Below are 56,546 nucleotides of genomic sequence, written 5' to 3'. Positions count from 1 at the left end.
CTCCTCGACGCCCTGCTCGAGCCGACGATCGACGCGCTCGCCGAGGTCATCGACCGGGCCGACTCGATCCGCGGCGACGCCGACGCCCGACGCCAGTTCGTCGAGCGCTTCATCGACTTCCTCCTGCTGCACCGGCACGAGGTGGCGCTCTTCATCACGCAGGGCCGCTCGCTCGGGCACCTCGCCGTGATCGAGCGCGCCAACGACCTCGTGCGCGCGCTCGGCGAGACCGCCGGCGCGCTCGACAGCACGCTCGACCAGCTGCGCTTCGGCGTGGCGCTCGGCGGCGCAGCGTACATCCTCGCCGCGAGCGACGACTGGTCCACCAACGAACCGCTGCCCGACGACGAGATCAGGGCCGCTCTCGTCGTGGTCGTGGGGGAGCTCCTCGCCCCCCTCGGCACCCGCTCCGCCTGATCCCCGCTCCGCCCCCGCACGTCCCCACGCAAGGAGAGCCACCCGCCCATGGCCACGCTTCTGTACCGGCTCGGCCGGATCTCGTTCCTCCACCCGTGGCGCGTCGTCGCCGCGTGGATCCTCGTCCTCGGCATCCTGCTGGGCGGCGGCCTCGCGCTCGGCGGGAAGACCCAGGAGTCGTTCTCCATCCCGGGCACCGAGTCGCAGGAGGCCATCGACCGGCTCGCCGCCGTGTTCCCGCAGGCCGCGGGCGCGAGCGCGCAGATCGTGACCGAGGCGCCCGCGGGCGCGAAGGTCACGGACGACGCGGAGAAGGCGGCCATCGAGGCGACCGCGACGGCCGCGGGCGAGGTGCAGGGCGTCACGACGGCGCTGTCCCCGTTCTCCGAGTACGCGACCGACGCGGTCTCCGACGACGGCACCGTGGCGATCACGACCGTGCAGTTCGCCGGGCAGAGCGACCAGGTGACGACCGCCACGCTCGACGCCCTCAGGGAGTCCGCGCAGGCGGCGGAGGACGCGGGGCTGACGGTGTCGTTCGGCGGCCAGGTCTTCCAGGACATCCACTACGGCGTCACCGTGACCGAGGCGTTCGGCGTGCTGTTCGCGGGCCTCGTGCTCGTGCTCACCTTCGGGTCGATGCTCGCGGCGGGCCTGCCGCTCATCGGCGCGCTGGTCGGCGTCGCGGCGTCCGCGGGCGCGCTGCTGGCCGCCTCCGAGTTCGTCACGGTCTCGAGCGCGTCACCGCTGCTCGCGGTGATGATCGGCCTCGCGGTCGGCATCGACTACGCCCTCTTCATCCTCATGCGGCACCGCACGCAGCTCGCCAACGGCATGCCCGTCGAGCGCTCGGCGGCGACCGCCGTGGCGACGGCCGGCAGCGCCGTGATCTTCGCGGGCGTGACCGTGATCATCGCGCTGCTCGGGCTGCTCGTGGTCCAGATCCCGTTCCTCACCGTGATGGGCCTCGGCGCGGCGTTCGCGGTGCTGCTCGCGATGGGCGTCGCGACCACGCTGCTGCCGGCCATGCTCGGCTTCGCGGGGGAGCGCCTGCGGCCGAAGGAGGGCTCGCGGGCCGCGCGCCGTGCGACGGCCCAGGCAGCGGGGACCCAGCGCACGCTCGGCGCGCGCTGGGTGAAGATCGTCACCAAGGTGCCGATCATCCCCGTCGTGATCGTCGTCGGCATCGCCGGGCTGCTCGCCGTGCCCGCGTCGCAGCTCCAGCTCGGGCTGCCGAGCGGGGCGACCGACCCCGCCGGATCCACCAGCCGCGTCGCGTACGACACCGTCTCCGACGCCTTCGGACCCGGACACAACGGGCCGCTCGTCGTGCTCGTCGACATCACGCAGACCACCGACCCGATCGGGGTGCTCGGGGACATCGGCGACGAGATCCGCGGGCTCGACGACGTCGCCTTCGTCGGTGCGGGCACGCCGAACCCGTCGGTCGACACCGCGATCATCCAGGTCGTGCCGGACAGCCCGCCCGAGTCGGCGGAGACCACGGCGCTCATGCAGTCGATCCGCGACCTCGCGCCCGGCCTGCAGGACCGCTACGACACGCGCGTCTCCGTCACGGGCACGACCGCCGTGCAGAACGACATCTCGCAGCGGCTCGACCAGGCGCTCGTGCCGTTCGGCATCGTCGTGGTGGGGCTCTCGATCGTGCTGCTGATGATCGTGTTCCGGTCGATCTTCGTGCCGATCAAGGCCGCCGTCGGCTTCCTGCTGAGCGTCGTCGTCTCCTTCGGCACCGTCGTGCTGATCTTCCAGGACGGCCTCTTCGCGGACGCGCTCGGCGTGACGCCCGGCCCCATCCTCAGCTTCATGCCGATCCTGCTCATGGCGATCCTGTTCGGCCTCGCCATGGACTACGAGGTGTTCCTCGTCTCCGGCATGCGCGAGGACTTCGTGCACCACGGCGACGCGAGGCGCGCCATCGTCACGGGGTTCTCGGGCGCCGCCCGGGTGGTCACGGCCGCCGCGCTCATCATGTTCTTCGTCTTCGCGGCCTTCGTGCCCGAGGGCGCCGGCGTGATCAAGACCATCGCGCTCGGCCTCGCGGTCGGCATCTTCTTCGACGCCTTCCTCGTGCGCATGACCCTGGTGCCCGCCGCCATGGCGCTGCTCGGGAAGCGCGCGTGGTGGATCCCGCGCTGGCTCGACCGGATCCTGCCGGACGTCGACATCGAGGGCGAGGGCCTCCGCGAGCACCAGGACGACGTGGACTGGGCGCACGCGTCCGGCGCCGCGGTCGCGGCCGAGCGCCTCGTCGTGGGCGTGCCGGGTCGCCGGCTCGCGCCCGTCGACCTGAGCGCCCCGGCCGGATCCCTCGTGCTCGTCGAGGGCGAGGTCGCCGACCGGCGCCTCCTCGGCGCGACGCTCGGGGCCCGGCTCGCGCCGCTGTCCGGCCGCGCGCACGTCGTCGGCCACCCGCTCGCGTCGGAGGCGGGCCGCGTGCTCACGAGCGTCGCGATGGCCGACCTCGGCCGCGTCGACCGGGTCGACTCCGGCGTGACGGTGGGGGACCTCCTCGCCGAGCGCATCGAGCTGTCCGAGCCGATGGGCCGCCGCCGCGGGGCCCGAGCCCGGCAGGAGGAGTGGCTCGCCCGCATCGACCAGGCCGCCGACGCGGCGGGGGCGCGGCGCATCGGCGCCGACGACCCCGTCGGATCGCTCCTGCCGCTCGAGCGCGCCATCGCCCTCACCGCCGTCGCCGCCGCGGGCCGCGCGCCCGTGCTCGTGCTCGACGTGGTGGATCCGTTCCCGGACGCCGCGGCCGAGCGCGCGTTCCTCGCCGCCCTGCCCGCCCTCGTGCACGCGAGCACGACCGTCCTCCTGGGCGCGCCGTGGTTCCCGGACGAGCACGGGATCCCGGGCCGCCCCACCGTGCGCCTCCGCCTCGCCGCTGGCGACGCGCCGGCGGACGACGCCCCGGCCCCCGGCGGCGCCACCGACGCCGACATCGACCAGCCCGTCACGACCGGCAAGGAGACCCGCCGATGACCACCCGCTCCGTACGCCGACGGCTCGCCGTCGCCCTCGTCGCGATCGTGCCCCTCGCGGTCGCCGGCCTCTTCATCGGCTCGCTGTCGGACGTCGCGACGGGCGTCGAGCGCGTGCCCGCCGCCATCGTCAACCAGGACGAGATCGTGCAGCAGAAGGCCCAGGACGGCACCGAGTCGCCCGTGCTCGCGGGCCGCCTGCTCGTCACGCAGCTGACCAGCGACGACAACCAGGCATTCGACTGGACCATCACGAACGCCGACGAGGCGCAGCGGATGCTCGACGACGGCGAGGTCTACGCCGTGCTCACGGTGCCGAAGGACTTCTCCGCGTCGATCGTGTCGCTGTCGACGGACGCCCCGAAGCGCGCCGAGATCAGCGTCACGACCGACGACGCGCACGGCTACCTGACGGGCGCGGCCACCCAGGCCGTGGGCGTCGGCATGACGAGCGTGTTCGGCAACGCGATCACCTCGCAGTTCGTCTCCGGCATCTACACGACCTTCGGCGGCCTCAAGGGCTCGCTCACGGACGCGGGTGCAGGGGCCGACGAGCTGGCCGACGGAGCCACGCAGCTCTCCTCGGGCGCGACGACGCTCGGCGACGGGATCACGCAGCTCGGCGACGGCGTCGGGCGCTCGCAGCAGGGCGCGTCGCAGCTCGCGGACGGGCTCGGCACCTACGCGGCCGGCGTCTCCCGGCTCTCCTCGGGGCTCGACCAGCTGCAGACGGGCGCCGCCGGGCTGTCGCAGGTCTCCGACGGCGTCGGGCAGTACGCGGGTGGCGCCGGGCAGATCGCGGCGCAGGTGCAGGGGCTCCGGCAGCAGCTCGCCGCCGACCCGCAGACCGCGCCGCTCGCCGCGCAGCTCCAGCCGCTCGAGCAGGGGCTCGACCAGTACGCCGCGCAGGGGCAGGCCCTCGCGTCGCAGGCGGCCGCCGGGATCCAGGGCGTGCAGCAGGGCATCGGGCAGAGCGCGTCCGGCGCCGCGCAGCTCGCGGCCAACGGCGGCGCGCTCGTCTCGGGCGCCCGCCAGCTGAGCGACGGCCTCGGCCAGCTGCGCGCCGGCACCACCTCGGCGGCGACGGGCGCGGGCGACCTCGCCACCGGCGCGGACGCGCTGTCGTCCGGCGCGACCGAGCTCGGCACCGGGCTCACAAAGGGCGCGGAGCAGATCCCGTCGCTCGACGCCGACCAGGCGTCGCAGGCGTCGGGCGTCGTCGCGGACCCGGTCGGCCTCACGGTCGAGCGCGAGAACGAGATCGGCAGCCCGGGCGACGCCATCGCCGCGATCTTCGTGCCCATCGGCCTCTGGCTCGGCGCGTTCGCGACCTTCCTCGTGCTGCGTCCGGCCGCCCGCCGGCTGCTCGCCTCCTCGGCCGCGACCGGCCGCGTGATGGGGCGCGTGCTCGCGCGCGCCGCCCTCATCGCGCTCGCCCAGGTCGTGCTGCTCGTCGCGCTCGTGCACGCCGCGCTCGGCCTGTCCCTCGCGCTGCTGCCCGCCACCCTCGGGTTCGCCGCCGTGACCGCGGCGGCCTTCACGGCGATCCACTACCTGCTCCGGCAGGCGTTCGGCCGCGCGGGACTCGTGGTGTCGCTGATCCTCCTGGCCATCCAGGCCGCGGCGATGGGCGGCGTCATCCCGCTCCAGCTCGTGGCGGCGCCGTTCCAGGCGATCAGCCCGTTCCTGCCCCTGACCTACGCGGCGTCGGGCATGCAGGCGATCATCGCGGGCGGCGCCCCGGGCGTGGCCTGGGGCTCGGCGGGCGTGCTCGCGGTGGCCCTGCTGCTGAGCCTCGCGGTGTCGTACCTCGTGACGCGGCGGTCCCGCCGGGCGCGCAGCCTCGGGCTGGTGCCGGGCGCGGCGCCGTCCTCGGTGGCCGTCGCCGTGTGACGTCCGCGGCGACCGGCCGTCGTCGGCCGGTCGCCGCGGCGCGGTCCGTGCACACTCGGGCGCACGCCCGCCCGCGCGCCCGTATCTTGATGAGAACCATTCTCAGAAAGCGGGCACCATGCGCATCCCCTCCCTCCTCGCCGTCGGCCTCGCCGCGGCCGGCCTCCTCGCGGGCTCCCTCGCGGCACCCGTCCCCGCCGCCGACGCGGCGCCGCGAGCGCGCTGGCTGCTCGTGGCCGACCCGTCTGCGCACGCCGTCTCCGTCGCGGACGCGTCGACCGGGCGCATCACGGGCACGCTGCCGGGCGCGGTGCTCGGGACGCACGCCGGCGTGATCCAGATGGGGCACGGCCGCGTCGCCTTCGTCGACGAGTCCGGACCGCGGCTCGACGTGGTCGACATCACCTCGGCCGGCGCCCCGCGCGTCGCGTCCGCCACGCCGATCCCCGCGGTCGCCGGCGCGTGGACGCGGGCCGGCTGGATCGCGGACGACCCCGGGCACCGCTTCGTCGCGGTCGGCTCGGACATCGACGGATCCACCGCGCAGCAGGTCACGGTGCTCGACACCCGCAGGGGCCTGGCCCGCACCGCCGCCATCCGCACGAGCGAGGTGACCCTGGCCACGACGGGGCAGCGCGGCACCGAGGAGATGGAGACCTTCCTCGTCGGCTCGCCGCTGCGGCTCGTCGTGACCGCGGGCGGCCGTCTCGACTCCTACGACGTCGCCTCGATCCTCGGCGGCGACACCGCCCCGACGCCCGTCGCGACGACGCCCCTCGGCGCGTACCCGCACGGGCCGGTCGCGGACGCGCGCGGCACCGTGATCGGCTCGACGCTGCACGACGGCGTCGAGACCGTCCCGCTCGCGCGCGGCGGCTTCGGCGCGTCCGTCTCGCGCGCCTACCCCGAGCCCGCCGTGCAGAGCTACCGGCCGCGCATGGCCCCTGACGGCGCGACCGCCGTCGGCACGCAGACCGGCACCGGCCCGGGGGCGCCCACGCTGCTGACGTCGTCGTCGATGCGCGGCGCGGGCATCGCGAGCGTGGCGCTCGGCGCGGGCACGTCGACGCGGGCGGTCGTCACGCCCGCGTACGCGGCCGCCGTCGTGACCGCCGGCGGCGTGGACACGCTGTCCCTCGTCGCCCGCGGCCGCGCGGGCCTGTACGACGGCGACGTCACGACCGTGCGGCTGCCGGCCCTCGGGCAGGCGCCGGTCGCCGGATCCGCCGCGCGCTTCCTCGCCGCCTCCGACGACGGCTCGGAGCTGTTCCTGTCGAGGGCGGGCACCGGATCCGTCCTCGAGATCGACGTCGCGGGCACCACGGCGACGGTCCGCGGCACGATAGCCGTCCCGTCCGCCCTCCCGGACGGCGGGTACCTCGCCACGGTGGATCCGCACCAGCGCCCCTACGACCTCAGCGGGCGCTGACCGCGGGACCCGTCCCGCGCGCACGACGAGGGCCGCCCGGCGATCCGGGCGGCCCTCGTCGTGCGTCGTGCGCGCGCCGCTACAGCGCGAGCGCGATGCGCCCGCTGAACACGCGGGTCACGGGCGGCGCGGCCAGGACCTCGCCGAGGCGCGCGGCGCCCTCCGGCGTGGCGCGCCAGGCGACGTACGCGTCGTGGTCGGCGGTCGACGCCCACTGCTCCACGACGATCATGCGGGCGGGGTCGGCGTCGTCGACGAGGACCTCCAGGCCCTCGTTGCCCGTGAAGGCGCGCGTGGCCTGCAGGGTCTCGGCGAGGACGTCGGCGACGTCGGCCAGGCGGCTCTCGTCGACCTGGATCTCGAGGTGCACGGTGGTGCTCATGGTGTCTCCGGTCCCGACGGCGGGCGGGCGGAGCCGCGCGCGACGTCGATCATGTGCGGGGACGTCCCCCTGCCCCATCCAACCGCGTGCGGCCGGGCGGCACTCCCGACGGGGACGCGCGGGCGTGTCGGGAGTCAGCGGCGGGCGCCCGATCGGGACGCCCGGCGGATCACCGGTCGCGGCGGAGCGCGGTGCGGAGCCGCTGGTACCCGGACACCACAGGCGGCGCGACGGGCGTCTTCTCGGGCGCCGTGTCGAGCCGGAGCTGCCGCTGCGCGAACTCGCGCGTCTCGATCAGCATGGCGAGCCGCTGCTCCTCGGTCTTGGCCTTCCGGGTGTTGACCTCGGCGACCACGCCGCCCTGCCAGCCCTGCTCGGCGAGCCAGCGGAGCGTCTCGGCGACGGGCTGCGTGCCGCGGCCGGGGAGGAGGTGCTCGTCGAAGATGCGGCCGTCGTCCTGCGATCCGGATCCGTCGCACAGGTGCACGTGGCGCAGGCGCGGGCCGAGGGCCTTGGCCATCTCGAGCGCGTCCTGGCCGGAGAGCGAGGCGTGCGAGAAGTCGAGCGTGGTGGCGTCGCAGTCCATCACGGTCGGATCCCAGCCGGGCGCGTACGCCTTCATGCTGCGACCGGCGACCTGCCACGGGAACATGTTCTCGACCGCGATCTCGACGCCGGTCCCCGTCTGGATCGACCGCACGATCTCGAGGAACGACTCGGCGTAGCCGGCCTGCCAGCGGAACGGCGGGTGCACCACCACGGCGGGCGCGCCGACCGCGCGGGCGAGCTCGGCGGACCGCTCCAGCTTCACCTTCGGGTCACGGCCCCACACGAAGTGCGTGAGCAGCAGCACGGGCGCGTGGATGGAGAGGATCGGCAGGCCGTGCTTCTCCGACATGGCGCGCAGGGCGGCCGCGTCCTGGGTGACCTCGTCGTTCGTCACCATGATCTCGACGCCGTCGAAGCCCGCGCGCTTCGCCATGGCGAAGGCGTTCTCGACGGGCTGGGGGTACACGCAGGTGGTGCTCATGCCTACTCGGATCACGACGGCGACCCTACCCGCCGCCCCTGTGCCCCCGGGATACGCGGGCGGTCCGGCGCGTGTCGGGTGCGCGACGCGGACAGGCCGGGTGGCCATGCTGGACGGGACGGGAGGGCGGCCGACGCGCCGCCCGCGAGACGAGGGAGCGGGCATGGCGGCTGCGGTATCGGGCACGAGCGGGAGCGCGCAGGCGTTCCGGAAGGAGCGGCCGGACGCGCCGCGCGGCTTCTTCGAGGCCGAGGCGGCCGGGCTCGCGTGGCTCGCGGAGGCGGAGCCCGCCGGGGGAGCGCGCGTGGTCCGCGTGATCGACGTGGCGCCCGGCCGCATCGACCTCGAGTGCCTCGCGCCCGCCCGTCCCACGCGGGAGGCCGCCCGCGCGCTCGGCACGGCGCTCGCCGTCACGCACGACGCCGGCGCGCCCGCGTTCGGGTCCCCGCCCCGGGGTCTCGACGGCCCGGCGTTCATCGGCCGGCAGCCGCTCTCGGTGCTCGCCGGGGACGGCGCGGGGGAGGGCTGGGGTGCCTGGTACGCCCGCGAGCGCGTGCTGCCGTACCTCCGCCGCGCGGTCGACGCGGGCAACGCCGCCTCCGCGCAGGCGTCCGACGTGGAGCGCGCGTGCGCCCTCGCCGCGGACGGCCGGTTCGACGACCAGGCGCCGCCCGCCCGGATCCACGGCGACCTCTGGTCCGGCAACGTGCAGTGGACGGCCGCGGGCGCCGTCCTCATCGACCCGGCCGCGCACGGCGGACACCGCGAGACCGACCTCGCGATGCTCGCGCTCTTCGGCTGCCCGGGCCTCGACGAGATCGTCGGCGCCTACGCCGACACCGGATCCCTCGCCGCGGGCTGGCGCGCCCGTGTGCCGCTGCACCAGCTGCATCCGCTCGCGGTGCACGCCGCGTCGCACGGTCCGTCCTACGGCGAAGCGCTGCACGACGCGGCCCGCGCGGTGCTCCGGATGTGACGCCGGCCGACGCGCGGCCCCCGGTCGCGCCGCGACCGGACTGGTAGCCTCGACCCACCGAGCAGGTACCACAGAGCTCTGCGCAACCGAGACGGGAACCGTGACTCCGCCACCCTCATCCACGCCCTCCGCGACCGAGCCGACGACAGGTCCGACGGACGCCGACGCGCGCGACGGCGCCGTCGAGCCCGGCGCCTACGACCTCGTCGTCGTGTCGAACCGCCTCCCCGTCGACCGCGTCGTCGCCGCCGACGGCACCACCTCCTGGCGGCACTCGCCGGGCGGCCTGGTCACCGCCCTCGAGCCCGTGATGCGCGCCAACGAGGGCGCCTGGGTGGGCTGGCCGGGCATCGCCGACCACGACGTGGAGCCGTTCGTCGACGCGGGGATCTCGATCATCCCCGTCACCCTCACCGAGCAGGACCTCGCCGAGTACTACGAGGGCTTCTCCAACGACACCCTGTGGCCGCTGTACCACGACGTCATCGCGCAGCCGAGCTACCACCGCGAGTGGTGGGACACCTACGTCACCGTCAACCAGCGCTTCGCCGACGCCGCCGCGAAGGCCGCCGCGCCCGGCGCCACCGTGTGGGTGCAGGACTACCAGCTGCAGCTCGTCCCGAAGATGCTGCGCGAGCAGCGCCCGGACCTCACCATCGGCTTCTTCAACCACATCCCGTTCCCGCCCTACGGCATCTACTCGCAGCTGCCGTGGCGCACGCAGATCATCGAGGGGCTGCTGGGCGCCGACGTGATCGGCTTCCAGCGCGTCGCGGACGCCGGGAACTTCACGCGCGCGGTGCGGCGGCTCTTCGGGTACACGACCCGCGGATCCACCGTCGACGTGCCCGTACGCGGCGGCATCCCGCTCACCGTCCCCGGCACCAAGCCGTCGAAGCCCGTCCGCGAGCTCCGCACCCGCCAGGTCGTCGCCAAGCACTATCCGATCTCGATCGACGCGCGCAGCTACGAGGAGATGGCCAAGGACCCGGCCATCCAGGAGCGCGCCCGCCAGATCCGCGCCGACCTCGGCGACCCGAAGACGATCCTGCTCGGCGTCGACCGGCTCGACTACACGAAGGGCATCGGCCACCGCCTCAAGGCCTTCGGCGAGCTGCTCGCCGAGGGTCGCGTCACGGTGGAGGACGCGACGCTCGTCCAGGTCGCGAGCCCGAGCCGCGAGCGCGTGGAGACGTACAAGCAGCTGCGCGACGAGATCGAGCTCACGGTCGGCCGCATCAACGGCGACTACGGCTCCATCAGCCACACCGCCATCAGCTACCTGCACCACGGCTACCCGCGCGAGGAGATGGTGGCGCTGTGCCTCGCCGCCGACGTCATGCTCGTGACGGCGCTGCGCGACGGCATGAACCTCGTCGCCAAGGAGTACGTGGCCACCAAGCACTCGAACGAGGGCGTGCTGGTCCTCAGCGAGTTCGCGGGCGCCGCGGACGAGCTGAAGGCCGCGCTCCTCGTGAACCCGCACGACATCGAGGGCCTCAAGGAGGCGATCCTCCGCGCCATCGACATGCCGAAGGCCGAGCAGCGCAAGCGCATGCGGTCGCTCCGCAAGCGCGTGTTCGAGAACGACGTGGCGGCCTGGTCGAGCTCCTTCCTCGCCGACCTCGGGCGCACGCACGCGGCCTCGATCCACGAGGGCCCCGACGAAGAGGTCGTCGAGCCCCTCATGGACGAGGGCTGGTAGCGCGCGTGGCCGAGCTGACCACCGACATCCAGGCCAAGGGCGGCCGCGGGTTCCCGGGCCGCCTGTTCGAGGCGCTCACCGAGCTCGCGCGCACGCCGCGCCTGCTGGTCGCGCTCGACTTCGACGGCACGCTCGCCCCCGAGGTCGACGACCCCGAGAAGGCGCGCGCGGTCCCCGAGGCCCGCGCCGCGGTGCTCGCGCTGCTCGCCCTCCCGGAGACGCGCGTCGCGCTCGTGTCCGGCCGCGCCCTGCGGAGCCTCGAGGCCGTGGCCGACCTGCCGGACGACGTGCTGCTCGTCGGGTCGCACGGGGTGGAGATCCGCCTCGACACCGACGACATCGAGCTCACGCTGGACGAGGGCGAGCTGGTCCAGCGCGGCGTGCTGTCCGACGTGCTCGGCCAGGTCGCCGACTCGCTCGACGAGGTCTGGATCGAGGAGAAGCCTGCGGGCTTCGCCCTGCACACGCGCCTCGCCACCGAGAGGCACAGTCGCATCGCGCACCTCGTCGCCACGCAGGAGGCGCAGGCCGAGGTCGAGGGCCTCAAGGTGCGCTCGGGCAAGGACGTGCTGGAGTTCAGCGTCCGGCACGCCACCAAGGGCGAGGCGGTCGAGCACCTGCGCCGGTACGCCGAGGCGACGGCCGTCTTCTACGCGGGCGACGACGTCACCGACGAGGACGCGTTCGCCGCGCTCCAGGCCGGCGACCTCGGGCTCAAGAGCGGCACGGGCGCCACGGCGGCGGACTTCCGCGTCGACGGCCCGCACGACGTCGCGCGGGTGCTGCAGGTCCTCGCCGACCTCCGCGCCGAGCCCGCCGTCCGACCGGACTGAGACGCCCGCCCCGGTCTCTCAGGTAGGGCTCAGGTAGACTGGGGAAATAGCCGACTCGTGAGAGGAGACCGCACGTGATCGTCCTCCTCGCGGTGTTCCTCCTCGCCTCCGTCGGCATCCCGCTGCTCGCCCGGGTCATGGGCGTACGGGCCTTCGTCGTGGCCGCCCTCGTGCCGGCCGCCGCGTTCGCCTACACGGTCGCGCAGGCCCCTGCCGTGCTGCCCGACGGCGAGGTCGTCGAGCGCGTCGAGTGGATCCCGTCGCTCGGCATCACGCTCGACATGCGGATGGACGCGCTGTCGTGGCTCCTGTCCCTCGTGGTCACGGGCGTCGGCGCCCTCGTGCTCCTCTACTGCGCGCGCTACTTCCGCTCCAGCGAGGAGGGGCTCGGCCGGTTCGCGGGGCTGCTCGTGGCGTTCGCGGGCGTCATGTTCGGCCTCGTCCTCGCCGACGACGTCTTCGTGCTCTTCACGTTCTGGGAGGCGACGAGCGTCCTCTCGTACCTCCTCATCGGGCACTACACGGGCAAGAAGGCGAGCCGCGGCGCCGCGCTGCAGGCGCTCCTCGTCACCACGGCGGGCGGGCTCGCGATGCTCGTCGGCCTCGTGATCCTGTCGGTCGCGGGCGGCACCACGAGCCTCGCCGCCCTCGTCCAGGATCCGCCCGGCGGTCCGCTCATCCCCGTCGCGATCGTGCTGATCCTCCTCGGCGCGCTCTCGAAGTCCGCCCTCGTGCCCTTCCACTTCTGGCTGCCCGCCGCCATGGCCGCGCCGACGCCGGTGAGCGCGTACCTGCACGCCGCCGCGATGGTGAAGGCGGGCATCTACCTCATCGCCCGCCTGGCGCCCGGCTACGCGGACGTGCCCGGCTGGCGCGCGCTGCTCGTGTCGCTAGGTGTCGCGACGATGCTCGTCGGGGGCTGGCGCGCCCTCAAGCAGATGGACCTCAAGCTCGTCCTCGCCTACGGCACGGTGAGCCAGCTCGGCTTCCTCACCGTGGTCGTCGGCTACGGCACCCGGGACGCGGCGCTCGCGGGCGTCGCCCTGCTCCTCGCGCATGCGCTGTTCAAGGCGACCCTGTTCCTCGTCGTGGGCGTCGTCGACCACCGCGCCGGGACGCGCGACCTCCGCAAGATCAGCGGGCTCGGCCGGAAGGCCCCCGTGCTCGCGGTCGTCGCCGCGCTCGCGCTCGCCTCCATGGCGGGGCTCCCGCCGTTCCTCGGCTTCGTCGCGAAGGAGGCCGTGCTCACGGCGCTCCTCACGGACGCGGAGCTCGGCGGCGGTCCCGGCTGGGTCGCGCTCGTCGGCGTCTCCGTCGGCTCCTGCCTCACGGTCGCGTACAGCGCGCGCTTCATGTGGGGCGCGTTCGCCCGCAAGCGGGGCGTGGACGAGGTCCAGCCCGTGCACGAGCACCTCGACTTCCTGGTGCCTCCGGCCGTCCTGGCGGTCACCGGCCTCGTGCTCGGCTTCCTCGCCTCGTCCGTCGACGGCTGGATCGCGGGCTACGCCGACACGCTGCCGGCCGTGAGCGCGGGCGCCGCGGGCGAGCCGGACCACACGTACCACCTGGCGCTCTGGCACGGGATCGAGCCCGCGCTCCTCATCTCCGCGGGCACGCTCGTCGTGGGCCTCACGATGTTCCGCCTGCGCGACGGGGTCTTCGCGCTGCAGTCGCGCGTGCCGTCCTGGATCGACGCGGCCCGCATCTACTGGGCCTCGATGCGCCTCATCGACCGGGTCGCCGCGCGCACGACGGCGACCACGCAGCGCGGATCCCTGCCCTTCTACCTCGGCGTGATCCTCCTCGTGCTCATCGGCTCGGTCGGATCCGCCCTCGCGCTCAACCGCTCCTGGCCGACCACCGCCGTGCCGTTCGACCACCCGGCGCAGCCCGTGATCGGCATCGTGATGATCGTCGCCGCCATCGCCGCCGCCCGCGCCGGCAAGCGCTTCCAGGCCGTCGTGCTCGTCGGCGTCACGGGCTACGGCATGGCCGCGCTCTTCGCCCTGCACGGCGCGCCCGACCTCGCGCTCACGCAGGTGCTCATCGAGACGATCACGCTGGTCGCCTTCGTCCTCGTCCTCCGCCGCCTGCCCGTGCGGCTGGGGGAGCGGAACCGCTCGGTGCACCCGATCTGGCGCGCGTCGATCGGCATCGCGGTCGCGGTGCTCATGTCCACGGTCGCCGTCGTCGCGCTCGGCGCCCGGGTCGCGTCGCCCATCTCGCTGGAGTTCCCCCGCCTCGCCTACGAGCAGGGCCACGGGAGCAACGTCGTCAACGTCACGCTGGTCGACCTGCGCGGCTGGGACACGATGGGCGAGATCTCGGTGCTGATCGTCGCGGCCACGGGCGTCGCGAGCCTCATCTTCCTCAACCGCCGCACCGACTCGCTGCCGCGCCTGACCGCGCCGTCGCGCCGCAGCCTCCTCGCGCGGCTCACGGGACGCCACGACCCGCAGGATCCCCAGGCGCCGCTCGAGGTCGAGGCCGGCGTCGACGGCCCCCGCATGGACGCGCGCGAGGCGATCAAGGACTCGCGACGCGACCAGCGCAGCCCCTGGCTCCTCGCGGGCCGTACGCTCGCGCCGCAGAACCGGTCGATCCTCCTCGAGGTCGTCGTCCGCCTCCTCTTCCACAGCCTCATCGTCGTGTCCGTGTACCTCCTCTTCTCCGGCCACAACCTGCCGGGCGGCGGCTTCGCGGGTGGGCTCCTCGCGGGCATGGCGCTCGTCGCGCGCTACCTCGCGGGCGGCCGGTACGAGCTCGGCGCCGCCGCGCCGGTCGACGCCGGACGCGTCCTCGGCACGGGCCTCGTCTTCGCGGTCGGCACGGCCATCGTCCCGCTCGTCTTCGGCGCCGACGCGCTCACCTCCACGTGGATCGACACCGAGGTGCCGTTCGTCGGCCACGTCGAGTTCGTCACGAGCACCTTCTTCGACGTCGGCGTCTACCTCGTCGTCGTCGGCCTCACGCTCGACGTGCTCCGCAGCCTCGGCGCGGAGGTCGACCGCCAGGAGGAGAGCGACCGGACGGTCGAGCAGGGAGCGGACGGCATGGAGACCGAGCAGGGGGTGAGCGTGTGAGCGTCTCCGTCACCCTCATCGTGATCATGGCCGCGCTGTACGCGACGGGCATCTACCTCATGCTCGAGCGCAGCATGACGCGCGTGCTCCTGGGCTTCCTGCTGGTGGGCAACGCGACCAACATCCTCATCCTCATCATGTCCGGCCGCGTGGGCCTCGCGCCCATCTACGACCCCGACGTGGATCCGGCCGACTACGCCGACCCGCTGCCGCAGGCGCTCATCCTCACGGCCATCGTGATCACCTTCGGCGTCTCGGCCTTCCTCATGGCGCTCATCTACCGCTCCTGGCGGCTGGCCAACGCCGACGTGGTGACGGACGACGAGGACGACCTCGCGATGCGCGGCCCCCGCACGGGCCTCGGCGAGGAGCCCACCGTCCCCGACGACGACGACACCGAGTTCGGCACCAACGCCGAGGCCGCGATCGCCTCCGCCCGGAAGCTCCGCGACAACCGATCCGACCTGGAAGAAGCCATCGACGACTCCGCCGACGACGACGACGACCGCGACTTCCGCACGAGGCGCGCCGAGAGGCGAGAGGGGGACGACCGATGACGATCTTCCCGACCCTCATCCCGCTCGTCGTCCTCGTGCCCCTGCTGGGCGCGGCGGCGGCCCTCGTCGCCGCGCGCCAGCGCCGCCTGCAGGTCGCCGTGTCGGTGCTCGCGCTCCTGGTCGTGGTGGTGATCAGCGGCGTGCTCCTCGTGCTGGTGGACCAGCAGGGCGGCCAGTCCGTCGAGGTCGGCGGCTGGGCGGCGCCGTTCGGCATCGTGCTCGTGGTCGACCGGCTCTCGGCGCTCATGCTGCTGATCTCGTCGATCGTGCTGCTCGCGGTCCTCATGTTCTCGATCGGGCAGGGCCTCGAGGACGGCGACGGCGAGACGCCGGTGTCCATCTACAACCCGACCTACCTGATCCTCGCGGCGGGCGTCTTCAACGCCTTCGTCGCGGGCGACCTCTTCAACCTCTACGTCGGCTTCGAGATCCTGCTCGTGGCGAGCTACGTGCTGCTCACGCTCGGCGGCACGGAGGCGCGCATCCGCGCGGGCGTCACCTACATCGTGGTGAGCCTCGTCTCGTCGATGCTCTTCCTCGCGTCCATCGCCATGATCTACGGCGCCCTCGGCACGGTGAACATCGCGCAGATCTCGGTGCGGCTCGACGAGATCCCGCCGGACGTGCAGCTGATCCTGCACATCATGCTGCTCGTCGCGTTCGGCATCAAGGCGGCCGTCTTCCCGCTGTCGTTCTGGCTGCCGGACTCCTACCCGACGGCGCCCGCGCCCGTCACCGCGGTCTTCGCGGGGCTCCTCACGAAGGTCGGCGTCTACGCGATCCTCCGCACCGAGACGGTCATGTTCCCGACCGACCAGCTGTCCACGGCGCTCATGGTGGTCGCGGCGCTGACGATGGTCGTCGGCATCCTCGGCGCCGTGGCGCAGGCCGACATCAAGAGGCTGCTGTCGTTCACGCTCGTGAGCCACATCGGCTACATGATCTTCGGCATCGCGCTCAACACCGTGGCCGGCATGACCGCGACCATCTACTACGTGATCCACCACATCGTCGTGCAGACGACGCTGTTCCTCGCGTCCGGGCTCATCGAGCGCACGGGCGGCAGCACGTCGATCAACAAGCTGGGCGGCCTGCTCAAGGCGGCGCCCGTCATGGCGATCCTGTTCTTCATCCCCGCGCTCAACCTCGGCGGCATCCCGCCGTTCTCGGGCTTCATCGGCAAGGTCGCGCTCTTCGACTCGGGCGCCGAGGTAGGCGGATGGCTCACCTACGCGGTCATCGCGGCGGGCGCGGCCACGAGCCTCCTGACGCTCTACGCCCTCGCCCGCGTCTGGAACATGGCGTTCTGGCGCGGCGCGGAGGAGGTCGAGGACTACGAGTCGCCCCTGCTCGACCAGCTCTCCGAGCGCCCGGGCGGCGAGGCCGTGACGACCGTGCGGAAGACGCCCGTGCTCATGACGGGCGCGACGGCCGGCATGGTCGTCGTGAGCGTCGCGCTCACGGTCTTCGCCGGTCCGGTCTACGCCCTCGCCGAGCGCGCGGGCGAGAGCCTCACGGGTCCCGGATCCGGGAACGGCTCGGGCGAGCTCGGCTACGTCGAGACCGTCTTCCCCGGAGGCGTCCGATGACCCCGCGTCGCGCCCGGGCCCGCGCCGAGCGGCTCTCGCTGCTGGTGCAGCTGCCGCTCCTCGTCTGGCTCGTGATCCTCTGGCTGCTGCTCTGGGGCCACGTCACCGTCATCTCCGTGGTCACCGGCATCGTGCTCGCGCTCCTCGTGACGCGCGTGTTCTACCTGCCGCCCGTGGAGCTGTCCGGCCGCTTCGACATCCGCTGGGCGCTCATCCTGCTCGGTCGCTTCGCGGTCGACCTCGTGCGCGCGTCGTTCCAGGTCGCGGCCATGGCGTTCGACTGGCGCCGCGTGCCGGTCAACTCCGTCATCGCGGTGCACCTGCACACCCGCAGCGACTTCGTCATGACGCTCACGGCCGAGCTCGTGTCGCTCGTGCCGGGATCGATCGTGGTCGAGGCCGACCGGGAGCGCTCGATCCTCTACCTGCACGCGCTCGGCACCTCCACCCCGGAGGACGTGGAGCGCGTCCGGGAGACGACGCTGCAGGTCGAGAGCCGGATCGTCTTCACGCTCGGCACCGCCGACGACGTGTGGCGCGTCAACCGCGAGCGGCGCGACTCCGGCCGCGAGCCGCTGCTGCAGACCCGCCGGCAGCGCGCGCACGAGCTGGTGCGCGACCGCGACCTCGAGGCGGGGCTCATCTCGACCACGGGGGAGGAGCTCGCATGAGCATCGTGATGCAGGTCGGCTGGGTCGTCGTCGGCGCCCTGTTCTTCTCGACCGCCGCCATGGCGCTCGTGCGCATCGTGCGCGGTCCGAGCATCCTCGACCGGATCATCGCGTCCGACGTGCTGCTCACCACGCTCATCTGCGTTCTCGGCGCCGAGATGATCTACAACGGCCACACCCGCACGGTCCCCGTGATGCTCGTGCTCGCCATGACCGCGTTCCTCGCGACGGTCGCCGTCGCCCGCTACGTCTCGAAGCAGGATCCCTCGTGAACGACATCCTCGCGTCCGGCCCGCTGGCCGACGCCCTCGACGTCGTGAGCCTCGTGCTCCTGATCCTGGGCGGCGTGCTCTCCGTCGCGGCGGGCGTCGGCCTCCTCCGCTTCCCGGATCCGCTCGCCCGCATGCACGCGGCCACGAAGCCGCAGATCCTCGGCGTGATCCTGGTGCTCCTCGCGCTCGCCCTGCAGTCGCAGAGCCTCAGCACGGCCGTGATGCTCGTCCCCGTGCTCCTCTTCCAGATGCTCACGGCGCCGATCTCCGCGCACATGGTCGGCCGCGCGGGCTACCGGCTCCGCCACTTCCTGCGCGAGGACCTCCTCGTCGACGAGCTCGAGGAGGCGATCGACCGGGCGCACGACGAGCTGCGCGCCGCCGACGAGGTGGACGCGTCCACGCTCCCCGTGGGATCCGCCGAGAACATCGCCGCCGAGGAGGCCGGCCACGTCGCGGGCGGCGCCGGACCGCGCGACGCGGAGTCGCCCGTGGCCGCGCCGACGCCCGCCGACCCGGGCCACGACGGCGACGCGGGCGCGGGCCGCCTGCCCCCGGGCTTCGGCTGACGACACCCGGGTGCGCCCGCCCCCAGGCGCCGGGACTGCTCCACGGCAGGACATAAACTCATGCCATGCCTGAGATCGACATGAAGCCCCGGAGCCGCGACGTCACCGACGGGATCGAGGCCACCGCAGCACGCGGCATGCTCCGCGCCGTCGGGATGGGCGACGAGGACTGGGTGAAGCCCCAGATCGGCGTCGCGAGCTCCTGGAGCGAGATCACCCCCTGCAACCTCAGCCTCGACCGCCTCGCGCAGGGCGCCAAGGAGGGCGTGCACGCGGGCGGCGGCTACCCGCTCCAGTTCGGCACCATCTCCGTCAGCGACGGCATCTCGATGGGCCACGAGGGCATGCACTTCTCGCTCGTCTCGCGCGAGGTCATCGCCGACAGCGTCGAGACCGTCATGATGGCCGAGCGCCTCGACGGATCCGTGCTCCTCGCCGGCTGCGACAAGTCGCTGCCCGGCATGCTCATGGCCGCGGCCCGCCTCGACCTCTCCTCGGTGTTCCTCTACGCGGGATCCATCGCCCCCGGCTGGGTGAAGCTCTCGGACGGCACCGAGAAGGAGGTCACCATCATCGACGCCTTCGAGGCGGTCGGCGCGTGCAAGGCCGGCACGATGAGCCAGGAGGACCTGACCCGCATCGAGAAGGCCATCTGCCCGGGCGAGGGCGCCTGCGGCGGCATGTACACCGCGAACACCATGGCGAGCGTGGCCGAGGCCCTCGGCATGAGCCTCCCCGGATCCGCCGCCCCGCCGAGCGCCGACCGCCGCCGCGACTACTTCGCGCACCGGTCGGGCGAGGCCGTCGTCAACCTCATCGCGAAGGGCATCACCGCGCGCGACATCATGACGAAGGAGGCGTTCGAGAACGCCATCTCCGTGGTCATGGCGTTCGGCGGGTCCACCAACGCGGTCCTCCACCTCCTCGCCATCGCGCGCGAGGCCGAGGTCGACCTGCAGCTGTCCGACTTCAACCGCATCGCCGACCGCGTGCCGCACCTCGGCGACCTCAAGCCGTTCGGCCGCTTCGTCATGAACGACGTCGACCGCGTCGGCGGCGTCCCCGTCGTCATGAAGGCCCTGCTCGACGCGGGCCTCCTGCACGGCGACGTCATGACCGTCACCGGCCGCACCATGCGCGAGAACCTCGAGTCGATGCACCTCGCGGAGCTCGACGGCACGGTCATCCGGAAGATGGACGACCCGATCCACGCGACCGGCGGCATCAGCGTCCTGCACGGCTCCCTCGCCCCCGAGGGCGCGGTCGTGAAGACGGCCGGCTTCGACCTCGACGTGTTCGAGGGGCCCGCCCGCGTCTTCGAGCGCGAGCGCGCCGCGATGGACGCGCTCACCGAGGGCCGCATCTCGAAGGGCGACGTCATCGTCATCCGCTACGAGGGCCCGAAGGGCGGCCCCGGCATGCGCGAGATGCTCGCCATCACGGGCGCCATCAAGGGCGCTGGCCTCGGCAAGGATGTACTACTCTTGACGGACGGTCGATTCTCAGGCGGCACAACCGGACTGTGCATCGGCCACATGGCTCCCGAAGCGGTGGACGCAGGTCCCGTCGCCTTCGTGCGCGATGGAGACCGGATCCGTGTCGACATCGCCGCTCGCACGCTCGACCTACTGGTCGACGAGGCCGAGCTCGCCGCCCGCCGTGAGGGGTGGGCACCTCTCCCGCCGCGCTACACGCGCGGGGTCCTCGCCAAGTACGCCAAGCTCGTGCACTCGGCCGCCGAGGGCGCGATCACGGGATGACCCCCTCCTCACCTCCAGCACCCTCTCCCAGGAATCGCGCACCCATGCCAGCTCTGCCCACCCCGCCCCCCACGCCGCAGGCGCCGACCGCCCACCAGGGCGACGAGATGCTCACGGGGGCCGAGGCCGTCGTTCGCACCCTCGAGCTCCTCGGGGTCGACGACATCTTCGGCCTCCCCGGCGGTGCCATCCTCCCCACCTACGACCCGCTCATGGACTCGACGAAGCTGCGCCACATCCTCGTCCGCCACGAGCAGGGCGCCGGCCACGCCGCGGAGGGCTACGCGTCCTCGAGCGGACGCACCGGCGTCTGCATCGCGACCTCCGGCCCCGGCGCGACGAACCTCGTCACGGCCATCGCGGACGCGTACATGGACTCGGTGCCGCTCCTCGCGATCACCGGCCAGGTCTTCTCGACGCTGATGGGCACCGACGCCTTCCAGGAGGCCGACATCGTCGGCATCACGATGCCCATCACGAAGCACAGCTTCCTGGTCACGCGGCCCGAGGACATCCCGTCGACCATCGCGTCGGCGTACCACATCGCCTCCACGGGTCGCCCGGGCCCCGTCCTCGTCGACATCACGAAGGACGCGCAGCAGCTCGAGGCGCCGTTCCACTGGCCGCCGAAGATCGACCTGCCCGGCTACCGCCCCGTCGTCAAGGCGCACGGCAAGCAGATCCAGGCCGCCGCGCAGCTGCTCGTCGAGGCGAAGAAGCCGGTGCTCTACGTGGGCGGCGGCGTGATCCGCGCCAAGGCGCACGAGGAGCTCCTCGCGCTGGCCGAGGCGGTCGGCGCCCCCGTCGTCACGACGCTGATGGCGCGCGGCGCGTTCCCCGACTCCCACCCGCAGCAGCTCGGCATGCCCGGGATGCACGGCACGGTGCCCGCGGTGCTCGCGCTGCAGGAGTCCGACCTGCTCGTGTCGCTCGGCGCGCGCTTCGACGACCGGGTCACCGGCAAGGCGTCGCTCTTCGCGCCGAACGCCAAGGTCGTCCACGTCGACGTGGACCCGGCCGAGATCTCCAAGATCCGCATCGCGGACGTCCCGATCGTGGGCGACGCGAAGGACGTCATCGCCGACCTCGTCGTCGCGTTCCGCGAGGCGAAGGCCGCGTCCGAGGTCGAGCAGGACATCGCCGAGTGGTGGACGTACCTCGAGGGCCTCCGCGAGGAGTTCCCGCTCGGCTACACGCCGCCCGAGGACGGCCAGCTCGCGCCGCAGTACGTGATCCAGCGCATCGGCGAGATCACCGGGCCGGAGGGCGTGTTCGCCTCCGGCGTCGGCCAGCACCAGATGTGGGCGGCGCAGTTCATCAAGTACGAGCGCCCCAACTCGTGGCTCAACTCCGGCGGCGCCGGCACCATGGGCTACTCCGTCCCCGCCGCGATGGGCGCCAAGGTCGCCCAGCCGGACCGGCACGTGTGGGCGATCGACGGCGACGGCTGCTTCCAGATGACCAACCAGGAGCTCGCCACCTGCACGATCAACGACATCCCGATCAAGGTCGCGATCATCAACAACTCGTCGCTCGGCATGGTGCGCCAGTGGCAGACCCTCTTCTACGAGGGCCGCTACTCGAACACCGACCTCAACACGGGCGGCGGCACGCGCATGGTGCCCGACTTCGTGAAGATGGCCGACGCGTACGGCGCCCTCGGGATCCGCGTGACGAAGCCCGAGGAGGTCGACGACGCGATCCGCCTGGCGCTCGCCACCAACGACCGCCCCGTCGTCATCGACTTCGTGGTCAGCCGCGACGCGATGGTGTGGCCGATGGTGCCGCAGGGCCTCAGCAACAGCGCCGTGCAGTACGCCCGCGACCACGCGCCCGACTGGGACGACGACCTCGCCGAGACCGGGAGGACCGAGAAGTGAGCCACATCCTGAGCCTTCTGGTGGAGGACAAGCCGGGCCTCCTCACCCGCGTCGCGGGCCTGTTCGCCCGCCGCGGCTTCAACATCGAGTCGCTCGCGGTCGGCGCGAGCGAGATCGAGGGCCTCTCGCGCATCACGGTCGTCGTGGACGTCGAGGCCCTGCCGCTCGAGCAGGTGACGAAGCAGCTCAACAAGCTGATCAACGTCATCAAGATCGTCGAGCTCGATCCCGGCCAGGCCGTCGAGCGCGAGCACCTGCTCGTGAAGGTGCGCGTCGACAACACGACCCGCTCGCAGGTGCTCGAGGCCGTGAACCTGTTCCGCGCCCGCGTGGTCGACGTGGCCACCGACGCGCTGATCATCGAGGTCACGGGCGACTCGGGGAAGGTCCAGGCCCTCCTCCGGGTGCTCGAGCCCTTCGGGATCAAGGAGCTCGCGCAGTCGGGGCTCCTCGCGATGGGGCGCGGATCCAAGTCGATCACCGACCGCGTGTTCCGCACGCCCTAGCGCCGCACGACCCCGCGCCGACCCACCCACCAGATCCGTCCCCGCCGCCGTGCGGGGCTCCCCGCACCGCCCCTCGCACCTCCCGCGGGGACGACAGAACAAGGAGATCCATCACGTGACTGACATCGTCTACGACAAGGACGCCGACCTCTCGCTCATCCAGGGTCGCAAGGTCGCCGTCATCGGCTACGGCTCGCAGGGCCACGCGCACGCGCTGAACCTCCGCGACTCCGGCGTCGAGGTCGTCATCGGCCTCAAGGAGGGCTCGACGAGCCGCGCCAAGGCCGAGGAGCAGGGCTTCACCGTGAAGACGCCGTCCGACGCGTCCGCGTGGGCCGACGTGATCGTCATCCTCGCGCCCGACCAGCACCAGCGCGGCCTCTACGCCGACAGCGTGCGCGACAACCTCACCGAGGGCAAGACGCTCGTCTTCGCGCACGGCTTCAACATCCGCTTCGGCTACATCGAGGCGCCCGAGGGCGTCGACGTCGTCCTCGTCGCCCCGAAGGGCCCGGGCCACACCGTGCGCCGCGAGTTCGAGGCCGGCCGCGGCGTCCCCGTCATCGTGGCCGTCGAGGTCGACGCCTCCGGCAAGGCGTGGGACCTCGCGTGGTCGTACGCCAAGGGCATCGGCGGCCTGCGCGCCGGCGGCATCCGCACCACCTTCACCGAGGAGACCGAGACCGACCTCTTCGGCGAGCAGGCCGTGCTCTGCGGCGGCACGTCGCAGCTGGTCCAGTACGGCTTCGAGACGCTGATCGAGGCGGGCTACCAGCCGCAGATCGCGTACTTCGAGGTGCTGCACGAGCTCAAGCTCATCGTCGACCTCATGTGGGAGGGCGGCATCGCGAAGCAGCGCTGGAGCATCTCCGACACGGCCGAGTACGGCGACTACGTCTCCGGCCCGCGCGTCATCTCGCCGGACGTCAAGGAGAACATGAAGGCCGTCCTCGCGGACATCCAGTCCGGCGCGTTCGCCGACCGCTTCATCAAGGACCAGGACGCCGGCGCGCCCGAGTTCCTCGAGCTGCGCAAGAAGGGCGAGGAGCACCCGATCGAGTCCACGGGCCGCGAGCTGCGCAAGCTCTTCGCGTGGAACAAGGCCGACGACGACTACACGGACGGCTCGGTCGCCCGCTAGCCCTCGCGTCACCCGCACCACCGGACGCCCGGTCGCCTCGCGCGACCGGGCGTCCGCGCGTCGGCGGCAGGGGCCGCGGCGCCCGGGAGCGTGCGGCGGGCGTCCGGATCGGAGCACGTACCATCGTGGGATGCCCCGCACCCCCGACGACGACGCCCTCAGCTGGGCCGGCGAGGAGGCGGATCCCACGCTCGCCCGCTCGCCCGAGCCGCAGCGCGCGGTGCCGCGCCGACGCCCGGACGCCGCCCCCTCGACCGGGACCGGCCGCGCGTCCGCCCTCGGCGCGACCGCCGCCCGCCGGGCCGCCGCGTCCGGATCCGCCGCCGGCTCCGAGACCCCGCGCGACCGCCCCCGGGACGACGACGACAGCGCCGTCCCCGACGCCTCGCCCGAGGTGGTGGGGCTCGCCTTCTTCGGCGCCGTCGCGGTGCTCGAGGCCATCGCCTGGTTCTTCGTCGTGCGCGACAACCCCTCGAGCGCCGGATCCGCGTTCCAGGTCGGCGTCGCGCAGGCGACCGAGGCGCTCACGGTGCTCGCGCCGCCGCTGTGGTTGGCCGCCGTCGTCGCGGCCCTGCGCGGGATGCGCGTCGGCCGCCGCATGCTCGTGCTCGCCGCGGGCGCCGTAGTCCTCTTCCCGTGGCCCTGGCTGGTGACCCGGTGAGCGGCGAGCAGGCGGCAGGCGGCGCGACCCCGACGGCCGCCCCGCGGACGCGCCGGGGCCGGCCGACGCGCGCCGGCTGGGTCGTCGGGATCGTCGGCGCGCTCGCGCACGGGATCCTCGTGTGGCAGGCCGTCGACCAGTACACGGCGTTCCGCGACATCGCGACGGCGTTCGGCGGATCGCTCCGCCCCGGCACCCTCGCGACGCTCGTCGGCGCGATCCTCGTGCCCGTCGTGGCGTTCGCCCTCGCGGCGCTCGCCACGCGCGGCCGGCCCGTCGCCGCGCGCGTCCTCGTCATGCTCGCGGGCCTCGCGGCCGCGAGCGCCCTGACGGTCGGGCTCGCCGCGCTGCTGCCGCTCGTCTAGCGGCGGCGCGCTCAGGCGGCGCGGGGCCGCGTCATCAGCGCGGTGAGCGCTACAGCGGCCAGCCCGCGAACAGCACGAGCGCGATCAGCGCCACCTGCGCCACGAGGCGCGGCACCAGCGGGATCGCGATGCGGCCGAAGCGCTCCGGGTGCCGGGCCGCGTAGGCGTTCGCCGGGAAGACCGCGACCAGGAAGACGGCCAGCGCGATGCCCGCGGCGAGCCGCACCGGCTCGACCAGCAGGCCGATCCCGCCCGCGATCTCGCAGAGCCCCGTGAAGCGCACGAGCGCCAGGGGAGAGGGCACGCCGGGCCGGCGGAAGGACGGCGGGATGATCGCGGCCATGGTCCGCGCCGCCCGTGGCGCGAAGTGGTTCACGCCCATGCCGACGAAGACGAGGGCCAGCAGGATCCGCACGGCGAGCTGGATCGCAGCCCACGTCACATCGCTCATCGGCCCATTCTGGGGCCACTAGCATGTGAGGGTCCCAGCCGCCCCCGCCCGAAGGACCGCCTCTTGACGAAGCCCGTCGTGTTGATCGCCGAAGAACTCTCGCCCGCCACCGTCGACGCCCTGGGGCCCGACTTCGACGTCCGATCCGTCGACGGCACCGACCGCCCGGCCCTGCTCGCGGCCCTCGCGGAGGCGGACGCCGTGCTCGTCCGGTCCGCCACGCGGATCGACGCGGAGGCCATCGCCGCCGCCCCGCGCCTCCAGGTCGTCGCCCGCGCGGGCGTGGGCCTCGACAACGTCGACATCAAGGCCGCGACCACCGCGGGCGTCATGGTCGTGAACGCGCCGACCTCCAACGTCATCTCCGCCGCCGAGCTCGCCATCGGCCACATCCTCTCGCTCGCGCGCTTCATCCCGGACGCGAGCGCCTCGCTCAAGCAGGGCCTCTGGAAGCGCTCCTCGTTCACGGGCGTCGAGCTCTACGAGAAGACCATCGGCATCGTCGGCCTCGGCCGCATCGGCACGCTCGTCGCCCAGCGCCTCGCGGGCTTCGGCGCCACGCTCGTCGCGTACGACCCCTACGTGACGCCGGCCCGCGCGCAGCAGCTCGGCGTGCAGCTCCTCCCGCTCGACGAGCTGATGAAGGCCTCCGACTTCATCACCATCCACATCCCCAAGACGCCCGACACCACGGGCCTCATCTCCACGGAGCAGTTCGCCCTCGCCAAGCCGTCCCTGCGCATCGTCAACGCGAGCCGCGGCGGGATCATCGACGAGGACGCGCTCTACACGGCGCTCAAGTCGAAGCGCATCGCGGGCGCCGGCCTCGACGTGTTCGTCAGCGAGCCGCCCACGGGATCCCCGCTGCTCGAGCTCGACAACATCATCGTCACGCCGCACCTCGGCGCCTCGACCGACGAGGCCCAGGAGAAGGCGGGCGTCTCGGTCGCGAAGAGCGTGCGCCTCGCGCTCGGCGGCGAGCTCGTGCCGGACGCCGTCAACGTCGCGGGCGGCGTCATCGACCCCTACGTGCGCCCCGGCATCCCGCTCATGGAGAAGCTCGGCCAGGTGTTCTCGGGCCTCGCCCACGAGGCGCTCACGAGCATCGACGTGGTCGTCCGCGGCGAGCTCGCCGGCTACGACGTCAGCGTCCTCAAGCTGGCCGCGCTCAAGGGCGTCTTCACGAACGTCGTGAGCGAGAACGTGTCCTACGTCAACGCGCCGCTCCTCGCCGAGCAGCGCGGGCTCGAGGTGCGCCTCATCACTGACGCCGTGTCGGAGGAGTACCGCAACGTGCTCAGCATCCGCGGGGCGCTGTCCGACGGCACGCAGGTGTCGGTCTCGGGCACGCTCACGGGCACCAAGCAGATCGAGAAGCTCGTCGAGATCGACGGCTACGACGTCGAGGTGCCCTTCAGCCGCCACCTCATCGTCATGAAGTACGAGGACCGCCCCGGCATCGTCGCGGTCTACGGCAAGGAGTTCGGCGACGCCGAGGTCAACATCGCCGGCATGCAGATCGCCCGCCAAGAGGCCGGCGGCCGCGCGCTCAGCGTCCTCAGCGTCGACTCGCCCGTGCCGGACGGCGTGCTGGAGAACGTGCGCCAGGCCATCCAGGCCACGTCGCTGCGCGAGATCGACATCGCCGACTGATCCCGGTCGGACGGACCCGCGCGAGGGCGGCTGCTGCGGCGGCCGCCCTCGCGGCGTGTCCGGGGTCGGTGGACCCGATCAGCCGCGGGCCGAGCGGAGCCGCACGAGGTCGTCGACCACGCGGATGAGCTCGTCGAGCGCCTCGTCCGCGGGCGCGGATCCGCCGAGCCACGGCTGCAGCGCGCTGTTGTAGTAGAGCCCGTCGCCGATGAGGAGTACGGCCCGCGCGACGGCCGGGTCGCCCACGGCCTCGAGGATGACGGCGGCCCACTCGTCCTGCAGGTGCGTGAGCGCGTCGCGCGCGCGCGGGTGGTTCCCCTGCGCGAGCCGCGAGGTCGCGACGTAGGCGCGGTCGAAGGGCGTGGCGGTCGAGAGCGATCCGCGGATCCACCGGTCGACGGGCCCGCGCTCGGCCCGCCGGAGCCGCTCGACGTCCTCGCGCGCGAGCGCCGCCATGCGCGCGAGCAGGCCGTCGACGAGCGCCTCCTTGCCGCCGAAGTGGTACAGCAGCCCGCCCTTGGAGACGCCGGCCGCCGCCGCGACCGCCTCGAGGGTCGTGCCGCGCTCGCCCTGCTGCACGAGCAGCTCCTCGAACGCGTCGAGGATGCGTTCGCGCGCGGTGCCACCGGGGGAGGACGCCGGGTCGGGCACGGCGTCGGGCGAGGGGGCGGGGTCGTCGGGGTCAGTGGCGGGCATGGATCCAGCGTAGCGGCGGGTTGCCGACTGTACCGACCGGACGGTACAGTGATCCCGGTCGCTCCCGCGGCCCCGTCCGTGCGCCCTGCGCCACGCCTCCCGACGTCAGGAAGCCCCGTCATGTCCACGCCCCGCACCGCACCCGTCCCCGTGATCGCCGCCGCCACCGGCCGCGCCGGGCGACGCCAGTGGGCCGCGCTCGTGGTGCTGATGCTCCCGGTGCTCCTCGTCTCCATCGACAACACGGTGCTGAGCTTCGCGATGCCGTCCATCGCGCGCGACCTCGAGCCGTCGGGCGCCGCCCAGCTCTGGGTCATCGACGCGTACCCGCTCGTGCTGGCGGGCCTGCTCGTCGCGATGGGCAACATGGGGGACCGCTACGGACGCCGGCGCCTCCTCATGATCGGCGCGGCCGGCTTCGGCGTCGTCTCGGCCCTCGCCGCATTCGCGACCGACGCCTCGCAGCTCATCGCCGCGCGGGCCGCCCTCGGCTTCTTCGGCGCGATGCTCATGCCGTCCACGCTGTCGCTCCTGCGCACGATCTTCACCGACCGGAAGCAGCGCCGCCTCGCCATCGCGATCTGGGCGTCGGGCTTCTCCGGCGGATCCGCCCTCGGCCCGCTCGTGGGCGGCGTGCTGCTCGAGCACTTCTGGTGGGGATCCGTGTTCCTCGTCGCCGTGCCCGTGATGCTGCCGCTGCTGATCCTCACGCCCGTGCTCGTGCCGGAGTCGAAGGACCCGGCGCCCGGCCCGATCGACGGGGTCGCGATCCTGCTGTCGCTCGCGACCGTCGCGCCCATCGTCTACGCCATCAAGACGTTCGCGACCGAGGGCGTGACGCCGCTCGCCATCGCGGCGCCCGTGGTCGGCGTGGTCGCGGGCATCCTCTTCGTGCGCCGCATGGCGCGCGCCAGGAACCCCATGCTCGACGTCGCGCTCTTCCGCGAGCCGGTCTTCACGGGCGCGGTGCTCGTCAACCTGCTGAGCGTCGTCTCGCTCGTCGGCTTCCTCTTCTTCGTCACGCAGCACCTGCAGCTGGTCGCGGGCCTCGACCCGCTCGCGGCCGGGTTCGCGCTGATCCCCGGATCCCTCGTGGTCATCGTCTCGGGGCTGGTGATCGTGCCGATCGTCGCGCGCGCCCGTCCGTCACGCGTCGTCGCGATCGCGCTGGCGCTCTCGGCGGCCGCGTACGTGATCCTCGCGGCGACGGGGAGGGACGCGTCCGTCGGCCTGCTGGTCTTCGCCTTCTGCCTGCTGGGCGCGGGCATCGGCGCCTCGCAGACCATCTCGAACGACCTCATCATCGCGGCCGTCCCGCCGGCGAAGGCGGGCGCCGCGTCCGCGGTCTCCGAGACGGCGTACGAGGTGGGCGCGGTGCTCGGCACCGCCGTGCTCGGCAGCATCCTCACGGCCAGCTACCGCACGGGCCTCACGCTGCCGGCCGGCCTCTCCGAGGGGGACGCGTCCGCGGCCCGGGAGACGCTCGGGGGAGCGGTCTCGGTCGCCGAGCGCGTGCCGGCCGATGTGGGCGCGGCGCTGCTGGAGTCGGCGCACCGCGCGTTCGACGGCGGCGTGGTGACGACGTCGATCATCGGCGCCCTGCTCATGGTCGGCGCGATCGTCATCTCGCTCACGAGCCTGCGCCGCGCGAGCTCGCACGACTGAGCGGGCGCGTCGGCCCGCCCGCGGGATCAGACGACGTTGTCGTCGGAGCGCTCGCTGCGCGTGATGCGCTGGCCGGTCGCGGGGTCGATGCGCGTGCGCGTCTCGCTGACGGCCGTCCGTCGGCGGGCGAGGAGCGCGACGCCGATGATGATCACCAGCGCGCCGCCGCCCATGAGGATGTAGCCGACGAGCTGCAGGTCGACGCCCGGGACGGTGAGGTCGACGGCGAACGCGAGGATCGCGCCGACGATGACGAGGAAGATGCCGAGTCCGATGCTCATGGGTGGTCCTTCGGGTCCTGCCCGTCGGAGGCGCCGGGTCGATCCACCGTAGCGCGCGGGTGCCCGCGGCGGACGGGTAACCTGGCCCGACACCCCACCGAGCCCGGGAGGATCCATGCCCCGCACCATCTCGCTCGCCGTCGTCCCCGGGGACGGCATCGGCCCCGAGGTCGTCCACGAGGCCCTCCGCGTGCTCCGGGAGGCGGTCCCCGACGACGTGTCCCTCGACACCACGCAGTACCCGTTCGGCGCCGGCCACTACCTCGAGACCGGCGAGATCCTCACCGACTCCGACCTCGCGGCCCTCGCGCGGCACGACGCGATCCTGCTCGGCGCGGTCGGCGGCGACCCGCGCGACGCCCGCCTCGCCGGCGGCATCATCGAGCGCGGCCTGCTGCTCAAGCTCCGCTTCGCGTTCGACCACTACGTCAACCTGCGGCCCAGCACGCTGCTGCCCGGCGTCGCCTCCCCGCTGGCCGCGCCCGGCGAGGTCGACTTCGTCGTCGTCCGCGAGGGCACCGAGGGGCCGTACGCCGGCAACGGCGGCGTGCTGCGTCGCGGGACCGAGCACGAGATCGCGACCGAGGTGTCCGTGAACACGGCGCACGGCGTCGAGCGCACCGTGCGGTTCGCGTTCGAGCTGGCGGAGCGGCGCGACCGCAAGCGCGTCACCCTCGTGCACAAGACCAACGTGCTGACCTTCGCCGGATCCCTCTGGCAGCGCACCGTCGACCGCGTCGCCGCCGAGCACCCGGACGTCACGGTCGACTACCTGCACGTCGACGCGACCATGATCTTCCTGGTCACCGACCCGTCCCGCTTCGACGTCATCGTCTGCGACAACCTGTTCGGCGACATCATCACCGACCTCGCCGCGGCGATCTCAGGCGGCATCGGCCTCGCCGCGTCGGGCAACGTCAACCCCACGGGCGCGTTCCCGAGCATGTTCGAGCCGGTGCACGGATCCGCGCCCGACATCGCGGGCCAGCAGAAGGCCGACCCGACCGCGGCGATCCTCTCGGTCGCGCTCCTGCTCGACCACCTGGGCCTGCCCGAGGCGTCCGCGCGCGTGACGGCCGCCGTCTCCGCCGACCTCGCCGCGCGCGCCGACGGCGAAGCCGCACCCCGATCCACCGCGGAGGTCGGCGACGCCGTCATCCGCGCCCTCTCCACGACCCGCTGAAGGACCCCATGAGCACCACCAGCAGCACCACCGGCACCGCCTTCCCCCTGTCCTTCGAGCGGACCCCGTCGGAGAGCGCCCGCGCCGACGCCGAGCGGGAGGCGATCCTCGCCGACCCGGGCTTCGGCAAGCACTTCACGGACCACATGGTCCAGATCGACTGGACCCTCGACGCCGGCTGGCACGACGCCCGCGTCGTCCCGTACGGACCGCTCCAGCTGGATCCCGCCGCGAGCGTCCTGCACTACGGCCAGGAGATCTTCGAGGGCATGAAGGCGTACCGGCACGCCGACGGATCCGTCTGGACCTTCCGCCCCGACCGGAACGCCGCCCGCCTCCAGCGCTCGGCCCGCCGCCTCGCGCTGCCCGAGCTCGCCACCGAGGACTTCGTCGAGTCCGTGAAGCAGCTCGTGCGGACCGACATCGAGTGGGTGCCGCGCGCGGCCGAGCAGAGCCTGTACCTGCGCCCGTTCATGATCGCCAACGAGAGCTTCCTCGGCGTGCGCGCCGCCCAGCGCGTGGGCTACTACGTCATCGCGAGCCCCGCGGGCGCGTACTTCACGGGCGGCGTCGCGCCGGTGTCCATCTGGCTGTCCACGCAGTACTCCCGCGCGGGCAAGGGCGGCACGGGCGCCGCGAAGTGCGGCGGCAACTACGCCGCGTCGCTCCTCCCGCAGGCCGAGGCCGCGTCGCACGGCTGCGCGCAGGTGCTCTTCCTCGACTCCGAGGAGGGCCGCTACCTCGAGGAGCTCGGCGGCATGAACATCGTGCTGGTCTACAAGGACGGCCGCCTCGTCACGCCCGATTCGGAGAGCATCCTCGAGGGCATCACGCGCGACTCGATCCTCGAGCTCGCGCGCGACCGCGGCCTCACGGTCGAGAAGCGGCGCGTGGAGCTGTCGGAGTGGGTCGACGGCGTCGCGTCCGGCGAGATCACCGAGGTCTTCGCGTGCGGCACCGCTGCCGTGATCACGCCGATCGGCCGCCTGCTGGGCGATGGCCTCGACGTCGGCGACATCGACGCGCCCGCGGGCGAGCTGACGATGTCGCTGCGCCAGGAGCTCACCGACATCCAGTACGGCCGCATCCCGGACCGCCACGGCTGGCTCACGCGCCTCGACGCGTAGGAGCCGCCTCGTGCCGGCGGCCGCGCGCCGTCGGCACGGCTAGGGTCGTGAGCGTGAAGATCGCGCGATTCAGCACCGGTGACGACCCCCGCTTCGGCATCCTCGACGAGGAGGAGGGCCACCTGGTCGTCCTCACCGGCGACCCCATGTTCAGCGGCTACCAGACGACGGGGGAGCGCGTTCCGCTCGCCGACGCCCGGCTGCTGGCTCCGGTGATCCCGCGCTCCAAGGTCGTCGCGGTCGGCCGCAACTACGCGGCGCACGCGGCCGAGCACGGCAGCGAGGCGCCCAGCACGCCGCTCATCTTCCTGAAGCCCAACACCTCGGTCGTGGGGCCCGATGACGCGATCCGCCTGCCGGCCGACAGCCAGCAGGTCGAGCACGAGGGCGAGCTCGCGGTCGTCATCGGCCGGATCACGCGCGACGTGTCCGTGGAGGACGCGCGCCGGTCGATCTTCGGCTACACGATCGGCAACGACGTCACCGCCCGCGACATCCAGCACTCCGAGAGCCAGTGGGCCCGCGCCAAGGGCTACGACACGTTCTGCCCGCTCGGCCCGGTCATCGAGACCGAGGGCTCGTTCGAGGACGCGCTCATCGAGACCCGCGTCGACGGGGAGCTGCGCCAGTCCGGCCGCACGAGCGAGATGGTGCACTCGGTGCCCGAGCTCATCGCCTTCGCCTCGCGCGTCTGGACGCTGCTGCCCGGCGACGTGATCCTCACGGGCACGCCCGCGGGCGTCGGCCCCTTCACCGACGGCCAGGTCGTCGAGGTGTCCATCGAGGGCATCGGCACGCTCTCCAACCCCGCGCGCGCCCGCGCCTGACCGTGATCCGCCCCGGCCGTCCCACGCGCATCGCGCTGGCGGCCGCGGCGGTGGCGCTGCTCTCGGGCTGCGTCTACGACGTCTCCGACTACGGGCTGGAGACGCCGGGGCCGACGGACGCGGGATCCCCGACGGCGACCCCGGTCGTCGCCGAGCCGCCCGCGCTCGACCTCCCCGCGGGCTGCGCGCCGGCCGACCTCGCGATCGGCTGGGCCGATCCCGTCGTGGGGGACGGCGACCAGCTCCTGGCCGTCCGGGTGATGCAGGTGCGGATCCCGAGCCAGGGGGAGCAGCCCGGGCTCGGATCCACCCCGCAGCGCGTCACCCGCACCGACACCGAGCTCGTGCCGCCCGTGGGCCTGGCGGTGGACGCGGCCGTCGACGGGTCCGCGACGCGGGTCGACCCGCTCACGCCCGACGCCGCGTGGGCCTCCTCCCTGCTCGGCGACCTCCGCGACCGAGAGCTGGTCCCGCCGCGCTTCGGCCGGTCGATCCAGCTCGTCTCCTTCGACCCCGTGCTCGACCGGGAGGCGCGCTACGTCATCGGCTACCTCGGCGCCACGCAGTCCGCGCGCTTCACGGTGACGGGGTGCGACGGCGCGTTCCGCTCGACGGGATCCCTGGTCGGGATCGACCCCGTGCGCTACGCCGGCGCCGTCCTCCTCGAGTGCGGCGTGCCGCCCGGCGACCAGTACGACCGGTGGGACCTGCTCGAGCCGTACTGCGCCCCCGGGGCAGCCGGGGCGGCGGGTGTCGAGCCCTAGAATCGGATCCAGGATGACTGACATGACCGCGCACCCCGTGACCACCGCAACCGGCACCGACGTCCGCGTCCGGTTCTGCCCGTCCCCGACCGGGACGCCGCACGTGGGGCTGATCCGCACGGCCCTCTTCAACTGGGCCTACGCGCGCCACACGGGCGGCAAGCTCGTCTTCCGCGTCGAGGACACCGACGCCGCGCGCGACAGCGAGGAGAGCTACGAGCAGCTCATCGAGGCGCTGCGCTGGCTCGAGATCGACTGGGACGAGGGCGAGGGCGTCGGTGGGCCGCACGCTCCGTACCGCCAGTCGCAGCGCACGGACCTCTACCTCGACGTCATCGCGAAGCTCACCGCGTCCGGCCACCTCTACGAGAGCTACGCGACGGCCGAGGAGATCGAGGCGCGCAACCGCGCCGCGGGCCGCGACCCGAAGATGGGCTACGACAACTTCGAGCGCGACCTCACCGAGGCCGAGCGCCAGGCGTTCCGCGACGAGGGCCGCTGGCCCGCCCTCCGCCTCCGCGTGCCGGACACCGACCTCTCCTTCGACGACCTCGTGCGCGGCACGGTCACGTTCCCGGCCGGATCCTTTCCCGACTTCGTGCTCGTGCGTCCCAACGGCGCCCCGCTCTACACGCTCGTGAACCCCGTCGACGACGCGCTCATGGGGATCACGCACGTGCTCCGCGGCGAGGACCTGCTCTCGTCGACGCCCCGGCAGATCGCGCTGTACCACGCGCTCATCGACATCGGCGTGGCCGACGCCATCCCGCGGTTCGGCCACCTGCCCTACGTGATGGGGGAGGGCAACAAGAAGCTCTCCAAGCGCGATCCCGAGTCGAACCTGTTCCACCACCGCGACCGCGGCTTCATCCCCGAGGGCCTCATCAACTACCTGGCGCTGCTCGGCTGGTCGCTCACGCACGACCGCGACGTGTTCTCGCGCATGGAGATGGTCACCGCGTTCGACGTCGCCGACGTCACGCCCGCGCCCGCGCGCTTCGACCTCAAGAAGGCGGAGTCGCTGAACGGCGACCACATCCGCCTGCTGGCGCTCGAGGACTTCGCCCAGCGCCTCGTGCCTTACCTGCAGGCGGCGGGCGTCGTCGGCGCCGAGCTCACGCACGACGAGCGGCGCATGCTCGACGCGGCCGCCCCGCTCGTGCAGGAGCGCATGCAGCTCCTCGGCGAGGCGCCCGACCTGCTCTCGTTCCTCTTCACCACGGCCGACGCGCTGCCCTACGACGACCAGGCCGTCCAGGCGCTCAAGGACGACGCCCCCGAGGTGCTCGCCGCCTCGCGGGGCGCGCTCTCCGGGGTCCCGCGCACCCAGTGGGACATCGACCTCGTGCAGGAGGTGCTGCAGAACACCCTCATCACCGGCATGGGCATGAAGCCGCGCCTCGCCTACGGGCCGCTGCGCGTCGCCGTCTCCGGGCGCCGCATCTCGCCGCCGCTGTTCGAGTCGATGGTGCTGCTCGGCAAGGACGAGACCATCGCGCGCCTCGACCGCCTCGCGGGGATGCTCGGTGCCTGACGACGCGGGTGCGGGATCCGCCGCGACCGGCGACTCGTACGACGTCGTCGTCATCGGCGCGGGTCCCGCCGGCCTGTCCGCCGCGCTGAACCTGGTGCGCGCCCGCCGCCGCACGCTCGTGCTCGACAGCAGCCGGCCGCGGAACGCCGCGACGCTCATGTCGCACGGCTTCGTCACGCGCGACGGCATCTCCCCGCTCGAGCTCCGCAAGCTCGGCCAGGTCGAGGTGGAGTCCTACGACGAGGGCGAGTTCCAGCTCGCCGTCGTGCAGTCGGCGGAGCCCGCCGAGGGCGGCTTCACGGTCCGCGCGAAGGGCGTGCGGCGTGCACCCGACCGCGAGGTGCACGCGCGCCGGATCCTCATCGCCACGGGCCTCGTGGAGACCCTGCCCGACCTGCCGAGCATCCGCGCGTACTACGGCACCGCCGTGCACAGCTGCATGGAGTGCGACGGCTACGAGAAGCGCGACGAGCCGCTCTTCCTCATCGGCGAGACCGACGACCTCGTGGAGCGCGCGCTGCTGCTCTCGCAGTGGTCGCGCGACATCGTCGTCTTCACGAACGGCGTCGCGCGCGTCGACGAGGCGGGGGAGCGCGGGCTCGCGTCCCTCGGGATCCGCGTCGACCGCCGGCCCGTCGCCGACATCGAGGGCGAGCGCGCGGTCGTCACGGGCATCCGGATGCAGGACGGCTCCGTGGTGCCGCGCTCCGGCGGCTTCGTGCGCCCGCGCTACTCGACCGCGCTCGACTTCCTCTCGGGGCTCGACCTCGACACCGACGACGACGGCCACATCGCCGTCGACGCCGAGGGCCGCACCTCGCATGAGGGCGTCTACGCGGCGGGCGACAGCTCGCAGCCGGGCCCGCAGCAGCTGATCATCGCGGCCGGCTTCGGCGCGCGTGCCGCCAGCGCGATCAACCGGGACCTGCTGCCGCGGATCTGACGCGCGGCGGGCCCGCCGGGCGCGCGCCGGTTTGGCGCGGATCCGGCCGATGGGCTACACTCGACGAGGCCCGATCGCGCATCGGGGCCTTGGGGTATGGTGTAATTGGCAACACGGAAGATTCTGATTCTTTTGTTCTTGGTTCGAGTCCAGGTACCCCAGCACTGAGATAGCAGGAAATGACAGGCCCGGATATCCGGGCCTTTCCCTTTTCCCCCTCTCGATTCACCGGGGATACGACGACGGCCCCGCCCGAGCATCTGCTCGAGCGGGGCCCTCGTCGTTTTCAGGTGGTCGCTGGTCAGGCGAGGCGCCCCTTCGGCGAGCTGTCGCTCGTCTTCGACGGGTCCTTCTCCACGACGTCGCCGAGGGCGTCGTCGATGCGGGTGAGGAGCTCCGCGGGGATCGTCACGCCGGAGGCCTTGACGTTCTCGTGGACCTGCTCGGGGCGCGAGGCGCCGATGATCGCCGAGGCGACGTTGTCGTTCTGGAGCACCCACGCCACCGCGAGCTGCGCGAGCGACAGGTCCAGCTCGTCGGCGACGGGCTGCAGCTCCTGCACGCGGCTGAGGACGTCGTCGTTCATGTAGCGCTTGATCATGTCGGCGCCGCCCTTGTCGTCCGTGGCGCGCGAGCCCTGGGGCAGGTCCTGGCCCGGCTTGTACTTGCCGGTGAGGACGCCCTGCGCGATGGGGGACCAGACGATCTGCGAGATGCCGAGCTCGGCGGAGGTGGGGACGACCTCCTCCTCGATGACGCGCCAGAGGGCCGAGTACTGCGGCTGGTTCGAGATGAGCTGGAAGCCGAGCTCGCGGGAGAGGCCGTGCGCCTCGCGGAGCTGCTCGGGGGTCCACTCGCTGACGCCGATGTAGAGGGCCTTGCCCTGGCGGACGACGTCGGCGAACGCCTGCATCGTCTCCTCGAGCGGGGTCTCGTAGTCGTAGCGGTGGGCCTGGTAGAGGTCCACGTGGTCGGTCTGGAGGCGCTCGAGCGAGCCGTCGATCGACGCCATGATGTGCTTGCGCGAGAGGCCGGTGTCGTTGTGGCCCTTGGCACCGGTCGGGAAGTAGACCTTCGTGAAGATCTCGAGCCCGTCCCGGTTCTCGCCCTTGAGCGCGTCACCGAGGACCTTCTCGGCGACGGTGTTCGCGTAGCCGTCCGCGGTGTCGAACGTGGTGATGCCGGCCTCGAGGGCCGCCTGCACGCACTGCGTGGCGGTGTCGTTCTCGACCTGCGACCCGTGGGTCAGCCAGTTGCCGTACGTGATCTCGGAGATCTTGAAGCCTGAGTTGCCTAGGTAGCGGAATTCCATCCTCCGAGCCTACGCCGCGTGCGCTGGGGGAGCCCGGGGCGGGGTCTGTCCGCCGGATGACCGGGAGATGCACGTGCGGCCCCGCCCGATGGTCTCGGGCGGGGCCGCACGGCGGTGCAGGGAGGGAGCGCTGGTCAGACCTCGCGCGTCTTCGGCGAGCTGTCCTCCGTCTTGCGCGGGTCCTTCTCCACGATGTCGCCGAGGGCGTCGTCGATGCGGGTGAGCAGCTCGGCCGGGATCTTGACGCCGGAGGCCTTGACGTTCTCGTGCACCTGCTCGGGGCGCGAGGCGCCGATGATCGCGGACGCCACGTTCTCGTTCTGCAGCACCCACGCGACGGCGAGCTGCGCCAGCGACAGGTCGAGCTCGTCGGCGACGGGCTGCAGCTCCTGGACGCGGGAGAGCGTGTCGTCGTTCATGAAGCGCTTGATCATGTTCGCGCCGCCCTTGTCGTCGGTCGCGCGGGATCCGGACGGCAGCTCCTGGCCGGGCTTGTACTTGCCCGTCAGCACGCCCTGCGCGATGGGGGACCACACGATCTGGGAGATGCCGAGCTCCTTCGAGGTGGGCACGACCTCCTCCTCGATGACGCGCCAGAGCGCCGAGTACTGCGGCTGGTTCGAGATCAGCTGGAAGCCCAGCTGCTCCGCGAGCGCGTGGCCGGCGCGCAGCTGCTCGCTCGTCCACTCGCTCACGCCGATGTAGAGCGCCTTGCCCTGGCGGACGACGTCGGCGAACGCCTGCATCGTCTCCTCGAGGGGCGTCTCGTAGTCGAAGCGATGCGCCTGGTACAGGTCGATGTAGTCGGTCTGGAGGCGCTGGAGCGAGCCCTCGACGGAGTCCATGATGTGCTTGCGCGAGAGGCCCGTGTCGTTCTTGCCCTTGGGGCCGGTGGGGCCGAAGACCTTGGTGAAGATCTCGATCGAGGCACGTCGCTCGTCCTTGAGCGCCTCGCCGAGCACGGTCTCCGCCTTGGTGTTGGCGTACACGTCCGCGGTGTCGAAGGTGGTGATCCCCGCCTCGAGCGCGGCCTTCACGCACGCGGTCGCGGTGTCGTTCTCGACCTGCGATCCGTGGGTGAGCCAGTTGCCGTAGGTGATCTCGGAGATCTTGAAGCCGGAGTTGCCGAGGTATCTGAATTCCATGCTCCGAACCTACGCCGGGTGCAGCCGCGGCTCCGCGCGAAAGTGTGCGACGGGTCATGCGGCGGGGGAGCGGAGCACGTGCAGGGGGGCGAGCGCGGTGTCGAGCGCGGCCTCCAGCGGCCAGGCCGAGCGCTCCGGCTGGCTGAGCACCAGGCCGCCCTGGATGGCCGCGAGGATCACGGTCGCGATGCGGTCGGGATCCGCGCTCGGCTCGACGAGACCGGCCTCGCGCATGCGCTCCACGCCGCGGGCGAGGAACGCGCGCCACGCGCGCATGGACCCGGCGATCGTGCGCTCGAGCTCCGCGTCGACGGCGGCGGCCTGCGTGGCGAGCGACCCGATGGGGCAGGCCCAGCGCCCGCGGCCGATGTAGTAGTCGACGAGGCCCGTGCGCCACGCCTCCCACGACTCCCAGGAGCCCAGGTCGTGGATGTGCGGCTCCTGCGCCTCGAGCAGCTGGCGCCCCTCCCACTCGGCGACCTCGCGCACGAGCTCGATCTTGCCGCCGGGGAAGTAGTGGAAGAGCTGGCTCTTGCTGGTGAGGGTCGCTGCGCGGACGTCGTCGAGGGTGGTGCCGCCGATGCCGGTGGCGAGGATTTGCTCGCCCGTCGCCTCGATGATCCGCTGGCGGGTGCGGCGCCCGCGCTCGGTGATCCTCGGCTCGGCCATGCCCCGATCCTACCGTTGTGGACCGGATGGTCCAGCGCGTGCTATCAATTGGACCATGCAGTCCAACGAAGAAGTCCTCCAGTCCCTCGTCCCCGACACCCGGCTCGCCGGTCGCACCGCGATCGTCACCGGATCCACCAGCGGCATCGGCGAGGCCGTCGCCCGCGTGCTCGCCTCCGCCGGCGCCGAGGTCGTCGTCAGCGGCCGCGACGTCGACCGCGCCCGCGCCGTCGTCGACGCCATCACGGCGGCCGGCGGCGCCGCCCACGCCGTCCCCGCCGACCTCGCGGGCGGCTACGACGGCATCCGCGCCTTCGCCCGCGACGCCGCCGTGGCCCTCGGCGGACGCGTCGACATCCTCGTGAACAACGCGGGTCTCTACCCGGTGGGCGCGACCTCCGGCCTCGCCGATGCCGACCTCGACGCGATCCTCGCGGTCAACGTGCGCGCCCCGCACGTGCTCGTCGCCGAGCTCGCGCCCGCCATGGCCGAGCGCGGCACGGGCGCGATCGTGAACGTCGGATCGTGGATGTCGCGCGTGGGCATCCCGTTCGGCGCGGCCTACACGGCGTCCAAGGCGGCGATCGAGCAGATGACGCGCACGTGGGCGGCGGAGTACGGGCCGCGCGGCGTGCACGTCAACACGGTCGCGCCCGGTGCGACGTCCACGCCGGGGAACGCGGCGGACGCGGACGCGGTGGCCGCGATGACCGCGAGCACCGTGGCGGGCGTGCCCGTGCGTCCCGTCGACATCGCGTTCGCGGTCCGGTTCCTCGTCTCGGACGAGGCGGCCTTCGTCCACGGCGCGCTGCTGGACGTCGACGGCGGCATCGGCGGCACGCGGCTCGGCTGACCTGCCGCACGCACGACGACGCCCGCCCCCGGGATCCGGGAGCGGGCGTCGTGCTCGTGCGGGCAGCGGGGAGCGCTAGCGGCGCGGGGCGTCCGCGTCCAGGCTGCGGCCGGAGCCGCGGGCCGCGTCGTCGTCCGCGTCGGCGGGGGCCTTCTCGCCCTCGACGGCGGCCGCCTGGTCGGTGCCCTCGACCGCGGTCGCGTCGCGCTTCGTCTTCGCGAGGCTCGCGATCGTCGCCACCGTGATGGTGAGGAGGATGAACGACAGCGAGAACCAGATCGGGATCTCGGGGGCCCACAGCATCGGCTCGCCGCCGTTGATGAACGGCACCTCGTTGACGTGCATGGCGTGGAGCACGAGCTTCACGGCGATGAAGCCGAGGATCACCGCGAGGCCCTGCGAGAGGTACACGAGGCGCTCGAGCAGGCCGGAGATCAGGAAGTACAGCTGGCGGAGGCCGAGCAGCGCGAACGCGTTGGCGGTGAAGACGATGTACGCCTCCTGCGTCAGGCCGAAGATCGCGGGGATGGAGTCGAGCGCGAACAGCACGTCGGTGAGCCCGATGGCGAGCATCACCAGGAACATCGGGGTGAAGAGGCGCTTGCCGTCGACGCGGGTCGTGAGCCTGTCGCCGTCGTAGTGGTCCGAGGTGGGGATGAAGCGGCGGAGCACGCGGATGAGCTTCGAGTCGGACTCGTCCTCGTCGTGCGTCTCCTTCATCTGCTTGTAGGCCATGACGAGCAGCAGCGCGCCGAAGAGGTAGAAGACCCAGGAGAAGTTGTCGATGATCGCGGAGCCCATGGCGATGAAGATCCCGCGCATCACGAGTGCGATGGCGATGCCGACGAGCAGCACCTTCTGCTGGAAGGCCCGCGGCACCGCGAAGCTCGACATGATGATGAGGAAGACGAAGAGGTTGTCGACGCTCAGCGCCTTCTCCGTCACGTAGCCGGCGAAGTACTCGCCGCCGAAGGTCCAGTTCGAGAAGACGCCGACGCCCACGCCGAAGACGAGCGCGATGACGATGTAGACGACCGACCAGGTGGCGGACTCCTTCAGCGTCGGCTCGTGCGCCTTCCGCACGTGCGCGAAGAAGTCGAAGACGAGCAGGCCGAGGACGGCCGCGATGGTCGCGGCCCAGAGCCAGAAGGGGACATCCATGAGGGTTCTCCAGTACTCGGACCGCGTCGGGTCCGGTGGGGTACTGAAGGTCTCCTCCACCCCGCGAGCTTCTGCTCACGGAACCGGTCGCACGGGTCGGAGTGGTCCGACCGTATTGACGACACGACCGCCGGATGGGAGTACTCCCCTTCGAGAGGGGAGTCTATACGGCTGCATGGGCCTCTCCCGACCAGGCGGGCGGATCCCCAGCCGCGGCGGTCGCGGGGCGGCCGCTACTCGAGGAAGAGCAGCACGATCCCGGCGACGGCCGCGAGCGCGCCGATGCCGATGAGCACGAGCCCGGTCACGCGGAGCGCGCGGCCGTCGAGCTCGGGGGCGTGCGTGCGGACCCGCCACGGGGCGCGCGGCGAGAACCAGACGCGCACGTCGGATCCGACGGGGAGGTCGCGGGTCTCGGGGGCGTCGGCCTGCGCCTCGTGCACGTCGCCCTCGTGGTCGAACCAGCGGAGGACCCGGGACGAGGCGCCGTCGCCGCCGGCAGGGCCGTCCGCGACGAGGCCCTCGGTCGCCGTCCAGCGCCGGCCGAGCACGCGCACCGAGAGGCCGGCCACGTAGAGCAGGATGCCGGGGACGAGCGCGATCCACGTGAGGAACTCGATGATGAGCGACGCCGCGGCGAGACCGTCCATGCCGTCCACCCGTCCGCTCGTCGAGCCCGACCGGGCCTAGAGGTCGATGCTATCGCCGGGCTCGAGGGCGTGGAACTCGCCGCCGCCCTGCTCCGTCGCCCACTGCAGGCGCCCGTTCGACATGCCCTTGCCCGCGGTGGACAGCACCATCTCGTGCGTGGGGAACGCGCGGCGGGGCTTCACGGCGAGCACGTAGTCGATGGACTCGCTGATCTTCATCCACGGCGCGCCCGCGGGAGCGGCGAGCAGGTCGACCTCGACGCCCTCCGGGACGACGAAGGAGTCGCCCGCGTAGTAGAGCGTGTCGTTCACGAGGACGCCGAGGTTGTCGACCACGGGGATGGACTCGTGGATCACCGCATGGGTGCCGCCGAAGAAGCGCAGCGTGAAGTCGCCCGCCTCGATCACGTCGCCCGCGTGCACGACCGTGACGTCGAAGTCGGCCGCGGCGGCCGCGACGCCCTCCGGTGCGTAGATCGGCACGCCCTCGTTCTTGTCGAGGATCCGCTTGAGCTGCTCCGGGGTCCAGTGGTCGGGGTGCTCGTGCGTGATCACGATGGCGTCGGCGTTCATCGCCTCCGTGATCGGGGTGGTGAAGGAGCCCGGGTCGATGAAGAGCTTGCGCCCCGAGAGTTCCAGGACCAGGGCGGCGTGCTCGAGCTTCGTCAATCGCATATCAGGAGCCAACACCGTCGAGGCGGCGGGGGCAAACCGGCGCGCGGGGGCGTCGCCCGGCGGCGATCGGGGGCGCGCGATCGCCGCGTTCCCGGGCGGATCCGGCCCGGTCGGGGCTCGATTTGGTCGGGCTGCGCGCGCTGTGGCATACTCGACGAGTTGCAAAAACGGCCCCATCGTTTAGCGGCCTAGGACACCGCCCTCTCACGGCGGTAACACCGGTTCGAATCCGGTTGGGGTCACATCGCACCACCGAACCCGGCATCTCCTCACGGAGGTGCCGGGTTTCGTCTTTCCTGAGGCCCCGATCGGGCTCTCGTGGTCTCCCACGGCCTGTACCGTCGAGGGGTGAGTGTGCACCTGGTCGGAGGCGGCCTGTCGGATGACGACACCCCCCTCCTCGCGCGGTTCCTGTCCGAGGCGACGACGAGGGCGACCGCTGCCGCCCGGCTGGAGCCGGCCCGCGTCGCCGTGGTCCTCGTCCACGACGGCCTCGGAGCCGAGGAGTTCGACCGGTACGCCGCCGCGCTGCGCGCGGCGGGCGCGTGCGAGCCGTTCGCCGTGCTGGCGCCGGAGGGCGGATCCTTCGCGGTCGCGCAGCTGCAGGACGTCGACGGCATCGTCGTCGGCGGCGGCCTGACCCCCGCGTACCGCCAGGCGCTCGAGCCCGTCTTCGGCGAGATCCGCCGCCAGGTCACCGCCGGGGTCCCGTACCTCGGCTTCTCCGCGGGCGCCGCGGTCGCCGCCGAGACCGCCATCGTCGGCGGCTGGCGCATCGGCGACGTCGAGGTCGTGCAGGAGTCCGCGAGCGAGGACCTCGACGAGGTCACGGTCGAGCAGGGCATCGGCCTCATCGACGTGGCGGTCGACGTGCACGCCGCCCAGTGGGGCACCCTCACCCGCCTCATCGCCGCGACCGAGGCGGGGCTCGTCGAGGGCGGCGTCGCCATCGACGAGGGCACCGTGCTCATCGTGGGTGAGGGCCAGCTGGTCGTCGAGGGGCGCGGCAGCGTCTGGTCCGTCATCGGCTCGGAGACCGGCGTCACCGTCAGCTCCGCCGGCGCGTCCTGACCCACCGCCCATGGCGCTGACCCTGCCCGAGCTCGTCGAGCGCGGCCTCATGGACGCCGGGTGGGCCGAGGTGCTCGCGCCCGTCGCCGACGACATCGCGCGGATGGGGGAGTGGCTGCGCGCCGAGGTCGCCGCCGGCCGCCCCTACCTCCCCGCGGGCGACCGCGTGCTGCGGGCGTTCCAGCAGCCGCTCGCCGACGTGCGCGTGCTCATCGTCGGCCAGGATCCGTACCCCACGCCCGGCCACCCCGTCGGCCTGTCCTTCTCCGTCGAGCCCGACGTGCGGCCCGTGCCGCGGAGCCTCGTCAACATCCACCGGGAGCTGCGCGACGACCTCGGGATCCCGACCCCCGATCACGGCGACCTCACCGCGTGGACCCGCAGCGGCGTGCTGCTGCTCAACCGCGTGCTCACGGTGCGGCCGGGCGCGCCCGCCTCGCACCGCGGCAAGGGCTGGGAGGCCGTGACCGAGTGCGCGATCCGCGGGCTCGCGGCGCGCGGCGGCCCGCTCGTCGCGATCCTCTGGGGCAAGGACGCGGGATCGCTCGCGCCGCTGCTCGCGCCCGTGCCGTCGATCACGTCCGTGCACCCGAGCCCGCTGTCCGCGACGCGCGGGTTCTTCGGCTCCAAGCCCTTCAGCCGGGCCGACGCGCTCCTCGCGGAGCAGGGCGCGGATCCCGTCGACTGGCGGCTCTGAGCGTGCACGGCCGGATCCGACAGCGGGCGCGGCGCTGCCCGTAGGATCCAGGCATGCTCGAGGAGGAATACCAGACGAGGCGCCGCCTGCCCGCCCACCTCCGGAAGCCCGCGCCGCCGCTGCCCGTCTTCTCCTACGAGATCCGGCCGGCCTCGACGTCCGACCTCCCGGACATCCGCGAGGTCTACAACCACTACGTGATGAACAGCACCGTCACCTTCGACGAGACGCGCATGACCCTCGCCCGGTGGCGCGGCCGCTTCGGCCAGCTCGAGCGCATGGGCATGCCGTTCCTCGTCGCCGTGTCGCCGTCCGGGCAGGTGCTCGGGTACGCGCTCGTCGAGCCGGTCGGCAACCGGCGGTCGTCGCGGACGACCGTGGAGGACTCGATCTACCTCGGCGCGGCGTCCACCGGCAAGGGGCTCGGGCGCGCGCTCCTGGAGGCGCTCGTCGAGGCGTGCCGGGAGGCGGGGATCCGCGAGGTCATCGCGGTCATCGCCGACCAGGGCGCGGACGCCTCGATCCGGCTGCACGCGTCGCTCGGGTTCACGGAGAGCGGCCGGATGGGCCGCGTCGGCTGGAAGTTCGGGCGCTGGCTCGGCACCGTCACGATGCAGCTGACGCTCAGGCCGACGGCGCAGCCGGGCCTGTGGGCGCGGACCATGCGGCGAGCGACGCCTGCCGCTGGCGCTCCCCGTCCCACCACGCCCGCTCCCGCTCCCGCCGCTCCTCCTTCGCGGTGAGGGGCCGGGGCGCGACCGTCTCCACGCGGTGACGGCGCGCCCACCAGCCGGTGAGGAGCGCGGATCCCAGCACGACCGCCATCGGCAGGAGCATGAACGGGCCGCCGGTGCCCGCGCTCCGGTCCATGGACTCGGACATCTGGCCGAGGAGCGCCGTGGGGAGGAACAGCAGCGTGTTGTTGAGGGCGTGGATCAGCACGGGCGCCTCGAGGCCGCCGGTCATGCGGGCCGAGACGGTCGCCGAGATGCCGAACACGAAGTAGTAGGCGATGAGCCACGGGTCCTCGGCGAGGTGGGCGAGCGCGAAGAGGGAGCTGGAGACGAGCGCGCCGACCACGAGGGCGACGCGCGTGTCGCGGAACCAGGATCCGACCGAGCGCTGCACGAGGCCGCGGAACCCGTACTCCTCGCCGGCGGACTGCAGCGGGGTCGTGAGCAGGATGATGACGAGGAACGCGATCACCTCGCCGTCGACGCGGATGTCGCCGGTGGGGTCCAGCGCGAACGTGACGCCGATGTAGACGAGGAAGACCGGCACCATCACGAGCGCGACGCGGCCGAGCCAGCGCCAGCGGAAGCGGCCGGCGATGGAGGACATCGCGCCCATCCGCACGCCGAAGAGCCAGCGCTGCAGGAGCATCGAGACGGGGATCAGCGCAGCGAGCGACAGGTTCGTGGCCAGCAGGATGACGGGCGTCATCGTCTCGAGCGACGACTCGTCCGTGGGGTCGAGGCGACCGGTGAGGAACTCGATGCCGAAGCCGACGAGGCCGAAGACGAGCGACAGGCCGAAGAACGCGACGACGCCGAGCACGAGCGCGAGGATCCCGCGCCAGGGGCCGCCGGTGTCGCGGAGGCCGTGGTGGTAGGGCACGGGCGGGCGCTCGGGGAGCGGCGGCAGCTCGGGCGGGAGCGCGCCGGGCAGGCCCGCCGCGGCGGGAGCGCCGGGGTCGACGGGCGGCGCGACGGGCGGCGCGACCGGGGGCCACGAGCTCGGGGCGGGATCGGGGACGGTCGGCTCCTGTGCGCTCATGCCGCCACGGTACGCGGGGCGGCTGCGGCGCGGATCCCCCCGACGGTGGAGGGCGCGCGGCGGACGGCGGAGCGCGCCCGGTCGACGCCCCGCCTCCGCGTACGGTGGACGGGACGAGAGGCGCACCCATGCAGCAGGACCAGCACGACGACCAGGGGCACGACGAGGCCCGCGACGCCGACTTCGCGGAGAAGCGGCACGAGCAGCTGACGACGGCGCCGAAGGCGGTCGAGTCGGACGCGGCGCCGCGCGTCGACGTCACGGAGCAGGACGGCGGCGTGACGCGCATCGACGTCGCGGAGACCGCGTCGGTGCGGCCCGGGAAGACGACGCCGGCGCGCGAGTCGTGAGCGACGTGGGGGCAGGGGTCGGCGCCGGCCCCGGCGCGGCGGCCGCTCCGCGCGACGTGCTCGTCCTCGGCGGCACGGCGTGGATCGGCCGGCTCGTCGCGCAGCGGCTGGCCGCGCGCGGCGACCGGGTGACCTGCCTCGCGCGCGGCACCGGCGGATCCGCGCCCGACCTCACGCGGTTCGTCGCGGCCGACCGCGACCTGCCCGACGCGTACGCCGCCGTCGCCGGCGCGGACTGGGACGAGGTCGTGGACCTCACGTCCTCCGCGGAGCACGCGAGCCAGGCCGTCGCGGCGCTCGCCGACCGTGCCCGGCACTGGACGCTCGTCAGCACCGTGTCCGTCTACGCGTCCCACGAGGACCCGGGCGCCGACGAGACGGCGGCGCTCCTGGACCCGGTCGACCTGACGGACTACGGCCAGGCGAAGGTCGCGGCCGAGCGCGCGGTGACCGCGGCGCTCGTCGGACGGCGCATGATCGTGCGGCCCGGCCTCATCGCCGGGCCCGGCGACGACAGCGACCGGTTCGGGTACTGGACCGCCCGGTTCGCGCTCGCGGGCGACGGACCCGTGCTCGTGCCCGACGCGACCGGCCGCCGCGCGCAGGTCATCGACGCGCGGGATCTCGCCGACCTCGTCGTCGACGTCGGGGTGCGCGCGCTCGACGGCGCGGTCGACGCGGTGGGGGAGAGCATGCCGCTCGCCGACGCGCTGGACATCGCGGCGGAGGCGGCGGGATCCGCCGGCGCGCGCGTGGTGGCGACCGACGCGCAGCTGGCCGAGGCCGACGTGCGGCACTGGGCGGGACCGCGATCCCTGCCGCTGTGGCTGCCGCGCGACGCGGGCGGCATGCTCGCCCGGAGCGACGCCGGGATCCGCGCGCTCGGCGTGGTGCGCCGCCCGCTCGCGGAGACGATGCGGGACGTGCTCGCCGACGAGCGGGAGCGCGGGCTCGACCGGCCGCGCGCATCCGGCCTCGCGCGCGACGAGGAGCTCGAGGTCCTGGCGACGCTCGGCTGAACGGCCCCCACGCACGAACGCCGCGCCCCGTCGGATGGCGGGAGCGCGGCGCTCAGGGGAGCGGGTGGATCAGCGGATCGCGGCCCGCAGCTCGGCGGCGGCCGCGGCCGGGTCGTCGGCCGAGTAGATCGCGCCGCCGGCGACGGCGACCACGGCGCCCGCGTCCTGGACGTCGCCGATGGTGCCGGGCTTCACGCCGCCCGCGACGGAGAACGCGACGCCCGACGCCTTGCCGGCCTCGAGCAGGTCGCCGAACGTGTAGCCGTCCTCCGCCTGCTCGTCGAGGCCCGCGTGCATCTCCACGAACTCGGCACCGAGCTCGGTGACCTCCTTCGCGCGCTTCGCCTTGTCGGGGACGCCGATGAGGTCGACGACGATGCCCTTGCCGTGCTTCTTCGCGGCCTTGACGGCGCCCGCGATGGTGCTGTCGCCCGCGACGCCGAGGACGGTGACGAGGTCGGCGCCCGCGGAGAACGCGATGTCGGCCTCGAGCTCGCCGGCGTCCATCGTCTTAAGGTCGGCGAAGACGATCTTGTCGGGGTGCGCCTCCTTGATCGCGGTGATCGCGGAGAGGCCCTCGGCCTTGATGAGCGGGGTGCCCAGCTCGATGATGTCGACGTGCGGCGCGGCCTTGCCGGCCAGCTCGAGCGCGTCCTTCGTCGTGAGCACGTCCATGGCTACCTGGAGCTTCATGCGGTTCCTCTTCCTGTGGTGATGAGCGGGGTGATGGGGATCGAGCGACCGACGGTCACTCGAGGTTGGCGTGACGCGGCCACAGCTCGTCGGCCGAGAGGCCGGACGCCTGCCACAGCGCGTGGAACACGGCGTCGCCGACGAGCGCGACGGAGAGCTCGAAGAGCCCGCCCGCGTACTGGGCCGAGACCGTGCCGCCGTGGTCCTGCTTGGCGGCCGCCGGGATCAGCACGGTCACGTCCGCGAGGTCGGCGAGCGGGGAGTCGTCGGCCGTGGTGAGCGCGACGATCCGGGCGCCCACCTCGTGCGCCGTCTCGGCGGCGCTGACGATGCCGGCGGTGGTGCCGGATCCGCTCGCGACCAGGAGGACGTCGCCGTCCTCGATCGCGGGCGACGTGGCTTCGCCGACCACGTGCGCGTCGAGCCCCAGGTGCATGAACCGCATGGCGGTCATGCGGAGCGCGAGGCCGGAGCGACCCGCGCCGAGGGCGAAGACGCGGCGGCCGTCGCGGATCACGCGGGCGGCCTCGTCGAGGCGCCCCGCCAGATCCGGCTCCGTGAGGGCTCGGGCGACCCGGGCGTTCTCGTCGGAGATGAGGGTGATCGCGGCGGCGACGTCGACGGGGGCGTCGCCGGTCGGGCGGGGATGCGTCGTGTTGGTCACATGTCGAGGGTGCTCCTCGCGGCCCGTCCCTGCCGCCCACCCGACGGGTGGATCCGCCTACCCGTCCGGGCAGGTGCCACGCGCGTCGACCGCGGATCGGGTGGGCGTACGGTGGCGGGATGCCGTCCCGGACCCACCCCGCCGATCCCGCCGCCCGTCCTGCCGCCCGTCCCACCGCCGCGTCCGCCGACGCCGTCGCGCTCCTCGACGGGCTGCACGACGCGCTCGCCGCCCCGCTGCAGGAGGTGGCCGAGGCGCTGTCCGGACTGCTGCAGCCCGTGGTCGCGCACCGCGCCCTCGTGATCTTCACCGAGGACTGCACCGGGCGCCCCCGGAAGAAGGCGGGCGAGGCCGAGGTCGTGGAGAACGTGACCATCGCCGAGCTCGACCGGATCCTCGCGAGCCTCGCCGACGACGCCGGCTCCGCCTGGTCGGTCGAGCACCCCGTCGGCGGCCGGCCCCGCACGGTCGCCGCCTGGCGCGCCGACACGGGCGCGCTCCTCGTGCTGGTGGATCCCGTCGCCGCGCACGACGACGTCCCCGCCGCCCGCGAGCTCGTCCGCGCGCTGTGGCGCAGCGTCGCCCACGGGATCCGGCAGCAGGTCGCCGCCGCGCCGCCCGCCTACCTCGCCGAGGCGCGCGCCGTCTCCTCCGAGCGCGCCCGCGTCGTCTCCGAGCTGGGCGACGCCCACGCCACCACGCTCGAGTCGCTGCTCGCGGTGCTCCGCTCCTCCCGCACGGGCGACGCGGCCGCCCGCCAGACCGCGGCCGACCTCGCGACCAACGCCATGGTCGAGCTGCGCGCCGCGAGCGACCGCGACCGCTCGCTCGGCGAGGAGCCCGTGGCGCGCGCGTTCGCCCGGCTCCGCGACGACCTCCGGCCGCTCGTGCGCTTCCGCGACCTCGACGTGCAGTTCGTGGAGCCGCCCGTGGACGGCCGCGCGCTGCCGGGCGAGGTCGCGCACGCGGGCCGGGCCATCGTGCGCGGCGCCGTGCTCGCGCTCGTCGAGCAGCCGGACGTGACGCGCGTGCGGATCCAGTGGGACTGCGACGGGAGCAACCTGCTCGTCGGGATCCGCGACGACGGCGCGGGCGCCACCACGGCCGACCTCGACGCGCTCCGCCGCCTCACCGACCGCGTCGCGGCGCTCGACGGCGCGCTCGACGTGACGGCGACGCCCGGCTGGGGATCCGAGATCGCCGTGCGCCTGCCGCTCGACGCGCCTGCCGCGGGCCTCGACGCCGCGGGCGAGGCGGGGCTCAGCGCGCGCGAGCGGGAGGTGCTCGCGCTGGTGGCCGGCGGATCCCGCAACCGCGCCATCGCGACCTCGCTCGGGATCAGCGAGAACACCGTGAAGTTCCACGTCGCGAACCTGCTGCGGAAGATGGGCGCCTCCACGCGCGCCGAGCTCGCGGGGCTCGTGCGCGGCTGAGGCGACACGGCGGCACGATGCCGCGGCGGCACGGAACCGCGCCGCTCGCAGCGGACGCCGGAGTTAACCCCACGGAAACCTCAGCTCCGTAAGGTATTGATCACCGCCGCCCGCCCGAACGAGGATGTCCCCGCATGCGCTCTGCTCCCACCCGCCGCCCGTCCGGAGCCGCGCGCTCCGGCGCCCTCGCCCTCGTGGCGGGGCTCTCCGCCACCGCGGCGCTCGGCCTCGGCGCCGCGCCCGCCTCCGCCGCCGAGGGGGACGTCGCGATCGACGTCTACTCGATCAACGACTTCCACGGCCGCCTCGAGACCACGTCGTCCACCGCGGGCGCCGCCGTCATCTCCGGCGCGTTCCAGCAGGCGAAGGCCGAGAACCCGAACAGCACGCTCATCAGCGCGGGCGACAACATCGGCGCCTCGACCTTCACATCGCTGTCGCAGCAGGACGAGCCCACGATCGACGCGCTCAACGCCATGGGCGTCTCCGTCTCCACCCTCGGGAACCACGAGTTCGACCAGGGCCGCGACGACGTCGACGGCCGCGTCGCGGAGCGCTCCGACTTCCCCTACATCTCGGCGAACCTCTACGAGAAGGGCACGACGGAGCACGCCTACGCGGCCTACGACGTGCAGGACATCGACGGCGTGCGCGTCGCGTTCGTCGGTGCCACCACCGAGGCGCTCCCCGAGCTCGTGAGCCCGGCCGGGATCGCGACGCTCGACGTCGGCAGCGTCGTCGACGCCTCCACCGCCACCGCCCGCGCGCTGCGCGACGGCGACGACGGGAACGGCGAGGCCGACGTGGTCGTGCTCGTGGTGCACGAGGGCGCGTCCACCTCCGACGAGTCGTCCCTCACCGACGACTCGGTGTTCGGCCGCATCGTCACGGGCGTGCAGGCCGACGTCGACGCCGTGATCTCCGGCCACACCCACCTCGGCTACGACTACGACCTGCCGGTCGCGGGCAAGGCCCTGCCGCTGCCCGTGCTGCAGACCGGCAGCTACGGGACGAACCTCGGGCACCTGTCGATGACGGTCGATCCCGCCACCAAGGCGCTCACCTCCATCTCCTCCGAGCTCGTGCCGCTGCTCACCGCCGACGGGGAGCCGGCGTTCCCGGCGGATCCCGCGGTGCAGCGCATCGTGGACGACGCGGTCGCGAAGGCCGACGTCATCGGCAGCCGCACGGTCGGCGAGATCACCGGCGACATCACGCGCGCCCGGCAGGCGGACGGCTCCGAGAACCGCGGCGGCGAGTCCACGATCGGCAACCTCGTCGCCGACGCGCAGCTCTGGGCGACGCAGGCGGACCTCGGCACCGAGATCGCCTTCATGAACCCCGGCGGCATCCGCCAGGACCTCACCCTCGCGTCCTCCGGCGCGGGCGACTCCGAGGGCGAGGTCACCTACAAGGAGGCCGCCATCGTGCAGCCGTTCGCCAACACGCTCACGACCGCGAAGATCACGGGCGCGGGCATCGAGGCCGTGCTCGAGCAGCAGTGGCAGCCCGAGGGCTCGTCGCGGCCGTTCCTCAAGCTCGGCCTGTCCCGCGACCTCACCTACACGTACGACCCGACGGCCGCGCGCGGCGAGCGGATCACGGGCGTGTTCTTCCAGGGCGAGCCGGTGGATCCCGCGCGCGTCTTCACGATGGTCGCGAACAGCTTCCTCGCGGAGGGCGGCGACAACTTCACGGAGCTCGCGAACACGACCGAGCAGAGCGACTCCGGCCGCATCGACCTCACCGCGTTCGTCGACTACATCACCGAGTTCTCGCCCGTGGAGCCCGACTCGGCGACGCGCTCCATCGGCATCGTCGACACCACGGGCGCGGCTCCCGCGGCCGGCCAGGAGCGCTCCTACGAGCTCTCCTCGCTGCTCGTCTCGAACGCGCCCGTGCAGGACACCGAGGTCGTGACGCTCATCGACGGCGCGGAGGTCGCGCGCACGCCGATCGACTCCGCGGTGGTCGACACGACCGACGAGCAGGGCCGCGCGAGCGTCCGGTTCACGGTGCCGGCCGACCTCGCCACGGGAGCGCACCAGCTCGCGTTCCTGCTGCCGAGCACGGGCGCCTCCGTGCTCTACGCGCTCGACACCGAGGCCGGATCCGTCGTCCCGTCCGGCACGGGCACGGTGCCTGCGCCGAGCTCCGAGCCGACGCTCGCCGCGACCGGATCCGAGTCCGGGCCCGTCCTCGGCACCTCCCTCGTGGCGCTCGCGCTGGGCCTCGCGCTCGTCGCGCTCCGCCGCCGCGCCTCGGCGGCCGCGCGCCGCTGACCGCAGCGCGCCCGTGACGGACGGGGCGGGGGCCGGACGACCGGCGCCCGCCCCGTCCGCGCATCCGCCGCCGGTCGACCCGCGGCGACCCCGGCCTACGCTGGAGCGGTGTTCGAACTCCACCACCTCAGCGCCCAGGACCAGTGGGACCAGCTCCAGCGCGGCGAGGTCACCCCGACCGAGCTCGTGACCCACTACCTGGAGCGCATCGAGCGGCTGGATCCGGGCCTCGGCGCCTTCACGACCGTCACCGCCGACCTGGCCCTCGCACGCGCCCGCCACGTCGAGCGCGAGGTGCCCCGCACCGCGCCGCTCTGGGGCCTGCCGTTCGGCGACAAGGACCTCTCCGAGCGCGTCGGCGTCCGCACCACCTTCGGCTCGCGCCTCTTCCGCGACCACGTCTCCGACCGCACCGACCCGATCCCGCAGGCGCTCGACGACGCGGGCGGCATCAGCCTCGGCAAGACGAGCGCGCCCGAGTTCGGCCTGCCGTCGTACACCGAGAGCCTCGTCGCGCCGCCCGCGCGCACGCCCTGGGACACGACGCGCGGCGCCGGCGGATCCAGCGGGGGAGCGGCCGTCGCGGTCGCGGCGGGCCTGCTGCCCTTCGCGCCGGGATCCGACGGCGGCGGCTCGGTCCGCATCCCCGCCGCGGCCACGGGCCTCGTCGGCCTCAAGCCGTCGCGGGGCCTCGTGCCGGCCGGATCCGGCCAGGAGTCGCTCGCGGGCCTCGTCGTGCCCGGCCCGCTCGCCCGCAGCGTCGCGGACGCGGCCATGCTGCTCGACGCGATGATCGGCCGCGTCAACGGCCGCATCCCGCACCCGTTCACGCTGCGCGCGCCCGACGGCGGCGACGGCGACCTCCTCGGCGCGGCCGTCCGCGGCGCGGGCCGCTTCCAGATCGGCGTGATGACCACGACCCCGTGGGACGACGCCTACGAGATCGTGCGCGACGCCTCCGCCGACGACGCCCTCGCCCTCGCCGTGCGCGAGCTGGCGACCATGGGCCACGGGCTCGAGGACCTCGCGCTCCGGCCCGACCCCACCTACGCGCCCGCCTTCCGCACCATCTGGCAGGCCGGCGCCGCCGGGATCCCCGCCGAGGGCGACCAGCTCGACCTCCTCGAGCCGCTCACGCGCTGGCTCGTCGAGCGCGGCCGCGCGCTCAGCGCCCGCGACCTCGCCCGCGCGCTCGCGCAGCTCGCCGCCTACGAGCGCAGCGTCATCGCCCAGTTCGCCCACGTCGACGCCGTGCTCACCCCCGCGCTCGCGCAGGAGCCGCGGCCGGTCGGCTGGTACGACGCCGAGGACGGCGAGCGGAACTTCGCGCAGCAGGTGCAGTACACGCCGTACACGTCGTTCGCGAACGTCACGGGCCTCCCCGCCATCACGCTGCCCGTGCACCTCACCGACGACGGGCTCCCCATGGGCGTGCAGCTCATCGGCCGGCCCGGCGGCGAGGCGACCCTGCTGGCGATCGGCCGGCAGCTCGAGCGGCGGCTGCGCTGGCAGCGGCGGCACCCGCCGCAGTGGTGAGCGGCGCCGCGGTGCGCGCGGCAGCGGTGAGCGGCGCGGCGGTGAGCGCCGCGGCGGTGAGCGCCCGGATCAGACGAGCCCGCCGACGCCCTTGACGATCGCCGTGACGGCCCCCGCGAACGCGAGGACCACGACGGCCGCGCGGGCGCCGCGCGTCGGGATGCGGGGGCCGAGGAGCGTGCCGGCGCCGATCCCCGCGAGCATCGTCACGACGATCCCGACCCACGCGGCCGTGCCGAGGTCCGGCCACCGCGACGGTGCGATGAGGAGCTTCGTCAGGAGCGACGCGCCGCCGATCGTGAGGAAGAACGGCTGGAGCGTGGCCGCGAACGCGCGCTGCTCCCACTGGCTGACGACCGCGTAGACGCTGAGGCTCGGCCCGCCGATGCCGGCCGCCGCGTTCATGACGCCCGACGCGAACCCGAAGCCCGCCATGACGCCGGGCCCGTCGACCACGCGCGTGGTGCGGCGGAGCGCGAGGGAGGTCGTCAGCGCGGCGACGAGGAGGCAGCCGATCCCGATCTCGAGCGCCGCGTCCGGCAGGAGGTAGGCGAGGAGGGCGCCCGGCACGATCCCCACGAGCGCCGGTCCCGCGAGGAGGAGGTAGCGCCGCCACTCCACGTCGCGGCGGACGCCGGCGAGGATGATCCCCGCGGACAGCGCCCCGCACAGGTTCACGATGAGCACCCCGTCGAAGGGCCCGAGCAGGATCACGAGCACGGGCGAGACGACCAGGGCGAAGCCGAGGCCCGTCACCCGCTGCGCCACCGCCCCGACGAACACGGCGGCGAGGACGAGGAGCACGATGACATCCTCCCGTGGATCCCGCCGCGGATGCGTCGCGCGACCTCGACCGCTGAGGTAAGGCATGCCATACTTAGGCTGTGCTTACCTCCACCGCGACCCTCGCCAGCAGCACGGCAGAAGCCTCGGCCGTGGTCGAGGAGCAACCCGCGGTCGAGCGTCCCGCCTACCGGCCGTTCGCGGCGCGGGTCGCGCGGACCGAGCGCCTCAGCCCGACGTTCCTGCGGATCACGTTCCAGAGCGAGGACCTCCGCGACTTCGGCGACGAGTGCCTCGACCAGCGCATCAAGCTGCTGCTGCCCGTCGCCGAGCACGGCCTGCCCGACCTCACCGGCGTCGGCGGCGACGACTGGTTCGCGTGGTGGCGCGCGCTGCCCGACGCCGAGCGCAACCCGCTCCGCACCTACACGTCCCGCGCGGTGCGCCGCGACCTCGGCGAGGTCGACGTCGACTTCGCGCTGCACGGCGACATGGGCCCCGCCTCCCGCTGGGCGGGCGCCGCCGAGGTCGGCGACGAGATGGTGATCATCGGCCCCGACGCCCTGAGCCCCGCCCGCGGCCTCGGCATCGAGTGGCACCCCGGAGCCGCGCGCTCGCTGCTCCTCGCGGGCGACGAGACGGCCGCGCCCGCCATCTGCAACATCCTCTCCTCCCTCCCCGACGACGCCGTGGGCTGCGCCTTCATCGAGGTGCCCGTCACGGGCGACCGCCTCGACGTGCGCGTCCCCAAGGGCGTGAACCTCACCTGGCTGCCGCGCGACGGCCGTCCGAACGGATCCCGCCTCGAGGAGGCCGTACGCCGCTGGGTCGACTGCCACGTGAAGGTCGGCGCCATCCAGGCGCCCGAGGTCGCGCTCGCCGACGAGGCGCAGCCGATCGCCGAGGACGACGCCGAGGCCATCGTCTGGGACGCGCCGGTCGTCCACGAGGGCTCCACGCTCTACGCGTGGCTCGCGGGCGAGTCCGGCTGCATCAAGGCCATGCGCCGCTTCCTCGTGCGCGACACCGGGATCGACCGCCGCCAGGTCGCCTTCATGGGCTACTGGCGCGCCGGCGCGGCCGAGGGATCCTGACCGTGGCCGGAGCGACCCGCTCGCGCACGCGCAAGGACGTGAAGCGCCAGGTGCTGCTCGTCACCGACGAGACCGGCCTCGTCGAGACGCAGGCCGCGCTCGCCGCCCTGCCGCTGTGCACGCGCGGCAGCGTGTTCGTCGAGGTGCCGGACGCGTCCGTCGAGGTCGCGCTCGCGCACCCGCCGCGCATGGTCGTCACCGTGATCGCGCGCGACGGCCGCGGGGCCGACGGCGCGCCCGCCGAGCCCATGACCGCGGTCGCCCGGGCGGTCGGAGCATGGGCCAGCGAGATGATGGTCTTCGCCGCGCCGATCTCCGACGAGCACCCGGTCACCGAGGTCAGCGTGCTGCTCGGCGGGCACGTCGGCGGCCACGACGACCTGCTGCACCTGCTCGCGACGCGCTGACGTCACGTCGGCGCGCGCCTGCGCGGTCGGTGCGGCGCGATCGGTGCGATGCGCTCAGCGGGGCGGCGGCTCGTCCGTGCCGGCCGCCAGCTCCAGCGCCGCCCACAGGTCCCGGCCGAGCTGCCGGTCCGCCGCCTGCGCGGTGGTCTTCCCGTCGGGCGTGAGCTGGTCGAAGTAGGTGCCGCTCGGCGCGCCCAGGTCGGGTACCGAGGCGAGCTGCACGAGCGGCACGGCGCCCGCCTCCGCGGAGATGCCGTAGGCGCCCATCGAGAGCGCGAGCAGCGCCTTCATCACGGTGCTGTCGGATCCGAACGACGTGCGCACGAGCCCCGGGTGGAACGAGCACGCCTCGACGCCGTGCGGGCCGACGCGCTCGGCGAGCGTGCGCATCATCAGGATCATCATCGCCTTCGACGTGCCGTACGCCT

General features: G+C 73.3%; 54 protein-coding genes and 2 tRNA genes (2 of these 56 cut by a window edge). 40 read left to right on the top strand and 16 right to left on the bottom strand.

What is annotated here, in order from left to right; translation table 11 throughout:
- The 4 genes from FGI33_RS07940 to FGI33_RS07925 form a co-directional block, all read left to right on the top strand.
- Nucleotides 1-417, top strand: the 3' portion of a protein-coding gene (locus FGI33_RS07940) for a TetR/AcrR family transcriptional regulator (protein ID WP_119402436.1). 162 nt of this gene lie to the left of the window's left edge; 417 of the gene's 579 nt are visible here — the last part of the coding sequence; the start codon falls outside the window, past its left edge; its stop codon occupies nt 415-417.
- Between the two features lie 48 nt (nt 418-465).
- Nucleotides 466-3,423 carry an MMPL family transporter gene (locus tag FGI33_RS07935; protein WP_237581599.1) on the top strand — a complete coding sequence of 986 codons (2,958 nt, stop codon included), beginning with the start codon at nt 466-468 and terminating at the stop codon, nt 3,421-3,423.
- Entirely contained in the window at nt 3,420-5,315 is a 1,896-nt protein-coding gene (locus FGI33_RS07930) for a YhgE/Pip domain-containing protein (protein ID WP_237581597.1), read from the top strand. Before FGI33_RS07935 ends, FGI33_RS07930 begins: the two co-directional genes overlap by 4 nt.
- Before the next feature lie 118 nt (nt 5,316-5,433).
- Complete coding sequence (locus FGI33_RS07925; RefSeq protein ID WP_237581596.1) at nt 5,434-6,744, top strand: hypothetical protein; 1,311 nt, start codon at nt 5,434-5,436, stop codon at nt 6,742-6,744.
- 79 nt (nt 6,745-6,823) lie between these two features.
- Here FGI33_RS07925 and FGI33_RS07920 read toward each other — a convergent pair whose 3' ends face one another.
- Both FGI33_RS07920 and FGI33_RS07915 read right to left on the bottom strand, forming a co-directional pair.
- A complete protein-coding gene (locus FGI33_RS07920) occupies nt 6,824-7,126 on the bottom strand; it encodes a putative quinol monooxygenase (RefSeq protein WP_119435602.1) in 303 nt (100 codons plus the stop codon).
- Nucleotides 7,127-7,295: 169 nt separating this feature from the next.
- The gene (locus FGI33_RS07915; RefSeq protein ID WP_119435601.1) at nt 7,296-8,171 is read right to left on the bottom strand and encodes a sugar phosphate isomerase/epimerase family protein; all 876 of its coding nucleotides are present in this window, start codon (nt 8,169-8,171) and stop codon (nt 7,296-7,298) included.
- Nucleotides 8,172-8,319: 148 nt separating this feature from the next.
- Here FGI33_RS07915 and FGI33_RS07910 point away from each other — a divergent pair, with 148 nt between their 5' ends.
- The 15 genes from FGI33_RS07910 to FGI33_RS07840 all read left to right on the top strand — a co-directional run bounded on the left by FGI33_RS07910 (nt 8,320) and on the right by FGI33_RS07840 (nt 24,724).
- Nucleotides 8,320-9,132 (top strand): fructosamine kinase family protein, encoded by an 813-nt coding sequence (locus FGI33_RS07910; protein ID WP_237581594.1) that lies wholly within the window; start codon nt 8,320-8,322, stop codon nt 9,130-9,132.
- Nucleotides 9,133-9,232: 100 nt separating this feature from the next.
- Nucleotides 9,233-10,837, top strand: a complete 1,605-nt coding sequence (locus FGI33_RS07905) for an alpha,alpha-trehalose-phosphate synthase (UDP-forming) (protein ID WP_119434334.1) — start codon at nt 9,233-9,235, stop codon at nt 10,835-10,837.
- Between the two features lie 5 nt (nt 10,838-10,842).
- On the top strand, nt 10,843-11,670 hold the full coding sequence (gene otsB, locus FGI33_RS07900) for a trehalose-phosphatase (protein WP_119434335.1): 828 nt from the start codon (nt 10,843-10,845) through the stop codon (nt 11,668-11,670).
- 74 nt (nt 11,671-11,744) lie between these two features.
- Entirely contained in the window at nt 11,745-14,753 is a 3,009-nt protein-coding gene (locus tag FGI33_RS07895; protein ID WP_119434336.1) for a Na+/H+ antiporter subunit A, read from the top strand.
- Nucleotides 14,750-15,310, top strand: coding sequence for a Na(+)/H(+) antiporter subunit C (locus FGI33_RS07890; RefSeq protein WP_119434337.1), 561 nt, complete (start codon nt 14,750-14,752; stop codon nt 15,308-15,310). Before FGI33_RS07895 ends, FGI33_RS07890 begins: the two co-directional genes overlap by 4 nt.
- Nucleotides 15,307-16,899: a Na+/H+ antiporter subunit D gene (locus FGI33_RS07885; RefSeq protein WP_119434338.1), complete on the top strand. Its 1,593-nt coding sequence runs from the start codon at nt 15,307-15,309 to the stop codon at nt 16,897-16,899. Before FGI33_RS07890 ends, FGI33_RS07885 begins: the two co-directional genes overlap by 4 nt.
- Entirely contained in the window at nt 16,896-17,570 is a 675-nt protein-coding gene (locus FGI33_RS07880) for a Na+/H+ antiporter subunit E (protein WP_119434339.1), read from the top strand. Before FGI33_RS07885 ends, FGI33_RS07880 begins: the two co-directional genes overlap by 4 nt.
- Nucleotides 17,567-17,842: an MrpF/PhaF family protein gene (locus tag FGI33_RS07875; protein ID WP_086513751.1), complete on the top strand. Its 276-nt coding sequence runs from the start codon at nt 17,567-17,569 to the stop codon at nt 17,840-17,842. The genes FGI33_RS07880 and FGI33_RS07875 overlap by 4 nt, the downstream gene beginning before the upstream one ends.
- Nucleotides 17,839-18,411, top strand: coding sequence for a monovalent cation/H(+) antiporter subunit G (gene mnhG / locus FGI33_RS07870; RefSeq protein WP_012037778.1), 573 nt, complete (start codon nt 17,839-17,841; stop codon nt 18,409-18,411). The genes FGI33_RS07875 and mnhG overlap by 4 nt, the downstream gene beginning before the upstream one ends.
- A gap of 65 nt (nt 18,412-18,476) precedes the next feature.
- A complete protein-coding gene (gene ilvD / locus FGI33_RS07865; protein ID WP_119435037.1) occupies nt 18,477-20,171 on the top strand; it encodes a dihydroxy-acid dehydratase in 1,695 nt (564 codons plus the stop codon).
- Nucleotides 20,172-20,278: 107 nt separating this feature from the next.
- On the top strand, nt 20,279-22,051 hold the full coding sequence (locus FGI33_RS07860; RefSeq protein WP_237582465.1) for an acetolactate synthase large subunit: 1,773 nt from the start codon (nt 20,279-20,281) through the stop codon (nt 22,049-22,051).
- Nucleotides 22,048-22,557, top strand: coding sequence for an acetolactate synthase small subunit (gene ilvN / locus FGI33_RS07855; RefSeq protein ID WP_015489796.1), 510 nt, complete (start codon nt 22,048-22,050; stop codon nt 22,555-22,557). The genes FGI33_RS07860 and ilvN overlap by 4 nt, the downstream gene beginning before the upstream one ends.
- Nucleotides 22,558-22,672: 115 nt before the next feature.
- Nucleotides 22,673-23,698, top strand: a complete 1,026-nt coding sequence (ilvC, locus tag FGI33_RS07850; RefSeq protein WP_012298794.1) for a ketol-acid reductoisomerase — start codon at nt 22,673-22,675, stop codon at nt 23,696-23,698.
- Nucleotides 23,699-23,828: 130 nt separating this feature from the next.
- On the top strand, nt 23,829-24,359 hold the full coding sequence (locus FGI33_RS07845) for a hypothetical protein (protein WP_204586645.1): 531 nt from the start codon (nt 23,829-23,831) through the stop codon (nt 24,357-24,359).
- A complete protein-coding gene (locus FGI33_RS07840; RefSeq protein ID WP_237581592.1) occupies nt 24,356-24,724 on the top strand; it encodes a hypothetical protein in 369 nt (122 codons plus the stop codon). Before FGI33_RS07845 ends, FGI33_RS07840 begins: the two co-directional genes overlap by 4 nt.
- 49 nt (nt 24,725-24,773) lie before the next feature.
- Here the strand turns inward: FGI33_RS07840 and FGI33_RS07835 are convergent, their stop codons facing one another.
- Nucleotides 24,774-25,175: a DoxX family protein gene (locus FGI33_RS07835; RefSeq protein ID WP_119433970.1), complete on the bottom strand. Its 402-nt coding sequence runs from the start codon at nt 25,173-25,175 to the stop codon at nt 24,774-24,776.
- 63 nt (nt 25,176-25,238) lie between these two features.
- Here FGI33_RS07835 and serA point away from each other — a divergent pair, with 63 nt between their 5' ends.
- Nucleotides 25,239-26,828: a phosphoglycerate dehydrogenase gene (gene serA, locus FGI33_RS07830; RefSeq protein ID WP_119402008.1), complete on the top strand. Its 1,590-nt coding sequence runs from the start codon at nt 25,239-25,241 to the stop codon at nt 26,826-26,828.
- 78 nt (nt 26,829-26,906) lie between these two features.
- Here the strand turns inward: serA and FGI33_RS07825 are convergent, their stop codons facing one another.
- A complete protein-coding gene (locus FGI33_RS07825) occupies nt 26,907-27,524 on the bottom strand; it encodes a TetR/AcrR family transcriptional regulator (RefSeq protein ID WP_119433971.1) in 618 nt (205 codons plus the stop codon).
- Nucleotides 27,525-27,644: 120 nt separating this feature from the next.
- Between FGI33_RS07825 and FGI33_RS07820 the strand changes: the two genes are divergently transcribed.
- Nucleotides 27,645-29,189 (top strand): MFS transporter, encoded by a 1,545-nt coding sequence (locus FGI33_RS07820; protein ID WP_119433972.1) that lies wholly within the window; start codon nt 27,645-27,647, stop codon nt 29,187-29,189.
- A 26-nt stretch (nt 29,190-29,215) separates the two neighbouring features.
- Here FGI33_RS07820 and FGI33_RS07815 read toward each other — a convergent pair whose 3' ends face one another.
- Nucleotides 29,216-29,470, bottom strand: a complete 255-nt coding sequence (locus tag FGI33_RS07815) for a DUF6458 family protein (RefSeq protein WP_015489804.1) — start codon at nt 29,468-29,470, stop codon at nt 29,216-29,218.
- Nucleotides 29,471-29,585: 115 nt separating this feature from the next.
- On the opposite strand from FGI33_RS07815, the gene FGI33_RS07810 reads away from it, so the two are divergent.
- From FGI33_RS07810 to FGI33_RS07780, 7 genes are all read left to right on the top strand, one after another.
- The gene (locus FGI33_RS07810) at nt 29,586-30,653 is read left to right on the top strand and encodes a 3-isopropylmalate dehydrogenase (protein WP_119433973.1); all 1,068 of its coding nucleotides are present in this window, start codon (nt 29,586-29,588) and stop codon (nt 30,651-30,653) included.
- An 8-nt stretch (nt 30,654-30,661) separates the two neighbouring features.
- The gene (locus tag FGI33_RS07805; RefSeq protein ID WP_182623265.1) at nt 30,662-31,780 is read left to right on the top strand and encodes a branched-chain amino acid aminotransferase; all 1,119 of its coding nucleotides are present in this window, start codon (nt 30,662-30,664) and stop codon (nt 31,778-31,780) included.
- A 53-nt stretch (nt 31,781-31,833) separates the two neighbouring features.
- The gene (locus FGI33_RS07800) at nt 31,834-32,607 is read left to right on the top strand and encodes a fumarylacetoacetate hydrolase family protein (RefSeq protein WP_119433982.1); all 774 of its coding nucleotides are present in this window, start codon (nt 31,834-31,836) and stop codon (nt 32,605-32,607) included.
- A gap of 2 nt (nt 32,608-32,609) precedes the next feature.
- Nucleotides 32,610-33,371 (top strand): hypothetical protein, encoded by a 762-nt coding sequence (locus FGI33_RS07795; RefSeq protein WP_119433974.1) that lies wholly within the window; start codon nt 32,610-32,612, stop codon nt 33,369-33,371.
- Between the two features lie 13 nt (nt 33,372-33,384).
- Complete coding sequence (gene gltX, locus FGI33_RS07790) at nt 33,385-34,905, top strand: glutamate--tRNA ligase (protein WP_119433975.1); 1,521 nt, start codon at nt 33,385-33,387, stop codon at nt 34,903-34,905.
- Nucleotides 34,898-35,848, top strand: a complete 951-nt coding sequence (locus FGI33_RS07785) for an NAD(P)/FAD-dependent oxidoreductase (protein ID WP_119433976.1) — start codon at nt 34,898-34,900, stop codon at nt 35,846-35,848. Before gltX ends, FGI33_RS07785 begins: the two co-directional genes overlap by 8 nt.
- A 90-nt stretch (nt 35,849-35,938) precedes the next feature.
- A tRNA-Gln gene (locus FGI33_RS07780) sits at nt 35,939-36,010 on the top strand.
- A 139-nt stretch (nt 36,011-36,149) separates the two neighbouring features.
- Here FGI33_RS07780 and FGI33_RS07775 read toward each other — a convergent pair.
- From FGI33_RS07775 to FGI33_RS07765, 3 genes are all read right to left on the bottom strand, one after another.
- Nucleotides 36,150-37,160 (bottom strand): aldo/keto reductase family protein, encoded by a 1,011-nt coding sequence (locus tag FGI33_RS07775; RefSeq protein WP_119433977.1) that lies wholly within the window; start codon nt 37,158-37,160, stop codon nt 36,150-36,152.
- A gap of 134 nt (nt 37,161-37,294) precedes the next feature.
- A complete protein-coding gene (locus FGI33_RS07770) occupies nt 37,295-38,305 on the bottom strand; it encodes an aldo/keto reductase family protein (protein ID WP_119433978.1) in 1,011 nt (336 codons plus the stop codon).
- A gap of 54 nt (nt 38,306-38,359) precedes the next feature.
- Complete coding sequence (locus FGI33_RS07765; RefSeq protein WP_119433979.1) at nt 38,360-38,974, bottom strand: TetR/AcrR family transcriptional regulator; 615 nt, start codon at nt 38,972-38,974, stop codon at nt 38,360-38,362.
- A 55-nt stretch (nt 38,975-39,029) separates the two neighbouring features.
- Here FGI33_RS07765 and FGI33_RS07760 point away from each other — a divergent pair, with 55 nt between their 5' ends.
- Nucleotides 39,030-39,827: an SDR family NAD(P)-dependent oxidoreductase gene (locus FGI33_RS07760; protein WP_119433980.1), complete on the top strand. Its 798-nt coding sequence runs from the start codon at nt 39,030-39,032 to the stop codon at nt 39,825-39,827.
- 75 nt (nt 39,828-39,902) lie between these two features.
- On the opposite strand, the gene FGI33_RS07755 is transcribed toward FGI33_RS07760, so the two are convergent.
- The 3 genes from FGI33_RS07755 to FGI33_RS07745 form a co-directional block, all read right to left on the bottom strand.
- Nucleotides 39,903-40,988 (bottom strand): TerC family protein, encoded by a 1,086-nt coding sequence (locus FGI33_RS07755; RefSeq protein ID WP_119434685.1) that lies wholly within the window; start codon nt 40,986-40,988, stop codon nt 39,903-39,905.
- Between the two features lie 233 nt (nt 40,989-41,221).
- Nucleotides 41,222-41,638, bottom strand: coding sequence for a DUF3592 domain-containing protein (locus FGI33_RS07750; RefSeq protein ID WP_119434689.1), 417 nt, complete (start codon nt 41,636-41,638; stop codon nt 41,222-41,224).
- A 36-nt stretch (nt 41,639-41,674) separates the two neighbouring features.
- Nucleotides 41,675-42,313, bottom strand: a complete 639-nt coding sequence (locus FGI33_RS07745) for an MBL fold metallo-hydrolase (protein WP_119434686.1) — start codon at nt 42,311-42,313, stop codon at nt 41,675-41,677.
- A 169-nt stretch (nt 42,314-42,482) separates the two neighbouring features.
- On the opposite strand from FGI33_RS07745, the gene FGI33_RS07740 reads away from it, so the two are divergent.
- The 4 genes from FGI33_RS07740 (at nt 42,483) to FGI33_RS07725 (ending at nt 44,824) form a co-directional block, all read left to right on the top strand.
- A tRNA-Glu gene (locus FGI33_RS07740) sits at nt 42,483-42,555 on the top strand.
- A gap of 106 nt (nt 42,556-42,661) precedes the next feature.
- Nucleotides 42,662-43,384 (top strand): Type 1 glutamine amidotransferase-like domain-containing protein, encoded by a 723-nt coding sequence (locus FGI33_RS07735; protein WP_119401859.1) that lies wholly within the window; start codon nt 42,662-42,664, stop codon nt 43,382-43,384.
- A gap of 10 nt (nt 43,385-43,394) precedes the next feature.
- Nucleotides 43,395-44,081 carry a uracil-DNA glycosylase gene (locus tag FGI33_RS07730; protein WP_119434687.1) on the top strand — a complete coding sequence of 229 codons (687 nt, stop codon included), beginning with the start codon at nt 43,395-43,397 and terminating at the stop codon, nt 44,079-44,081.
- A 53-nt stretch (nt 44,082-44,134) separates the two neighbouring features.
- Nucleotides 44,135-44,824: a GNAT family N-acetyltransferase gene (locus FGI33_RS07725; protein WP_119434688.1), complete on the top strand. Its 690-nt coding sequence runs from the start codon at nt 44,135-44,137 to the stop codon at nt 44,822-44,824.
- Here the strand turns inward: FGI33_RS07725 and FGI33_RS07720 are convergent.
- Nucleotides 44,706-45,857: a CPBP family intramembrane glutamic endopeptidase gene (locus FGI33_RS07720; RefSeq protein WP_237581590.1), complete on the bottom strand. Its 1,152-nt coding sequence runs from the start codon at nt 45,855-45,857 to the stop codon at nt 44,706-44,708. The two genes, FGI33_RS07725 and FGI33_RS07720, sit on opposite strands and share 119 nt — an antisense overlap.
- Nucleotides 45,858-45,985: 128 nt before the next feature.
- On the opposite strand from FGI33_RS07720, the gene FGI33_RS07715 reads away from it, so the two are divergent.
- Both FGI33_RS07715 and FGI33_RS07710 read left to right on the top strand, forming a co-directional pair.
- Complete coding sequence (locus FGI33_RS07715) at nt 45,986-46,207, top strand: hypothetical protein (RefSeq protein WP_119435800.1); 222 nt, start codon at nt 45,986-45,988, stop codon at nt 46,205-46,207.
- Entirely contained in the window at nt 46,204-47,226 is a 1,023-nt protein-coding gene (locus FGI33_RS07710; RefSeq protein ID WP_237581588.1) for an NAD-dependent epimerase/dehydratase family protein, read from the top strand. The genes FGI33_RS07715 and FGI33_RS07710 overlap by 4 nt, the downstream gene beginning before the upstream one ends.
- Before the next feature lie 69 nt (nt 47,227-47,295).
- Here FGI33_RS07710 and hxlA read toward each other — a convergent pair whose 3' ends face one another.
- Together hxlA and hxlB are read right to left on the bottom strand one after the other, a co-directional pair.
- A complete protein-coding gene (hxlA, locus tag FGI33_RS07705; protein ID WP_012037809.1) occupies nt 47,296-47,919 on the bottom strand; it encodes a 3-hexulose-6-phosphate synthase in 624 nt (207 codons plus the stop codon).
- Nucleotides 47,920-47,974: 55 nt separating this feature from the next.
- Nucleotides 47,975-48,583: a 6-phospho-3-hexuloisomerase gene (gene hxlB, locus FGI33_RS07700; RefSeq protein ID WP_119435584.1), complete on the bottom strand. Its 609-nt coding sequence runs from the start codon at nt 48,581-48,583 to the stop codon at nt 47,975-47,977.
- A gap of 119 nt (nt 48,584-48,702) precedes the next feature.
- Here hxlB and FGI33_RS07695 point away from each other — a divergent pair, with 119 nt between their 5' ends.
- The 3 genes from FGI33_RS07695 (at nt 48,703) to FGI33_RS07685 (ending at nt 53,834) form a co-directional block, all read left to right on the top strand.
- Nucleotides 48,703-50,016, top strand: coding sequence for a LuxR C-terminal-related transcriptional regulator (locus FGI33_RS07695; protein ID WP_237581587.1), 1,314 nt, complete (start codon nt 48,703-48,705; stop codon nt 50,014-50,016).
- Between the two features lie 134 nt (nt 50,017-50,150).
- Nucleotides 50,151-52,298, top strand: a complete 2,148-nt coding sequence (locus FGI33_RS07690; protein WP_237581586.1) for a bifunctional metallophosphatase/5'-nucleotidase — start codon at nt 50,151-50,153, stop codon at nt 52,296-52,298.
- A 108-nt stretch (nt 52,299-52,406) separates the two neighbouring features.
- Nucleotides 52,407-53,834: an amidase gene (locus FGI33_RS07685; protein WP_119434541.1), complete on the top strand. Its 1,428-nt coding sequence runs from the start codon at nt 52,407-52,409 to the stop codon at nt 53,832-53,834.
- A 69-nt stretch (nt 53,835-53,903) separates the two neighbouring features.
- Here FGI33_RS07685 and FGI33_RS07680 read toward each other — a convergent pair whose 3' ends face one another.
- Nucleotides 53,904-54,638 (bottom strand): sulfite exporter TauE/SafE family protein, encoded by a 735-nt coding sequence (locus FGI33_RS07680; RefSeq protein WP_237581584.1) that lies wholly within the window; start codon nt 54,636-54,638, stop codon nt 53,904-53,906.
- Nucleotides 54,639-54,769: 131 nt separating this feature from the next.
- Here FGI33_RS07680 and FGI33_RS07675 point away from each other — a divergent pair, with 131 nt between their 5' ends.
- Nucleotides 54,770-55,711: a siderophore-interacting protein gene (locus FGI33_RS07675; protein WP_119434542.1), complete on the top strand. Its 942-nt coding sequence runs from the start codon at nt 54,770-54,772 to the stop codon at nt 55,709-55,711.
- A 2-nt stretch (nt 55,712-55,713) separates the two neighbouring features.
- Complete coding sequence (locus tag FGI33_RS07670) at nt 55,714-56,118, top strand: SIP domain-containing protein (RefSeq protein ID WP_119434543.1); 405 nt, start codon at nt 55,714-55,716, stop codon at nt 56,116-56,118.
- 54 nt (nt 56,119-56,172) lie between these two features.
- On the opposite strand, the gene FGI33_RS07665 is transcribed toward FGI33_RS07670, so the two are convergent.
- A protein-coding gene (locus FGI33_RS07665; protein WP_119434544.1) for an SDR family NAD(P)-dependent oxidoreductase crosses the window boundary here: on the bottom strand, nt 56,173-56,546 show its final stretch. 505 nt of this gene lie beyond the right edge of the window; only the last 374 of its 879 coding nucleotides appear in the window; its start codon lies off the right edge, out of view — the gene reads right to left on this strand; the stop codon is at nt 56,173-56,175.

The organism is Clavibacter phaseoli (assembly GCF_021922925.1).
In the GTDB taxonomy this organism is placed as follows: Bacteria; Actinomycetota; Actinomycetes; order Actinomycetales; family Microbacteriaceae; genus Clavibacter; species Clavibacter phaseoli.
This window is presented reverse-complemented; position numbering and strand designations above follow the sequence as displayed.

Excerpts from the sequence above, each read along its gene's own strand:
- FGI33_RS07935 (WP_237581599.1), top strand. The coding sequence starts at position 466 with ATGGCCACGCTTCTGTACCGGCTCGGCCGGATCTCGTTCCTCCACCCG.
- FGI33_RS07930 (WP_237581597.1), top strand. The coding sequence starts at position 3,420 with ATGACCACCCGCTCCGTACGCCGACGGCTCGCCGTCGCCCTCGTCGCG.
- FGI33_RS07925 (WP_237581596.1), top strand. The coding sequence starts at position 5,434 with ATGCGCATCCCCTCCCTCCTCGCCGTCGGCCTCGCCGCGGCCGGCCTC.
- FGI33_RS07920 (WP_119435602.1), bottom strand. The coding sequence starts at position 7,126 with ATGAGCACCACCGTGCACCTCGAGATCCAGGTCGACGAGAGCCGCCTG.
- FGI33_RS07910 (WP_237581594.1), top strand. The coding sequence starts at position 8,320 with ATGGCGGCTGCGGTATCGGGCACGAGCGGGAGCGCGCAGGCGTTCCGG.
- FGI33_RS07885 (WP_119434338.1), top strand. The coding sequence starts at position 15,307 with ATGACGATCTTCCCGACCCTCATCCCGCTCGTCGTCCTCGTGCCCCTG.
- FGI33_RS07880 (WP_119434339.1), top strand. The coding sequence starts at position 16,896 with ATGACCCCGCGTCGCGCCCGGGCCCGCGCCGAGCGGCTCTCGCTGCTG.
- FGI33_RS07875 (WP_086513751.1), top strand. The coding sequence starts at position 17,567 with ATGAGCATCGTGATGCAGGTCGGCTGGGTCGTCGTCGGCGCCCTGTTC.
- ilvD (WP_119435037.1), top strand. The coding sequence starts at position 18,477 with ATGCCTGAGATCGACATGAAGCCCCGGAGCCGCGACGTCACCGACGGG.
- FGI33_RS07860 (WP_237582465.1), top strand. The coding sequence starts at position 20,279 with ATGCTCACGGGGGCCGAGGCCGTCGTTCGCACCCTCGAGCTCCTCGGG.
- FGI33_RS07845 (WP_204586645.1), top strand. The coding sequence starts at position 23,829 with ATGCCCCGCACCCCCGACGACGACGCCCTCAGCTGGGCCGGCGAGGAG.
- FGI33_RS07835 (WP_119433970.1), bottom strand. The coding sequence starts at position 25,175 with ATGAGCGATGTGACGTGGGCTGCGATCCAGCTCGCCGTGCGGATCCTG.
- FGI33_RS07825 (WP_119433971.1), bottom strand. The coding sequence starts at position 27,524 with ATGCCCGCCACTGACCCCGACGACCCCGCCCCCTCGCCCGACGCCGTG.
- FGI33_RS07820 (WP_119433972.1), top strand. The coding sequence starts at position 27,645 with ATGTCCACGCCCCGCACCGCACCCGTCCCCGTGATCGCCGCCGCCACC.
- FGI33_RS07815 (WP_015489804.1), bottom strand. The coding sequence starts at position 29,470 with ATGAGCATCGGACTCGGCATCTTCCTCGTCATCGTCGGCGCGATCCTC.
- FGI33_RS07810 (WP_119433973.1), top strand. The coding sequence starts at position 29,586 with ATGCCCCGCACCATCTCGCTCGCCGTCGTCCCCGGGGACGGCATCGGC.
- FGI33_RS07805 (WP_182623265.1), top strand. The coding sequence starts at position 30,662 with ATGAGCACCACCAGCAGCACCACCGGCACCGCCTTCCCCCTGTCCTTC.
- gltX (WP_119433975.1), top strand. The coding sequence starts at position 33,385 with ATGACTGACATGACCGCGCACCCCGTGACCACCGCAACCGGCACCGAC.
- FGI33_RS07775 (WP_119433977.1), bottom strand. The coding sequence starts at position 37,160 with ATGGAATTCCGCTACCTAGGCAACTCAGGCTTCAAGATCTCCGAGATC.
- FGI33_RS07770 (WP_119433978.1), bottom strand. The coding sequence starts at position 38,305 with ATGGAATTCAGATACCTCGGCAACTCCGGCTTCAAGATCTCCGAGATC.
- FGI33_RS07765 (WP_119433979.1), bottom strand. The coding sequence starts at position 38,974 with ATGGCCGAGCCGAGGATCACCGAGCGCGGGCGCCGCACCCGCCAGCGG.
- FGI33_RS07760 (WP_119433980.1), top strand. The coding sequence starts at position 39,030 with ATGCAGTCCAACGAAGAAGTCCTCCAGTCCCTCGTCCCCGACACCCGG.
- FGI33_RS07755 (WP_119434685.1), bottom strand. The coding sequence starts at position 40,988 with ATGGATGTCCCCTTCTGGCTCTGGGCCGCGACCATCGCGGCCGTCCTC.
- FGI33_RS07750 (WP_119434689.1), bottom strand. The coding sequence starts at position 41,638 with ATGGACGGTCTCGCCGCGGCGTCGCTCATCATCGAGTTCCTCACGTGG.
- FGI33_RS07745 (WP_119434686.1), bottom strand. The coding sequence starts at position 42,313 with ATGCGATTGACGAAGCTCGAGCACGCCGCCCTGGTCCTGGAACTCTCG.
- FGI33_RS07730 (WP_119434687.1), top strand. The coding sequence starts at position 43,395 with ATGGCGCTGACCCTGCCCGAGCTCGTCGAGCGCGGCCTCATGGACGCC.
- FGI33_RS07725 (WP_119434688.1), top strand. The coding sequence starts at position 44,135 with ATGCTCGAGGAGGAATACCAGACGAGGCGCCGCCTGCCCGCCCACCTC.
- FGI33_RS07720 (WP_237581590.1), bottom strand. The coding sequence starts at position 45,857 with ATGAGCGCACAGGAGCCGACCGTCCCCGATCCCGCCCCGAGCTCGTGG.
- FGI33_RS07715 (WP_119435800.1), top strand. The coding sequence starts at position 45,986 with ATGCAGCAGGACCAGCACGACGACCAGGGGCACGACGAGGCCCGCGAC.
- hxlA (WP_012037809.1), bottom strand. The coding sequence starts at position 47,919 with ATGAAGCTCCAGGTAGCCATGGACGTGCTCACGACGAAGGACGCGCTC.
- FGI33_RS07695 (WP_237581587.1), top strand. The coding sequence starts at position 48,703 with ATGCCGTCCCGGACCCACCCCGCCGATCCCGCCGCCCGTCCTGCCGCC.
- FGI33_RS07690 (WP_237581586.1), top strand. The coding sequence starts at position 50,151 with ATGCGCTCTGCTCCCACCCGCCGCCCGTCCGGAGCCGCGCGCTCCGGC.